The organism is Bacillus sp. JJ864 (genome assembly GCF_036963045.1).
Classification (GTDB): domain Bacteria; phylum Bacillota; class Bacilli; order Bacillales; family Bacillaceae_G; genus Bacillus_A; species Bacillus_A pseudomycoides_C.
In genome coordinates, this window is record NZ_JBALLY010000089.1 from 1 (window position 1) to 50131 (window position 50131).

The 50131-nt window shown below is 36.6% G+C and carries 51 protein-coding genes and 2 tRNA genes; 1 reads left to right on the forward strand and 52 read right to left on the reverse strand.

Annotated elements, in window-relative coordinates; genetic code table 11:
* Nucleotides 1-216: 216 nt before the first annotated feature.
* The 43 genes from lysS to metG form a co-directional block, all read right to left on the reverse strand.
* Nucleotides 217-1716 (reverse strand): lysine--tRNA ligase, encoded by a 1500-nt coding sequence (lysS, locus tag V7024_RS14625; RefSeq protein WP_335521217.1) that lies wholly within the window; start codon nt 1714-1716, stop codon nt 217-219.
* 165 nt (nt 1717-1881) lie between these two features.
* Nucleotides 1882-2880, reverse strand: coding sequence for a tRNA dihydrouridine synthase DusB (dusB, locus tag V7024_RS14630; RefSeq protein WP_335521220.1), 999 nt, complete (start codon nt 2878-2880; stop codon nt 1882-1884).
* A 23-nt stretch (nt 2881-2903) separates the two neighbouring features.
* Nucleotides 2904-3107 carry a helix-turn-helix domain-containing protein gene (locus tag V7024_RS14635; RefSeq protein WP_098917460.1) on the reverse strand — a complete coding sequence of 68 codons (204 nt, stop codon included), beginning with the start codon at nt 3105-3107 and terminating at the stop codon, nt 2904-2906.
* Nucleotides 3059-3574, reverse strand: a complete 516-nt coding sequence (gene folK / locus V7024_RS14640) for a 2-amino-4-hydroxy-6-hydroxymethyldihydropteridine diphosphokinase (RefSeq protein WP_335521223.1) — start codon at nt 3572-3574, stop codon at nt 3059-3061. The genes V7024_RS14635 and folK overlap by 49 nt, the downstream gene beginning before the upstream one ends.
* A complete protein-coding gene (folB, locus tag V7024_RS14645) occupies nt 3571-3933 on the reverse strand; it encodes a dihydroneopterin aldolase (protein ID WP_335521224.1) in 363 nt (120 codons plus the stop codon). Before folB ends, folK begins: the two co-directional genes overlap by 4 nt.
* Nucleotides 3934-3938: 5 nt before the next feature.
* Nucleotides 3939-4754 carry a dihydropteroate synthase gene (gene folP / locus V7024_RS14650; RefSeq protein ID WP_335521226.1) on the reverse strand — a complete coding sequence of 272 codons (816 nt, stop codon included), beginning with the start codon at nt 4752-4754 and terminating at the stop codon, nt 3939-3941.
* The gene (gene pabC / locus V7024_RS14655) at nt 4747-5619 is read right to left on the reverse strand and encodes an aminodeoxychorismate lyase (protein WP_335521228.1); all 873 of its coding nucleotides are present in this window, start codon (nt 5617-5619) and stop codon (nt 4747-4749) included. Before pabC ends, folP begins: the two co-directional genes overlap by 8 nt.
* Nucleotides 5613-6200, reverse strand: coding sequence for an aminodeoxychorismate/anthranilate synthase component II (gene pabA / locus V7024_RS14660; protein WP_335521230.1), 588 nt, complete (start codon nt 6198-6200; stop codon nt 5613-5615). The genes pabC and pabA overlap by 7 nt, the downstream gene beginning before the upstream one ends.
* A 5-nt stretch (nt 6201-6205) precedes the next feature.
* Complete coding sequence (trpE, locus tag V7024_RS14665) at nt 6206-7603, reverse strand: anthranilate synthase component I (protein ID WP_335521232.1); 1398 nt, start codon at nt 7601-7603, stop codon at nt 6206-6208.
* A 191-nt stretch (nt 7604-7794) separates the two neighbouring features.
* Nucleotides 7795-8718 (reverse strand): cysteine synthase A, encoded by a 924-nt coding sequence (gene cysK / locus V7024_RS14670; protein WP_335521234.1) that lies wholly within the window; start codon nt 8716-8718, stop codon nt 7795-7797.
* Between the two features lie 116 nt (nt 8719-8834).
* Complete coding sequence (gene hslO, locus V7024_RS14675) at nt 8835-9710, reverse strand: Hsp33 family molecular chaperone HslO (protein WP_335521236.1); 876 nt, start codon at nt 9708-9710, stop codon at nt 8835-8837.
* A gap of 6 nt (nt 9711-9716) precedes the next feature.
* Entirely contained in the window at nt 9717-10505 is a 789-nt protein-coding gene (locus tag V7024_RS14680; protein WP_335521237.1) for a type III pantothenate kinase, read from the reverse strand.
* Between the two features lie 361 nt (nt 10506-10866).
* Nucleotides 10867-12786 (reverse strand): ATP-dependent zinc metalloprotease FtsH, encoded by a 1920-nt coding sequence (ftsH, locus tag V7024_RS14685; RefSeq protein ID WP_335521239.1) that lies wholly within the window; start codon nt 12784-12786, stop codon nt 10867-10869.
* Nucleotides 12787-12873: 87 nt separating this feature from the next.
* Entirely contained in the window at nt 12874-13416 is a 543-nt protein-coding gene (gene hpt, locus V7024_RS14690; RefSeq protein WP_098917470.1) for a hypoxanthine phosphoribosyltransferase, read from the reverse strand.
* Nucleotides 13413-14843, reverse strand: coding sequence for a tRNA lysidine(34) synthetase TilS (gene tilS / locus V7024_RS14695; protein ID WP_335521242.1), 1431 nt, complete (start codon nt 14841-14843; stop codon nt 13413-13415). Before tilS ends, hpt begins: the two co-directional genes overlap by 4 nt.
* Nucleotides 14844-15238: 395 nt before the next feature.
* Nucleotides 15239-17716 (reverse strand): stage II sporulation protein E, encoded by a 2478-nt coding sequence (gene spoIIE, locus V7024_RS14700; RefSeq protein WP_335521244.1) that lies wholly within the window; start codon nt 17714-17716, stop codon nt 15239-15241.
* A 368-nt stretch (nt 17717-18084) separates the two neighbouring features.
* Nucleotides 18085-18156: transfer RNA gene (locus tag V7024_RS14705), tRNA-Glu, on the reverse strand.
* 11 nt (nt 18157-18167) lie between these two features.
* A tRNA-Met gene (locus tag V7024_RS14710) sits at nt 18168-18241 on the reverse strand.
* Nucleotides 18242-18407: 166 nt separating this feature from the next.
* Nucleotides 18408-18866 carry a S1 domain-containing RNA-binding protein gene (locus V7024_RS14715; protein ID WP_335521246.1) on the reverse strand — a complete coding sequence of 153 codons (459 nt, stop codon included), beginning with the start codon at nt 18864-18866 and terminating at the stop codon, nt 18408-18410.
* An 87-nt stretch (nt 18867-18953) separates the two neighbouring features.
* Complete coding sequence (locus V7024_RS14720; protein ID WP_335521248.1) at nt 18954-19313, reverse strand: FtsB family cell division protein; 360 nt, start codon at nt 19311-19313, stop codon at nt 18954-18956.
* A complete protein-coding gene (gene yabQ / locus V7024_RS14725; protein ID WP_335521250.1) occupies nt 19310-19963 on the reverse strand; it encodes a spore cortex biosynthesis protein YabQ in 654 nt (217 codons plus the stop codon). Before yabQ ends, V7024_RS14720 begins: the two co-directional genes overlap by 4 nt.
* On the reverse strand, nt 19960-20268 hold the full coding sequence (gene yabP / locus V7024_RS14730; protein WP_020062142.1) for a sporulation protein YabP: 309 nt from the start codon (nt 20266-20268) through the stop codon (nt 19960-19962). Before yabP ends, yabQ begins: the two co-directional genes overlap by 4 nt.
* A gap of 54 nt (nt 20269-20322) precedes the next feature.
* Entirely contained in the window at nt 20323-20604 is a 282-nt protein-coding gene (locus V7024_RS14735; protein ID WP_020062143.1) for an RNA-binding S4 domain-containing protein, read from the reverse strand.
* A 12-nt stretch (nt 20605-20616) separates the two neighbouring features.
* Nucleotides 20617-22080 carry a nucleoside triphosphate pyrophosphohydrolase gene (mazG, locus tag V7024_RS14740; RefSeq protein ID WP_335521252.1) on the reverse strand — a complete coding sequence of 488 codons (1464 nt, stop codon included), beginning with the start codon at nt 22078-22080 and terminating at the stop codon, nt 20617-20619.
* Between the two features lie 11 nt (nt 22081-22091).
* Nucleotides 22092-23693 carry a putative polysaccharide biosynthesis protein gene (locus V7024_RS14745; RefSeq protein WP_335521254.1) on the reverse strand — a complete coding sequence of 534 codons (1602 nt, stop codon included), beginning with the start codon at nt 23691-23693 and terminating at the stop codon, nt 22092-22094.
* Between the two features lie 216 nt (nt 23694-23909).
* Complete coding sequence (gene spoVT, locus V7024_RS14750; RefSeq protein ID WP_335521256.1) at nt 23910-24446, reverse strand: stage V sporulation protein T; 537 nt, start codon at nt 24444-24446, stop codon at nt 23910-23912.
* 135 nt (nt 24447-24581) lie between these two features.
* On the reverse strand, nt 24582-28112 hold the full coding sequence (gene mfd / locus V7024_RS14755; RefSeq protein WP_335521258.1) for a transcription-repair coupling factor: 3531 nt from the start codon (nt 28110-28112) through the stop codon (nt 24582-24584).
* Nucleotides 28113-28356: 244 nt separating this feature from the next.
* A complete protein-coding gene (locus V7024_RS14760; RefSeq protein WP_335521260.1) occupies nt 28357-28581 on the reverse strand; it encodes an anti-sigma-F factor Fin family protein in 225 nt (74 codons plus the stop codon).
* A 71-nt stretch (nt 28582-28652) separates the two neighbouring features.
* Entirely contained in the window at nt 28653-29213 is a 561-nt protein-coding gene (pth, locus tag V7024_RS14765; RefSeq protein ID WP_335521261.1) for an aminoacyl-tRNA hydrolase, read from the reverse strand.
* A 69-nt stretch (nt 29214-29282) separates the two neighbouring features.
* Nucleotides 29283-30236 (reverse strand): ribose-phosphate diphosphokinase, encoded by a 954-nt coding sequence (locus tag V7024_RS14770; RefSeq protein ID WP_098917482.1) that lies wholly within the window; start codon nt 30234-30236, stop codon nt 29283-29285.
* An 18-nt stretch (nt 30237-30254) separates the two neighbouring features.
* Entirely contained in the window at nt 30255-31634 is a 1380-nt protein-coding gene (gene glmU, locus V7024_RS14775) for a bifunctional UDP-N-acetylglucosamine diphosphorylase/glucosamine-1-phosphate N-acetyltransferase GlmU (RefSeq protein WP_335521264.1), read from the reverse strand.
* Nucleotides 31635-32067: 433 nt separating this feature from the next.
* Entirely contained in the window at nt 32068-32361 is a 294-nt protein-coding gene (gene spoVG / locus V7024_RS14780) for a septation regulator SpoVG (protein WP_002174553.1), read from the reverse strand.
* A 153-nt stretch (nt 32362-32514) separates the two neighbouring features.
* Entirely contained in the window at nt 32515-32889 is a 375-nt protein-coding gene (locus V7024_RS14785; RefSeq protein WP_098917484.1) for a RidA family protein, read from the reverse strand.
* Nucleotides 32890-33156: 267 nt separating this feature from the next.
* Nucleotides 33157-34005 (reverse strand): pur operon repressor, encoded by an 849-nt coding sequence (gene purR / locus V7024_RS14790; RefSeq protein WP_335521266.1) that lies wholly within the window; start codon nt 34003-34005, stop codon nt 33157-33159.
* A 54-nt stretch (nt 34006-34059) separates the two neighbouring features.
* Nucleotides 34060-34929 carry a 4-(cytidine 5'-diphospho)-2-C-methyl-D-erythritol kinase gene (ispE, locus tag V7024_RS14795; RefSeq protein WP_335521268.1) on the reverse strand — a complete coding sequence of 290 codons (870 nt, stop codon included), beginning with the start codon at nt 34927-34929 and terminating at the stop codon, nt 34060-34062.
* Between the two features lie 196 nt (nt 34930-35125).
* The gene (gene sspF / locus V7024_RS14800) at nt 35126-35305 is read right to left on the reverse strand and encodes an acid-soluble spore protein SspF (RefSeq protein WP_001985066.1); all 180 of its coding nucleotides are present in this window, start codon (nt 35303-35305) and stop codon (nt 35126-35128) included.
* Between the two features lie 92 nt (nt 35306-35397).
* A complete protein-coding gene (veg, locus tag V7024_RS14805) occupies nt 35398-35673 on the reverse strand; it encodes a biofilm formation stimulator Veg (RefSeq protein ID WP_035433605.1) in 276 nt (91 codons plus the stop codon).
* A 139-nt stretch (nt 35674-35812) separates the two neighbouring features.
* Nucleotides 35813-36676 carry a sporulation peptidase YabG gene (gene yabG, locus V7024_RS14810; RefSeq protein ID WP_335521270.1) on the reverse strand — a complete coding sequence of 288 codons (864 nt, stop codon included), beginning with the start codon at nt 36674-36676 and terminating at the stop codon, nt 35813-35815.
* Between the two features lie 324 nt (nt 36677-37000).
* On the reverse strand, nt 37001-37885 hold the full coding sequence (gene rsmA, locus V7024_RS14815) for a 16S rRNA (adenine(1518)-N(6)/adenine(1519)-N(6))-dimethyltransferase RsmA (RefSeq protein ID WP_335521272.1): 885 nt from the start codon (nt 37883-37885) through the stop codon (nt 37001-37003).
* Nucleotides 37882-38439, reverse strand: a complete 558-nt coding sequence (gene rnmV / locus V7024_RS14820; RefSeq protein WP_335521274.1) for a ribonuclease M5 — start codon at nt 38437-38439, stop codon at nt 37882-37884. The genes rsmA and rnmV overlap by 4 nt, the downstream gene beginning before the upstream one ends.
* 126 nt (nt 38440-38565) lie before the next feature.
* Nucleotides 38566-39225 (reverse strand): 3D domain-containing protein, encoded by a 660-nt coding sequence (locus V7024_RS14825; RefSeq protein ID WP_335521275.1) that lies wholly within the window; start codon nt 39223-39225, stop codon nt 38566-38568.
* Between the two features lie 161 nt (nt 39226-39386).
* Nucleotides 39387-40154, reverse strand: coding sequence for a TatD family hydrolase (locus V7024_RS14830; protein ID WP_335521277.1), 768 nt, complete (start codon nt 40152-40154; stop codon nt 39387-39389).
* A gap of 178 nt (nt 40155-40332) precedes the next feature.
* Entirely contained in the window at nt 40333-42315 is a 1983-nt protein-coding gene (gene metG, locus V7024_RS14835) for a methionine--tRNA ligase (protein ID WP_335521279.1), read from the reverse strand.
* Nucleotides 42316-42875: 560 nt separating this feature from the next.
* Here metG and V7024_RS14840 point away from each other — a divergent pair.
* Nucleotides 42876-43160: an AbrB/MazE/SpoVT family DNA-binding domain-containing protein gene (locus tag V7024_RS14840; RefSeq protein WP_020062162.1), complete on the forward strand. Its 285-nt coding sequence runs from the start codon at nt 42876-42878 to the stop codon at nt 43158-43160.
* Nucleotides 43161-43181: 21 nt separating this feature from the next.
* Here the strand turns inward: V7024_RS14840 and rsmI are convergent, their stop codons facing one another.
* From rsmI to V7024_RS14885, 9 genes are all read right to left on the reverse strand, one after another.
* Nucleotides 43182-44057, reverse strand: coding sequence for a 16S rRNA (cytidine(1402)-2'-O)-methyltransferase (gene rsmI / locus V7024_RS14845; protein WP_335521281.1), 876 nt, complete (start codon nt 44055-44057; stop codon nt 43182-43184).
* Nucleotides 44026-44316, reverse strand: coding sequence for a GIY-YIG nuclease family protein (locus V7024_RS14850; protein WP_090918170.1), 291 nt, complete (start codon nt 44314-44316; stop codon nt 44026-44028). Before V7024_RS14850 ends, rsmI begins: the two co-directional genes overlap by 32 nt.
* Nucleotides 44303-45043, reverse strand: coding sequence for a tRNA1(Val) (adenine(37)-N6)-methyltransferase (locus V7024_RS14855; protein WP_335521285.1), 741 nt, complete (start codon nt 45041-45043; stop codon nt 44303-44305). Before V7024_RS14855 ends, V7024_RS14850 begins: the two co-directional genes overlap by 14 nt.
* Before the next feature lie 146 nt (nt 45044-45189).
* On the reverse strand, nt 45190-45540 hold the full coding sequence (yabA, locus tag V7024_RS14860; protein WP_154713461.1) for a DNA replication initiation control protein YabA: 351 nt from the start codon (nt 45538-45540) through the stop codon (nt 45190-45192).
* A gap of 14 nt (nt 45541-45554) precedes the next feature.
* Nucleotides 45555-46382, reverse strand: a complete 828-nt coding sequence (locus V7024_RS14865) for a PSP1 domain-containing protein (RefSeq protein WP_335521288.1) — start codon at nt 46380-46382, stop codon at nt 45555-45557.
* A 4-nt stretch (nt 46383-46386) separates the two neighbouring features.
* Nucleotides 46387-47370 carry a DNA polymerase III subunit delta' gene (gene holB / locus V7024_RS14870; RefSeq protein WP_335521290.1) on the reverse strand — a complete coding sequence of 328 codons (984 nt, stop codon included), beginning with the start codon at nt 47368-47370 and terminating at the stop codon, nt 46387-46389.
* A gap of 32 nt (nt 47371-47402) precedes the next feature.
* Nucleotides 47403-48029 carry a dTMP kinase gene (tmk, locus tag V7024_RS14875; protein ID WP_335521292.1) on the reverse strand — a complete coding sequence of 209 codons (627 nt, stop codon included), beginning with the start codon at nt 48027-48029 and terminating at the stop codon, nt 47403-47405.
* A 16-nt stretch (nt 48030-48045) separates the two neighbouring features.
* Nucleotides 48046-49455, reverse strand: coding sequence for an aminotransferase class I/II-fold pyridoxal phosphate-dependent enzyme (locus V7024_RS14880; protein WP_335521294.1), 1410 nt, complete (start codon nt 49453-49455; stop codon nt 48046-48048).
* Between the two features lie 277 nt (nt 49456-49732).
* Nucleotides 49733-49912 (reverse strand): sigma factor G inhibitor Gin, encoded by a 180-nt coding sequence (locus V7024_RS14885; protein WP_335521296.1) that lies wholly within the window; start codon nt 49910-49912, stop codon nt 49733-49735.
* Nucleotides 49913-50131: the final 219 nt, after the last annotated feature.

Below are 50131 nucleotides of genomic sequence, written 5' to 3' on the forward strand. Positions count from 1 at the left end.
GAACTTATCCGCCGCTCAAAGCGACTTTAACAATATAACATTTTGTTATTTCTCTGTCAACAACTTTTTTTATTTCCAAGTTGTTGACCTCGTTGCCGTTCGTGACAACGAATATAAATATACCAGTTCATAAATTAAAATGCAATAGCTTTTTTATAATTTTTTTCACCTTATAAAATAATATAAAAAGAAAAGCTTTGGAGAAAACTCCAAAGCTTAGTCTTGTTTATGTCTCATTGCCGGGAATAGTAATACATCACGAATAGACGGCGCATTCGTTAATAACATAACAAGACGATCAATACCGATTCCTAACCCACCTGTAGGAGGCATACCATACTCAAGTGCTTCAATATAATCGTCATCCATCATGTGTGCTTCATCGTTACCTTGTTCACGCTCTTTTAACTGCGCTTCGAAACGTTCTTTTTGATCGATCGGATCATTTAATTCTGTAAATGCATTCGCATGTTCACGAGCAACAATAAATAACTCAAAACGATCTGTAAAACGTGGATCTTCTTCATTCTTTTTCGCAAGAGGAGAAATTTCCACCGGATGACCATAAATAAATGTAGGTTGAATTAAATGTTCTTCTACTTTTTGCTCAAAGAACTCATTAATAATATGACCAACTTCCATTGTATCCTTAATTTCTATACCGTGCTCTTTCGCTAATGCACGAGCTTCTTCTACACTCATCGGGTTCCAGAAATCTGCTCCAGAATATTGTTTGATTGCATCTACCATGTGCAGTCTTGTCCACTCTGGCTCTAAATTAATTTCATATTCACCATATTGAACCGTCGTTGTACCTAAAACTTCTTTCGCGATATGAGCAACCATGTTTTCTGTTAGCTTCATAATATCTTTATAGTCTGCATACGCTTCATATAATTCAATCATCGTAAATTCAGGATTATGACGAGTTGATACACCTTCATTACGGAATACACGACCAATTTCGTATACTTTCTCTAATCCACCCACAATTAGGCGTTTTAAATGCAACTCAATCGCAATACGCATATAGAATTCCATATCCAACGCATTATGATGTGTAATAAACGGACGCGCAGATGCTCCGCCTGCAATTGCATGCAGCATCGGTGTTTCTACTTCTAAATAGCCATTGTTATCTAAGTATCTTCTCATCTCACGAATGATTTTACTACGAGTTACAAATGTTTCACGACTTTCCATGCTCGTAATTAAATCTAAGTAACGTTGACGGTAGCGCTGTTCAACGTCTTTTAATCCATGATATTTATCAGGAAGTGGACGAAGAGATTTTGTTAGTAAAGTAAAAACAGTTGCTTTAACTGAAAGTTCTCCAACTTTCGTTTTAAATACTTTCCCTTCAATCCCTACTAAGTCACCTAAATCAGCTGTATTAAATAGTTCATACTGCTCATCACCAACTGTATCTTTACGAACATAGATTTGAACTTGGCCATGTAAATCTTGAATATGCGCAAAGCCCGCTTTTCCTTTACCGCGTTTTGTCATAATACGGCCAGCAATCGAAATAGAGATTTCTTTCTCTTCTAACTCTTCTTTAGAAAGTTCTCCATACAAGCTTAACAATTCTTTCGTTGAATGCGTACGCTCAAAACGTTTACCAAATGGATCGATTCCTTGTTCACGTAAGTTATGTAGCTTCTCGCGACGAACGAGCAATTGGTCATTTAATTCTTCGTGGTTCATGTTATCCATGGTATTGATATCACTCCAGCTCTATTAAAATTTACAATATATATAGTATATCATTTTCTATCCAACTAGAAAAACTGCCAGCAACGCGCTGGCAGTTCTTATTTCTTAGACGTAATTATAGGTAGTAAAAACAGGAATGTCAAACACTCCTTCTACCGCTTACTATTATCCAACTTGAATAGATTTTTGTTTCGCTTCTACTTCTTCTACGAACGCTGTCAATAAAGAAGCAAGATCCGTACGTGTATTACAACCGTTAATTTCATTGCGCACTCTTGCATTACCACGAACGCCCTTTAAGTACCAAGCTGCATGTTTGCGCATTTCTCGAACTGCGATGTCTTCATTTTTCAAATCAATGAGACGATCTAAATGCAACATACATACGTCAATTTTTTCGCGCACAGATGGCTCCGGCATTAATTCACCAGTCTCTAAATATTTCACTGTACGGTAAATCATCCATGGATTACCAAGCGCTGCACGCCCAATCATTACACCATCTACGCCAATTTCATCTAACATGCGCTTAGCATCTTGCGGCGTTTCTACATCACCGTTTCCGATAACAGGAATATTGACAGCTTGTTTTACTTGCTTAATAATATTCCAATCCGCTTTGCCTTCATACATTTGAACACGAGTACGACCATGAACAGCAACCGCCTGACCGCCCGCACGTTCAACTGCCTGAGCATTTTCAATTGCAAAAATGTGATCTTCATCCCAGCCAATACGCATTTTTACCGTCACTGGTTTCTCGACTGCATCTACCACCGCCGCTACCATTTCGTACACTTTATTCGGATCAAGCAACCACTTTGCACCTGCATCACATTTTGTGATCTTCGGCACCGGGCATCCCATATTAATATCGATAATATCCGCTGTTGTATTTTTATCTACATATTTTGCAGCTTCTACAAGCGTTTCTTTTTCCCCACCGAAAATTTGCAGACTTAATGGCTTTTCTCTCTCATCAATATATAGCATATCTAATGTTTTTTGATTGTTAAATAAAATCGCCTTATCACTTACCATTTCCGCACATACTAATCCTGCACCAAATTCTTTTACCGTTAAACGGAATGCAGAGTTACATACTCCTGCCATCGGCGCTAGTACAACCGGATTTTTCATTTCAATGTTTGCAATCTTTAACACCCGATTGCCTCCCTTCATTATCCCTACTTCGGCATTAATTCTTCTATTGAAACTTTTAACGTCTTTGCAACCTCTGCAACAAAATCCCGAGACGGAACTCGATTCCCTCTCTCAACTTCACCTAAAACCGATACAGATACCCCTAACTCTTTCGCAAATCCTTCTTGTGTATAGCCTTTTAGTTTACGAAAAGCGCGAATGCGTCTTCCCCATTTCTCTGCTTCCATACCGTTACTCCCTCTCGCCTTTTCATTTCTTCTACTTGTGAACGTGAAATGTTTCGGTTAATTTCTTGATTAACTTCCATCAACGGAACGATAACAAAAGCTCTTTCAAACATCCGCGGATGCGGAACAACAAGATTCTCTGCTTCAATATTTTCGTGATTATAGAGCAAAATGTCAAGGTCAATGGTACGCGGTCCCCATTTGAATTCCCTTTTTCTTCCTAGTTTATCCTCCACTTTTTGCGTCACCATCAATAATTCTTGAGGCAATAAATTGGTAGAAATTTTTATAACTAAGTTTAAAAACTGGTCTTGTTCTGCATATCCAACTGGATCTGTTTCATAAACAGATGATACATCCTCAACCTCAATAGCTGGATGTGCCCGCAACAACTCTATCGCTTGTGATAAATACGTATAGCGATCACCCATATTCGAACCCAAAGCAATATAAACTACACTATTCATGAACGCCCTCTCTCAATCTCCACCGCCACCGCACGGTAATGTCCTGGAATTGGTGGATCTGGTTTAATAACTTTTACAATACAATTCATAATACAATCGTACCGTTCTAATATATCTGCCGCAATATTTTCCGCAATGCTTTCCACAAGTTTATACGTTTTCTCTTCCACCACACATCTACATAACTCGTATAACTCTCCATAATTTACGGAATGCTCTAAGTTATCACTCGTTCCAGCTCGCTTTAAATCTAATTCTACAGTTAAATCCACTTTAAAACGCTGCCCTAATTTATTTTCTTCAGGAAATACACCATGGTAACCGTAGAACTCCATATCATGAACAAAAATTTTATCCAAACCTTTTACCCCCTTAACATAGCGTCCATCATCTTCGCCATGCGGGACATCTCTTTCACATCATGAACGCGTACAATTTCACAGCCTTTTTGAACGCCAAGACAAACCGTTGCACCAGTTCCTTCTAAACGTTCTTCTACAGGCAAATCTAACGCATGACCAATAAATGATTTTCGAGAAGTTCCAAGAAGAAGCGGATACCCTAACACTTTCAACTGTTCTAGATTTCGCATTACTTCTAAATTTTGTTCAAATGTTTTTGCAAACCCTATACCTGGATCTAAAATAATATTCTCATCACGTACACCTGCACGTTTCGCAATTGTAATACTCTCATACAAATCAGCAATCATATCCGCCATCAGATTTCGATAATTAGTATTCCCGCGGTTATGCATTAAAATAATCGGTACATTATAATGCGCCGCTACTTTTGCAATTTCTGGTTCTGCTTTTGCTCCCCAAACATCATTAATAATATGTGCACCAGCTTCAATAGCTTGTTTTGCAACCTCCGCTTTGTACGTATCGATAGATATAGGAACATCTACTGCCCCCGATACAGCTTGAATAATTGGTACAACACGTTGCACTTCTTCTTCTTCTGAGACTTTAGCAAAACCAGGACGAGTAGACTCTCCGCCAATATCAATAATATGCGCGCCGTTCATTACCATCTCTTTTGCATGACGGACAGCTGCTCCTACTTCATTATAATTACCACCATCAGAGAAAGAATCAGGTGTAGCATTCAAAATCCCCATAATGAACGTCTTTTCATTTAAGTCTAATGTATATTCACCGCACTGCATATTAGACATCTCCTTTTAACAATTCATTTCTGCTCCAAAGCTTTTCACGATACGTTTCATATACACGCGAAAGCTTAGTTGTAACCAATCCTTCTTTACCTGGGAAATGCGTTTCTCCAATGCACCAAATCGGGACAATTTCCTGAATGGAATTCGTAATAAACACTTCATCAGCTGTAAGTAACTCTTCTTGTAAGAATAATCCCTCTCTTACCTTGAGCCCCAAAGTTTCAGCAGCCGCTATTATAAAAGCACGAGTAATCCCATTTAAAATTCCGGTTTGTAGTGACGGTGTATACAATATGTCATTGTTCACAAAAAAGAGGTTCGAAACAATCCCTTCCGCAACATACCCTTCCTTTGTAAGAAAAATTCCTTCTTTCGAAGTTGTATTCCCAATCTCACGTTTTCCCAAAATATTATTTAAATAATGATGTGACTTTAAACGAAACTCTCCTTCTGGCGTATTGCGTGTTTGCTTTAAAATGACTCCTTCTTTTTCTATTACCTCACTAGGAGCCGGTAAAGGCTTTATAAAAACAATAACAGAAGGCTCTTCATACATATCTGTCTGCAAGCCAATCTCCCCGCTACCTGCAGACACATTAAAACGAACATACGCGTTTTGCAAATGATTTCTTACCATCAACTCTTTTAAAATGCTTTTTACATCTTCTTTTGTCATTTTCCATGCAATATGTAATGACGAAAGAGCGGTCATAAGCCGCTCATAATGATCATCTAGCAAGAAAGGGTGCCCATTGTAAATACGGAACGTTTCAAATACACCAAGACCATATAAATACCCATGATCATAAGGAGAAATTTTAGCTTCACTCGCGTCTACAAATGCACCGTTCACATAAATTAACATACAGAAGTACTCCGGCTGTAATGACGGATGAAGTTTTGCAGCAATTCCTTACCATGGGAAGTCATAATAGATTCTGGATGGAATTGTACACCTTCAATTGGTAATGTTTTATGACGAAGCGCCATAATTTCTCCTTCCTCTGTCCAAGATGTTACTTCCAAACACTCTGGTAATGTTTCTTTTTTTACAATTAAAGAATGGTAACGCGTTGCTGTAAATGGATTTGGAATATCAGCAAAGATTGTTTTCTCATCATGATGCATTAAGGACGTTTTCCCGTGCATTAAACGCTCCGCACGAACAACATCCCCTCCAAATACTTGCGCGATCGATTGATGCCCTAAACAAACACCAAAAATCGGAATTTTCCCTGCAAAATGACGAATCACATCCATACTGAGCCCTGCTTCATTCGGACTACACGGCCCAGGGGAAATCATTAAGAAATCAGGCTGCATGTTTTCAATATCTTCAATTGTAATTTCATCGTTACGTTTGACGATAAGTTCTTGCCCTAACTCTCCAAGAAATTGCACTAAATTAAACGTAAAGGAATCATAATTATCAATCATTAATATCATTTCTCTCACCTAACCGTTTCTTCGCTACTTTCTTTCGCACGCCATAATGCTATTGCTTTCTTTAACGACTCTTTATACTCATTTTTCGGATTAGAATCAATAACAATTCCCGCTCCTGCCTGTACATACGCTTGTCCATCTTTCGCAAGTAACGTACGAATGACAATATTTAATTCCATATCCCCTGAATAGCCAATCCAACCAATTGAACCCGTATAAATACCACGGCGAACTGGTTCTAGCTCTTCAATAATTTGCATCGTCCGAATTTTCGGCGCTCCGGTAATCGTCCCACCCGGAAATACAGCCTTCACACCATCAAAAGCATCTTTCCCTTGCTGTAATTCCCCGCGTACATTTGAAACAATGTGCATAACGTGGGAATATTTTTCAATTACCATAAATTCATCCACTTCTACTGTTCCATACTCACAAACACGCCCTAAATCATTTCTCTCTAAATCAACAAGCATAACGTGTTCTGCACACTCTTTTTCATTTTCAATTAACTCTTTTGCAAGCTTTTGATCTTCTTGTTCATCTTTCCCGCGAGAGCGTGTACCTGCAATCGGGCGGGTACTTACTTCATTACCCTGCTTTTTAATTAATAACTCTGGTGAAGCACTTACAATTTGAAAATCTCCAAATTCTAAATAACCCATGTACGGAGAAGGATTAATTTCACGAAGCGTTGTATAAATTTCTAGCGGATGCGTTTGCAATGTTTTTTCTTGTCTTGTAGACAAGTTCACTTGAAATACATCTCCTGCGCTAATATAATCCTGAATTCGCCCAACAGCCTCAACAAACCCTGTTTCCGTAAAGGAGACTGCTTCTTTATTTGTTTCAGGCGGAATAAACTTCATTGTCACTTCCGGCACATCTTGTAACCAAAGTTCTTTTAATTCATTTAAGTGCCACTTTGCTTGCTTCTCATCATTTGTATAATGAGTAATAATCCATAACATTCGTTCTTTCTGATCATAAACAAATACGTCATCGAACAATAAGAAAAATATATCTGGTACATTTACATCATCTTCTGCAAGAGAAGGTATTTTCTCAATATAGCGGATACAATCATAACTGAAATAACCAATTGCGCCACCTTGAAACGGCGGATACGCATCATTATGTTCTGTTTTCCATTGTTCCATATACTGTTGCATTAGGTGCAATGGATTCCCCTTTTCTATTGTTCCCTCTCCATTTTCCCATATATGTAGTGTTTCATCTTTCCCACGAACAATCGCTACAGGGTCAAGTCCAACAATACTATAACGTCCCCCGCGGCCACTTTCTAAAATGATATGATGAGGTTTATTTTGCGAAAGGAACTTATACTGTTTAAAAAAGTCTAACTGGTACGGAACTGAAATAGCTAAAGATTTTCGTCGCTGCATATAAACACCTCGTCTTATTTTATCCTGTTCTAACGATCGGTTAAAAATATTGAACCGTCCGCAGAAACCCGATTTGGTTCAACTAACACTTATTTTACATGAAGTTTTCTAGTCGTTCACTCTTTTCCTATTTTCAAACGAAAAAAGAAAAAGCATCCCTTTTTTGAGGAATGCTTTCCATATATTAAAACTTATGATTCAAACTGATAAAGTGGTGTACTTAAATAACGCTCACCATTACTCGGAATGATGACAAGTACTTTCTTGCCTTTTCCAAGTTTTCTTGCAACTTCTGTCGCCGCATAAATAGCTGCTCCAGATGAAATACCAACTAAAATCCCTTCTTCGCGCGCTACTTTTCTTGCATATTCAAATGCTTGTTCTGCTTTTACTTGAATAACTTCATCATATACATCTGTATCTAACGTTCCAGGAACAAATCCAGCACCGATACCTTGAATTTTATGAGGACCCGGTTTTCCGCCTGATAATACCGAGGAATCAGAAGGCTCTACGGCATAAATTTTGATATCTTCATACGTTTCTTTTAATACTTCACCAGCACCCGTAATTGTTCCACCTGTACCAACACCTGAAACGAATGCATCTAATTGTTCACCCATCTGCTCAACAATTTCCGGACCTGTAGTTAAACGATGAATTTCTGGGTTTGCATCATTTTGGAACTGTTGAGGCATAAAGTATCCATGTTCTTTCGATAACTCCGTTGCCTTACGAATTGCCCCGCCCATTCCTTCTGATCCTGGCGTTAACACTAATTCCGCTCCATAAGCACGTAATAAATTGCGACGTTCAACACTCATCGTTTCCGGCATAACTAAAATCGCATTATACCCTTTTGCCGCTGCTACCATCGCTAAACCAATTCCTGTGTTTCCACTTGTCGGCTCAATAATCGTATCGCCTTCTTTTAATAATCCTTGTTTCTCAGCAACTTCAATCATCGCTAAAGCAATACGATCTTTTACGCTACTCCCAGGGTTCATGAACTCTAATTTCAAATAAATATCTGCACTATCCTCTTCTGCAATGCGGTTTAATTTAACAATCGGCGTTTTTCCGATTAATTCTGAAATTGATTGTGCCACTCGCATCTCCGTCACTCCTAACACCAAGTATTTTCATTGGATTTATGTACATTTTGTCAAAAAGAAGGTTATTTGTCAATCTATTTAGATGATTTTAAATAGACAAATAACCTTTTTCTTACTTACAAACTTTCTATTAATTTTGTTATATCTTCTTTAGAAAAGTTATATCGTTCATTACAAAAATGACAATGCACTTCCGTCTCTTCTTCTTCATCACGCACTTGCGTTAATTCTGTTTTACCTAAACTTATTAATACGCTTTCAATACGCTCACGAGAACATGTACAGTTAAATTGTACATCCATTGTTTCTAAAATTTTCACATTGTCTTTCCCTAACAACTCATACAGCAACTCTTCAGGAGTTAGACCTTGTTCAATAAGTTTAGAAACCGGTGGGATTTTTTGCAAACGCTCTTCAAGGGCTGCAATTGTCTCTTCCTGTGCATCCGGCATAATTTGCAAAATAAAGCCACCCGCAGCTGAAATACTATCGTCACCATTCACAAGAACTCCAACACCAACAGAAGAAGGCGTTTGCTCAGAAACAGCAAAATAATACGTAAAATCTTCTCCTAACTCACCAGACACAAGTGGAACTTGACCAATAAATGGCTCACGCATACCGATATCTTTAATAATTGTTAAAAACCCTTCTGTTCCTACAGCCTGATATACACGTAGCTTCCCTTGTTCTGTTGCTTCAAAATCAACATGCGGATTTGTTACATAACCACGTACATCCCCATTTGCATGTGCATCTATTAATATTGGACCGAGAGGACCGTTACCTTCAACTTTAATTGTAAGCTTCTGATCACCTTTTAACATCGCACCCATCATTGTACCTGCTGTTAAAGAACGACCAAGTGCTGCTGAAGCAGTTCTCCATGTATCATGACGTCTTTGTGCTTCACTCACTGTATTTGTTGTGTGAACACTATAGGCACGCACTTCTCCATTAAACGCTAGCGCTTTTACCAAATAATCTTTCATTTTCATTTATTCACCTTTCTCTTGTTGTAAATTCGCATTACGCTCATATAACATATATAGACCTTTAAGCGTTAAAAACGGATCGACATTATCAATAACGTTCGATTCCTCTGCAATTAATTTCGCTAACCCACCTGTTGCAATAACAGTCGGTTCTTGTTTAGCTTCCTCTTTCATTCGCTTTACAATACCTTCTACTTGTCCAACATAACCATATAAAATACCCGCCTGCATTGCACTTACTGTATTCTTTCCAATGACACTACTTGGTCTTGTAATTTCAATACGAGGAAGCTTTGCTGCTCTACTGTATAATGCTTCTGCTGAAATCATAATGCCAGGTGTAATTACCCCACCCATATAATGCTTATGCTCGTTAATATAACAATATGTAGTTGCTGTTCCAAAGTCGACAATAATAAGAGGACTTCCGTATAACTGAATACCAGCTACCGCATTTACAATACGATCAGCCCCCACTTCACGTGGATTCTCATACTTAATATTTAAGCCCGTTTTAATTCCAGGTCCAACTACAAGAGGCTTAATTTTAAAATACTTCTCACACATACGCTCTAAAGCAAACATAATAGGCGGTACAACAGAAGAAATAATAATTCCTTTTATATCATGAAAAGTAATCCCCTCGTGTTCAAGTAATTGTTTCACAAGCATTCCATATTCATCTTCCGTTTTATGACGATCTGTTTCCATACGCCAATGCTGAAGAAGTTTATCATTTTCAAACACACCAAGTACCGCATTTGTATTCCCTACATCCAATACAAAAATCATATTCTCACCACTTATCTTATTTAATGTATATTTGTGCAATATGTACAGAATTTATCCCGCTATTCGTGGGCAGTAAGCCCCCCCCACCTCATGATTCAGAGAGAAGCGAAGAAGATAGGTGTGAGACAACTGCCCGTAAAAGCCCGATTGGTTCAACTAATAATCAGTGGAGGGATGAAGTAAACCCCCACTGATTATAGTTTCACTTTATCCCGCTGCTAGAAGTTTTATTTTATAACCTCATCATACCATATTTATACACATGTTCAGCTTTCCTATCCTCACCATTTTACAAAAATCCATTTCCTTTTTTCAATGTTTAAGCCCGGCTATACCGCAAAGAAAAAAGGAGCGACAATTGTCACTCCTTCGGTTCTTCTTTATTTTCTGGCACTTCATCTTCTTTTTTCATTGTGATGTTTACCTTTACATCACTTTCAGAAGATGTTTTACGCTCCGGTAATGTACCATGTTCACATAAATGATTGATTTGCTCTGCATCTAACGTTTCTACTTCAAGCAACGTATTTGCAATAATATCAAGTTTATCACGGTTTTCAGTAAGAATTTGTTTTGCACGAGCATAACATTCTTTCATAATGCTTTGCATTTCCATATCAATTTCATGTGCAATTGCATCACTATAGTTTTGCTCAGAATGGAAGTCTCTTCCTAAGAACACTTGACCGCCTTGTGAGCTACCGAATTGCATTGGTCCAAGCTTATCACTCATACCAAACTCAGTTACCATGCGTCTAGCTATTCCGGTCGCACGTTGGAAGTCATTATGAGCTCCTGTACTTACTTCTCCAAATACAACTTCTTCAGCCACTCGTCCACCAAGTAGACCCGTAATTTTATCAAGCAATTCTGGCTTTGTCATGAAGTAACGATCTTCTTTCGGAAGCATTACTGCATATCCACCAGCTTGACCGCGCGGCACAATCGTTACTTTATGAACAATATCCGCTTCATCAAGCACTACCCCAATTACAGTATGTCCTGCCTCATGGAATGCAACGATATTACGTTCTTTCTCAGAGATAACACGACTTTTCTTAGCTGGACCTGCAATAACGCGATCCGTTGCTTCATCAATATCACTCATATCGATCTTCTTCTTATCTTGTCTCGCTGCTACAAGAGCCGCTTCATTTAATAAGTTTTCAAGATCAGCACCAGAGAACCCTGGTGTACGCGTTGCAATAGCACGCAAATTAATATTTTCATCTAACGGTTTATTGCGTGCGTGTACTTTAAGCACTGCTTCACGACCATTTACATCTGGACGATCTACTGTAATTTGACGGTCAAAGCGTCCTGGACGTAATAACGCTGGGTCAAGAATATCAGGTCGGTTTGTTGCAGCAATGATAATAATACCTTCATTTGCTCCGAAACCGTCCATTTCTACAAGCAATTGGTTTAATGTTTGCTCACGCTCATCGTGGCCACCACCAAGACCTGCCCCACGCTGACGACCTACCGCATCAATTTCATCAATAAAAATGATACAAGGTGCGTTTTTCTTTGCATTTTCAAATAAGTCACGTACACGAGAAGCACCGACACCGACGAACATCTCTACGAAGTCAGAACCACTAATAGAGAAGAATGGAACGCCAGCCTCACCTGCAACAGCACGTGCAAGCAATGTTTTACCTGTCCCTGGAGGTCCAACTAATAAAACACCCTTCGGAATACGAGCACCAACCTCCGCAAACTTACGAGGGTCTTTTAAGAACTCTACAACCTCAACAAGTTCTTGTTTTTCTTCATCTGCTCCAGCTACATCTCTAAAACGGACCTTTTTCTTATCATCATTGTATAACTTCGCTTTACTTTTACCGAAGTTCATCACACGGCTACCGCCGCCTTGCGCTTGGTTAAGTAAGAAGAAGAATAAAATGAAGATAATTACAAAAGGAATGATGGAAGTGAAGAATGTTACCCACGCACTTGTTTCTTCTGCTGGTTGATATTTCACTTCTGTACCTTGTGCTTTGTCGTTAATTTTCTTTTGTAATTCTTCAGTGTTAGGTGCATAAGTTACAAACTGTTTTTCCTGACTCTCAGTACTTAGTTGTCCTTTTACCTCAAATACACCATTTTTCGGTTGAAGTTGTACATTACGAACCTCACCCTTTTCAAGTTTAGCAATGAATTTATCGTAGCTAATTGGCTTTATACTTTGCTTTGAACCATTAAAATAACTCACAATACCAATTACCACTAAAAATATAAGTAAATAAAAGATGGTATTACGGAAGATCCGATTCATCCCTAACCTCCTCTCACAGCATACAAACTATAATAGTAAATAGTAACATAGAAAAACTTTCCTATCCAATTGTAATGCTTAATATTATTAATTGGAATATACGCTCGGTTTTAATACACCAACATAAGGAAGATTACGATATTGTTCCTTATAGTCTAATCCGTATCCCACAACAAATTCGTGCGGAACGGTAAACCCAACATAATCCGCTTTAAGATCAACTTTTCGGCCAGTTGGCTTATCTAATAACGTTACAATCTTCACAGATTTTGCTTTACGATATTTAAATAAGTCTACTAAGTAGCTTAATGTAAGGCCGCTGTCGATAATATCTTCTACGATTAAAATGTCGCGTCCTTCTACAGAAGTATCTAGATCTTTTAAAATTTTCACTTCACCAGTTGAAACAGTAGAATGACCATAGCTAGATACAGCCATAAAGTCCATTTCAAGATATGCATCTGTGCGCTTTAATAAGTCTGCCATAAATGGCATTGCACCTTTTAGTACACCGATTGCAAGAGGTACCGTGTTTTTATAATCCTCTGCAAGAATTGCGCCTAATTCCCTTACTTTTTCTTGTATTTGCTCTTCAGAAATTAATACTTTTTCAATATCTTGATTCATCATTTCATTATCCTCCTGGAAGACTCCTTGCTTTTGTAATGAATAATAATATATGTATCCTTATCTACTGTTTCTCGCGAAATAGCAAATGCAGATCGTTTCAACAACGGAATCCAAATAATATTTCCATTCGCATCACAAACAATTGGCCAGTCTGCTCTTTTCTCCTTCGGTACTTTTGCCTCAATAAAAATAGACTTTATCTTCTTCGTACCATTCATACCTTGAATTGACATTCGATCGCCATCTTCCCGCGGACGAACGATAAGTGGAGATGTTATTTCATTATATTTTGCAACAAACATCATCTCATTCACCATACTAGGTACACAATTGCTAATCTCTACTACAAACTCATCACCATTTACTAATGTTACCTTTCCAGGCACTTGTAAAACATGAGAAGAAAAAACAACTTTTTCTTCAACAAAACGGAAAATACATTCTTCATATGTACGAACAACCTCTAACCCACCCGGAAAGTGAAGCACACCAGAAGGATGAGTTCGTTTGAAAAACTCAATCACCTTGTTAATATGTACAGAAGAAAGCGAAGATGGAATTTTATATTCATAAAGATAGTTTAATATTAGTTGAATCCCTCTCCTTTGTAAAGGTATAGGCATAGATTCAAATGCAGGAATTGATACGACAACTCTTTTTGTATCTTTTTTCTTAATTACTTTATTCATTTTTTCAAAAGCTAATTCCTGCAAATACGCTTCATCCTCTTGCATAAACTTACTAAAAGCTTGAAAACGCTCATGAACATTTGGATTCTCCTGTTTTAAATGAGGAAGAACATATTTTCGTAGTCGATTCCTTGTATACGTTTCTTTTGTATTACTAGGGTCAATACGAGGGACAACATCCTTTCTCTTACAATAATCAAGAATCTCTTCTTTCGTTACTGCCAGCAGAGGTCGAATTAAAAAACCTTTATCAAAAGCCCGTTTCGCAGAAATTCCAGAATAGCCTTTCGAAGTGCTACCACGCACAAGACGCATTAAAACTGTCTCAATTTGATCGTCACCATGATGACCAAGAGCTACATATTGCGCATTATGTTTTCTCATTATTCTTTCCAAAAATGCATATCGACATTCTCTTGCCGCAACTTGTGCACTCATTCGATTCTGTTTTTGATACTGCTTTACATCAATTTGTATTGCTTCACAGATAACATTAAGATTTTCACACAAATGTTTCACAAATCGTAAATCTTCCTGTGATTCCTCACCGCGAAACATATGGTCAACATGAGCTACTACAATTTGCAGTTTCTTCTCTTCACGCTTCTCTAACAAATAGAAGAAAAGCGCTAAAGAATCAGGTCCCCCCGATACACCAACAACAACCGTAGAATGTGCCTCTAATAAATTATGCCTTTCTACAAAAGCATCTACCTTTTTAACAAATTCATCTTTCAATGCTGCAATCACCTTTCATTAAGCTAAAACGATAGCATACCCAGATATAATGGTACAACTTTTACAAGCTTTCTGCAAAACAAAGATGTATAAATTTCACAATTTATCTTACATATGAATTTTTTCTTTGCATACAGAAATAAACAAAATTAAATATTCCATGTATAACAAACAGGCCTCAGGTATATTCCTGGGCCTTGTCATTTCCCTCTTTATAAATCAAAAAACAGTAAGAGATACTGATATTTCCACTTCTCAAAATTATGACAAGCGAAAAGAGAAACGTAGAGAATAACTCACCCTTTTTATCAAGAGAGAATGAAGCCCATAGGAGCTTAATTAGTTCAACTAATAATCAGTGGGGGATGAAGCCCCCCACTGATTAAAGTTTCACTTTATTGCGCTTGTTTACTAACAATAGGAATTGTAGCCCATTTTGGCATATTCTTTTTTACTTTTGCGACCACGATTGTCATGTCATCATTAATATATCCATTATCAGTACGAATAACATCTTCCATAATAATATCAGCAATCTCTTGTGGATCTTCCGTTTCTAATTCTTTAATCTTCCGCTTCATCCACACTTCATGATTCTCTACATGTTTTGCACCTTCAAAAATCCCATCGCTCATCATGACTAAAATATCACCGGATTTTAATTGCTCACCTACAACATCTACTTCAAAGTCTTCAATAATTCCCATCGGTAAATTACTCGCCTCTATTTTAAACACTTGATTGCCACGCTTTACAAAACTTGGCGTAGAACCAATCTTTAAAAACTTAGCATTTGCATCACGCAAATCAATCATCGCTAAATCTAATGTTGTAAACATTTCTTCAGTTGTTCGCAGCGAGAGAATTGAATTAATCGATTTTATTGCAATCTCCTCATCAATACCTGATTGCAATATTTTTTGCAACAGCTTCACTGTCTCTTTACTTTCCATGTGAGCTCGTCTTCCATTTCCCATCCCATCACTAATAGCCAGCGCATATTTCCCCACACTTAACTCCATCATGGCATAGGAATCACCAGATACAAATCCCCCTCCTTTAGCCGCTGTAGCAAGGCCTGTATCAATAGAAAACGTTTTAGCCGAACCAAAAGATACTGTACTGTAACCATTCGGATACGCTGATTGGTCTTCATGTTTCACAACAACCGTCTCGTGTAAAATATCAGTCAACATCGGAGCAACAAGCTTTTCACATTCCCCATGTTTATTACACGAAGCGGGAATCATCATTTCAATATCAATGTTCCCCCGATCCAAACAATAAATATCAACATGTTCAACCTCTACACCAAAATCACGAAAGGCTTGTAAAATTTGTTCCTCTTGCACCTGATGATTCTCTCTTTCCTTTTGAATCTCTTTTGAGAAATCTGCCATTACTTTCGAAACACCCATAAGTTGCTCAGCAACAATTCTACGATTATCCCGCATTTGCTTCCTTAACTTTTGTCCTTCATAAAAATGCTCTAATTCATCATCTATCAAACCTGTTACCTTCGTTCCTCTCACACAATATTTTTCAAAATCACGGAGCAATTTACGATTATTTTGCAATGTACCTTCCTCCGTTTCGTTCATGAGTTGCTTCATATAATCATACGTTTTATCAAAATTCACAACCCAACACTGATCCTTTTTAAAGCACGTCTGACATGTCTTGGCGGTAATTGTGCTTAAAAATAAATCCGTCTCTGTATCCTTATCTTCATCTTCTACATACCCATATATAGAAAAACTATTAGACAATGCTTCAAACACATTTGCAAACTGATTAATTTTATTTGCCGTAACATCACGCATTCTTCTTAAATATTGTTGTTGATCATTCGCATGCTCTTGTGTGCCTGGCATATACTTGGAAAGACGTTCAACGATGAACTTAGGCGTTAATAAAAACAATGTAATCGCAGCGCCTGACTCTAATAACGTCATTACAATACTTGTTTGTTTATCTACGTATAACGTAATTAAACTCGTTCCAATTAACAAACCTAAACTTACCCCTATTCGCTTCCCCTCTTTCAACAAGCCACCTAACAATCCAGAGAACGCCAGTAAACTTAATTGATATAAACTTGCTACATTTGCTAAGCTTAAAATCAAACCTGTCACAACTCCTACAGTAGAACCTGTTGCCGCTCCTGCCACAAATGCAAACACTAATACTAAATATCTCGTGAAAATATGCTGAACTGATAAATCATAAATAAACCAATCTGTTGTACCCGTTAATACAGATGCTAGCAATATAATTAGGCAAACAATTTCTTCCGTTTCTAATGATTGCTGTTTTCCTTTTCGTTCTATTAAAAGAGGAACACTTTGCAAGAAAATCATTGTTAACACGAAGCTTAATCCTGCTTCAATTGTACTAACAAGCAAATCATACATACCAATTGATCCTTGCGCGAAATAAACAACGATAAGATGAGCGGTTAATGCGGAAATAAATACTTGAAATGGTACAAGTCCAATCGTCTTACTTGTAAAACGACTAAAGAAGATATTATAGATGAAGAATGTAAATATAGATGCAAAGGCAAAGAATAAATTTTCTAATGAAACCGAAAATGCACCTGCCATTACAGCTAGGAATGCAAGAGCCATTTTATCGCGTTTCATCACATATACAGCAGCAAAAAATGGCAAAGCAAACGGTAAAATGTTCGTTAAAATATATGCTCGTCCCAAAAGAAAACCAACCAACGCAACCACAAATCCCCAACGAAAGAAAATTTGTTCCAATTTCATCCTTAATTTGCTTGTCCACTTTTCAGCTGTCATTTGCCCACGACCTATAGCAAGCGCACTAGAATTTGGATTAACAGTATTCCTTCCTGTTCTTGGCATATTTTGAACACCACCTGCATATTTTATTACTTGTAATTATAAAATGTATGTTGCGGAGTTTTTGTCAAAATAACAGTTTGCAACACAATAATTGTTCGACTTTTTATACAAAATAGTACCATATATATACAGAGTTACACGTAAATCCTTTACTTGATTATTGAATTTTCAAAAAATAATAGTTGTTTTTGTAGAAGTAGCGCATAACTTTACAATTCCTTAACATAAAGTGAAACTTCCATCATTTTTATCACCGATTAGAAATTGCCAACAATTATCTCCAACTCAAAGTTGCGAGGCGCAGAATAACTGTTCACAATAACAAGACAAAAAAAGATCATGCATAATTTGCATGATCTTTTTAGCGATGACCCGTACGGGATTCGAACCCGTGTTACCGCCGTGAAAGGGCGGTGTCTTAACCACTTGACCAACGGGCCGTTAAAATATATAGCGGCGGAGGGGATCGAACCCCCGACCTCACGGGTATGAACCGTACGCTCTAGCCAGCTGAGCTACACCGCCATGTCGTATTTAACGGACAATTAATATATTATCTTAAACAGCATTTTAAGTCAACATGTTTTTAAATATTTTTTATCATTTTTTCTATACGCTGTTTTCACCATAAAAAAGCACCCTGAGTGAACACTCTGGGTGCTTCTCTTTATTTTAAAATAAACAGCAAGTTTTATCCGCGACGAGCGCCACGGCCGCCACGTTTTGACTCCGTGTTACGCTTTAAAGAAGTTAAACGATCTTCACTGTCTTTTAAAAAGCGAGCCATCTTTTGCTCAAATGTTTCTTTTGGGTTACGGTTGTCACCGCCACCACGATTGTCTCTGTTAAAAGAGCGATTACGCCCAGGACGTCCAGCACGTTGATTATCGCGTTGCTCACCTTCTGTTTTTTCACGTTCTTTCGCTTTTTTAATAGATAAACCAATTTTACCGTCTTTCTCAACATTAATAACTTTTACTTCTACTTGATCGCCTACTTTTAAGTGATCATTAATATCTTTTACATAATTATCAGCAACTTCACTAATATGAACAAGACCAGTTAATCCTTCCGGAAGCTCTACAAAAGCCCCAAAATTAGTAATACCTGTTACCTTACCCTGTAACTTGCTGCCTACCTCGATTGACATAAAAAAAACGCTCCTCCTTAGTGGTTAAAAAGTCAAATTTTACTTCATTATATATAATCTTAAAATATAGTGTCAATACAACACCTACTACTTAGAAATGGGAAAAATTATCTCCCCGGGCTTTGAAAAGTAATAATCTCTTCTAGCAATCTCTAAAACATAATTCTCATCTTGCAATTTTTGGATTTCATCTTTCAGCTGTTTTTCTTTCGTCGTTAATACATTTGTTTCTTTTTCCAACTCTTTTACTTTTGTTTCTTTAGCGTTAATCGTACTATTTTGTTGATAAAATGTCACACCAATACTTACAATAACTACAAAAGCAAACGCCAAAAATAAAGCTAATCGACGATAAACGCGCCTTCTACCTTCGTTCGATTGTATTATATGCTCTTTAACAGAATTTGGATTCTGTTCTAATACATACCTTTGCTTTAGTTCCCTCATTTCCGAGGTCCCCCTAACTTCTTTTTTATAAGTTCCCAAATTAGGAATACATGCTTCTTCATTTTCTTGAAATATTTTAAAAGTCCTGCTTGTCTCTTTATAAAAATTTTAACATGGCTAGGGAGAAGTTTCCATATAACAAAACAAACAAATCGAACAGGGATGAAAATAATTTTCCACACGAACCGCAATATCGCTACAATAACTTTCCACAACCCGGTTCCAACTCCAACTACAAGACGAAATAAAAATAGCATAAACGCTATAATTAAATGAATCAAAATCGTAATTGGCTTAACAATAAATAACTGAACAACACGAACGCAAAAATAAAATGTTTGAACAAAAATGTAAATCAAAAAATTTAATACTTTCATGTACAATGACTTTAACAAACTTTGATATGCAGCAAAACCACACAACAAAGCTAAAAATACATACATACGTAACTCTGCTTCATTTACAAGCAACAATACATAAAACACAACAAGAGCTTGGACAATCCAAAATAAAATATCATAGATAAATACGAGCCAACGCTTTCGCTCTCCACGTTTCAAAAAGCGATGGTATGTATCTAAAGCTGCTCCAAGTGAAGCGCCCATCCCAATCATTGAAAGCATTGTATATAATTGAACCGTTAAGCTCATTTAAATAACTTGCTAAAGAATCCTTTAGCTTTCTCCCCTTGATGCTCATCAATGTAAGCCATCTCATATATTTTCCCTTTAATGGACACAAGTCCTTTTTCAACATCAAGGTTTTTCATTTGTAGATTTTGACCGCGTATCGTTAAAAAGCCCATGACTGTTTCTAACAAAAATTCTTCACTATCAAAACTCTCCACCTGCTTGACTCCTGTAATATCAAGAACGCGTCTTCCTCTCATTACAACGTCATGTTCTACAGTAACATTTTGTTGATTAGAAGACGACATTGAATATCCTTTGTTCACGTCCATCCCCCCATAACTTTATACTAGTATCAATGTATGAGAGGACAAAATTATTTAGAACAAGCTATCTTCCGCCTTTACTTGAACTTTCTCTTCACGAACAACGGTATATAAGTTTGCCGCATCTTCTTTTTTTGTCGTTTCCTTTAATTCGTTAATTTTTACCGTAACAACTTTTTGACCGAAACGAATCGTTAATTCATCTTCTGCCTTTACAGTTGAGCTTGCTTTCGCAACTTGACCGTTAATCATAATTCGTCCTTGATCTGCAACTTCTTTTGCTAATGTTCTTCTTTTGATAAGACGAGACACTTTTAAAAATTTATCTAAACGCACAACAACTCCCCCTTATTCATTCTCTATTCGCTTTGCTTCTTCCCATAATGCATCAAGCTCTTTTAAAGAAAAATCTTTCATTTCCTTCTCCATACTAGCAACCTTTGCTTCCATATATAAAAAACGGCTTATAAATTTTTCGTTTGTTTTATGAAGTGCTTCTTCCGGATTGATTTTATAATAGCGAGCAATATTCACAAATGCAAATATTAAATCCCCAAATTCCGATAACATTTTCTCTTCATCCATAACCGTCACTTCACGTTGAAATTCTTCCCATTCCTCATCTACTTTTTCCATCATTGGCTTAATATTATCCCAGTCAAAACCAACCTTTGCAGCTTCTTTTTGAATTTCATAAGCGCGCATTAACTGAGGTAAACTTTTCGGAATGCCTGATAAGATAGACTCTTTTACATTCCCTTTTTCTTGTTTCTTAATTTCTTCCCAATTCGTAACAACATCAGCAGCCGTCTCTACACTAACATCTCCGAATACATGAGGGTGACGACGTACCATTTTCTCAGACAATGTGCGAATGACATCATCAATCGAGAACCAGCCTTCATCTTCACCAATTTGTGCATGAAGCATAACTTGCAATAGAACATCACCAAGTTCTTCAACAAGATGATCGTCATCTTCCTCATCGATAGCTTCTAATACCTCATATGCTTCTTCAATTAAATATTTCTTTAATGTTTGGTGCGTTTGCTTTTTATCCCATGGGCATCCGTTTGGTCCGCGTAGCTCCGCAATAATATCACGTAATACAGCAAATTCTTGATACAATGATTGTCGATTTAACACCGGCGGCACATACACACTCGTTAAATTATTAAGCTCCGCCTCATGATCCAATAAATAGAGCGGTACTTTCTTCACTTGTTCAAATGATGTTCCTGCCGCAGTCACGATATATACTTCATAATCATCTGGAAGCATTTCCATTAATGTTAGTTTGACCTCAGATGCAATAAATGCATCATACACTTGGCAGAAAATTAAGTGCTGACGAAGCTCTAATTGTCCTCTTTCAAATGACGTCGCATCAATTAACTGAAACCCTTCAATTGGATCAATTTTCAAACTTGTAAACATTGGGTCTAAAAAGCTTTGTCCACCCTCGATGCGCACCTCAATATTCTCTTTTTCTCCTTTTTGCAGCAAAAGTTGTACAGTACGCTCTGCCACAAGCGGATGACCTGGAACCGCATATAAAATATCAGCTTCCTTGGCTTTTTGAATCAATGTGTTAGAAATTGTTTCATACACTTCTTCAAATGTATCATACGCTTCATATACACCATCAAAAGATGTGTATAATACACCTTCTTTCTCGAGCTCCTCTATAACTGGATGTTCTTTTGTTCGAACGTACATGTGCGCCGCTTCTTTCACTTTTCGATATACGCCCATTGTAAGCTGGTCTAACTCACCAGCTCCTAATCCTAAAATCGTAATTGTTCTTTTCATAATGCCCACCTCTATCCACTCTTCTTCAAAGAAGTTTGTACTTTTTCTTGTTTCATAACCGTCCCAAGTTCCTGCGCTGTAAATACTTGTAGCTTTAAAATTAAAAATACATATAGTAAACCACCAACACCGACACATAGCAATGCTTGAATCGCTGCCAATCCTCTATGCTCCGCGTTAGCTTGTAATCCAAACCACTCAAACATATACATACATCCAGCAAGTACTAACACCATACTTAATGCTCCAATTGTCACACCTACAATAGGCTTTTTCTGCATAAGTGGCTCATTAACCACTCGAATCAGTAATACACTATTCAATACGGCAATACACAACAACGCAATCACAGTTGCAATCGCTGCACCGATTACACCAAAATGCGGCATGAATATATAATTGAGTAACAATTTCACACATGCACCAATTACAACAAATAAAGCTGGTTTTACAGTTTGTCCTACTCCTTGCAAAATAGATGCAGTTGTAATTGCTAATGAACTAAACAGAATAGAAATAGATAAAATCCCCAACACAACAGAACCATCGCCATTTGCAAATAACATAATATTTGTTGGACGAATGATACTCGCGAGTCCTAATGATGCAGCAACCCCAATTACAAATGTAATTTTAATTGCTAACTGTACTTTTTCGCGAATGAACACGTGATCTCCTCTCTCTTTTGCAGCTGTAATCATTGGAATTAAAGAAAGTGAAAACGATGTTGTCACAACCGTCCCAAGCTGCATAAGAGGAATGCTGCGATCGTATATCCCCTTTAACGTTTTTGCTATTTCTACTGGCTCTCCATTCTGAACAAGTAAGCTATAAAGTGAAATAGAATCTGCCATTTGTATAAAAATTAACACTAAATTACTAACACAAATTGCAATCCCTTGCCAAAGCAACGTACGAATAATGGTCTTTTTATTGGAAATTCCTTTAAAATTTCGCACAAAAATAGAACAAAAATCCTTTCGCAAATAAAACAGCAATACAGCCACACCAATAAAGCTACCTGCTATTGAGCCAAACATAGCACCTGCTCCCACCGTATATAAATCAAATCCTTTTTTGATAAGGAATAATGATAAGAATACGATAATGGATACGCGAATCGTTTGTTCTATTACCTGTGATATAGCTGTTGGTATCATATTTCCAAACCCTTGAAAATAACCTCGTGCTACCGAGAGAAATGGCATTAATAAAAAAGAAAATGCAATAACGCAAATTAGCTTTTCCAAATTCGCATCTCCCATTAAAGATGCAATTGTATGTGCACCAAAAAACAATACACTACATCCTACAATCCCAATAGCCAATAAAAACCAAAAAGAAATACATATAATGGACTCTGCTTCTTTTCGCTCTCCTCGCTCTAAACGTTCTGCAATCATTTTTGAAATAATGATTGGAAAACCATATGTCGCTAAAATTAAACAAAACCCGTAAAACGGGTAAATTTGCTGATAAATATAAAAACCAATATCACCAGCTATATTTTGATATGGAATACGGTAAAAGGCGCTTAATACTTTTGTAACAAAGCTCGCAATTGTTAATATAATCGCTCCGCGCCAAAAAGCTTGGTACTTATTCGTCTCCATAACCATACAATCTCCCTTTTTTCTTATACTCATCCTACGTATTATATCACAAAGAAAAAAACGGCCTTCCACTTTCAATGTGACCATATAAAAAAAGGTAGCGAAACGCTACCTTTACATAAATATATGATTCCACGGTACATTGCATTAACCGCCCGTAGGATTGGATCAACTAACCATCTGTGAGGAAAGCACTCACTGATGGTTAGTTGATCTTTATTGTTCCATTTGTTTTGCTAGGAAGCTTGCTGCTGTATCCACAGCTTTATGTTCTACATCACTAATGATTGCTTCTTTTGAAAAAATAATAACAGCTCCAATCGGATCGCCATTTGCGATAATCGGACCGATTGTATACGATTGTACCTTTTCGGCCACTCCATCAATAATCGAAATTTCACTTTCGTCTGTCATGACAACCGATTTACGTTCTTCCATCGCTTTCTCAATTAAATCTCCAACGCTTTTATTTAAGTATTCTTTTTTGGACACGCCGGCGACAGCAATAATTGAATCGCGGTCACAAACAAGTACGTTATGCCCTAAACTATCATACAAAGCATCTGCATATTCTTTAGAAAAATCACCCAATTCGCTAATTGGAGAATATTTCTTTAAAATAACTTCTCCATCGCGATCAACAAAAATTTCCAATGGGTCACCTTCCCGAATACGGAGAGTCCTGCGAATTTCTTTCGGAATAACAACCCTTCCTAAATCATCAATTCGACGTACAATTCCAGTTGCTTTCATTCTAATGCTGCCTCACTTTCTACTGATGATAAAAGTGGTGCTTTTACCTGTTCATGTAAAAATCACCAACTATTAAGCATAGTATTTTACACATTAGTTCTTCTATACACGTCGAATGGTATTTTTTATTCTCATTTAAGCATTTATCTCTTCTTTTTTCACATCTTTTAAACCTTTTAATAAATTTTCGGCGATTGTAAGCCACTTTGCTACTTCTAGTTCACGCGCATTCATCACAATTTTCAAGCGTGAACCTTCCATACCAAGACCAATCATGCGCCCAAAACTGCTTCCAAGCATAAATAATTTTCCACCATCAATATTTTGACTCGCCTTTTCTGAAAACAGCAGTGTCACTTCTTGTTTCGTTTGCTTAATCAATTCGATCCCTTCTTGCGTTGCTAACACTTTAATACTTGCAATTTGTAGTAAATATCCAACTTCTTGTGGATAGTCACCGAAGCGATCAATCATCTCTTCTTGTAATTCTTCAATATCCTCAATAGCAGAAACGCCCCTAAATTGCTTATACATCATGATTTTTTGTTTGCTATCGGAAATATACGCATCCGGTAAATATGCATCTACTTCTAGATCAATCTCAACATCAATCGTTTGCTCTTCTGCACCCGTACCTCTTCGCTGTTCAATTGCATCTTTTAACATTTGTGAATATAAATCAAAACCAACGGAATCAATAAATCCATGTTGCTCTGCACCTAATAAATTACCTGCTCCGCGAATAGACAAATCACGCATCGCAATTTTAAATCCAGAGCCTAGCTCTGTAAATTCTTTAATGGCTTGCAGGCGTTTTTCTGCAACCTCGGATAACACTTTATCACGCTTATATGTGAAATACGCATAGGCAACACGATTAGAACGTCCTACCCGGCCACGCAACTGATACAACTGCGATAATCCCATACGATCTGCATCGAACACAATTAATGTATTTACATTCGGAATATCAACACCTGTTTCAATAATCGTTGTACTTACAAGTACATCGTGCTGACCCTCTAAGAAGGAAAGCATAACAGATTCTAATTCACCTTCATTCATCTTTCCATGCGCAAAAGTTACACGCGCATCAGGAACAAGCATTGAAATTTCATCTACTTTTCGCTCAATATCTTCAACGCGATTGTATAAGAAATACACTTGCCCGCCTCGTGCCAACTCACGTTCAATCGCTTCTCTTATTAACGCTGGATTATATTCCACAACGTACGTTTGCACCGGGAACCGATTTTCTGGCGGTGTTTCAATAACAGATAAATCGCGAACACCTAACATAGACATATGAAGCGTACGGGGAATTGGCGTTGCTGTTAATGTTAGTACATCGACATTAGCTTTTAACTGCTTAATTTTTTCCTTATGTGTTACACCAAATCGCTGCTCTTCATCAATAATAAGTAATCCTAAATCTTTATATATGACATCCTTTGACAGAAGACGATGTGTACCGATAACAATATCAACAGTTCCATCTTTTAATCCTTTAATTGTTTCATTTTGCTGTTTTCTCGTACGGAAGCGACTTAATAACCCGATATTAATAGGATAATCTTGAAAACGTTCTCGAATTGTTTCATAATGCTGCTGTGCTAAAATCGTTGTTGGCACTAAAATCGCAACTTGCTTTTCATCCATAATCGCTTTAAAAGCGGCCCGAATCGCAACTTCAGTTTTTCCATATCCAACATCGCCGCAAAGCAGGCGATCCATCGGACGACCGCGCTCCATATCCTTCTTGATTTCTGCAATTGAGCGTAACTGATCTTCTGTTTCTTGATAAGGAAATAACGATTCAAACTCCTGTTGTTCAGATGTATCTGGAGTAAAACCATAACCCTTTGACGCTTCGCGCTCTGCATACAGCTTAATTAAATCATCTGCAATATCTTGAACAGATTTTTCTACTTTCGTCTTAACCTTCTTCCAATCATTTCCGCCAAGTTTATAAACTTTAGGGTCTTTCCCCTCGGATCCCACATACTTTTGTACTTGATCAATTTGTTCAATTGGAACGTATAACTTATCATTCCCTTGATACTTAATATGCAAATAATCTTTATGGACACCATTAATTTCTAATGTTTCAATTCCTAAAAATTTACCGATACCGTGATTTACGTGAACAACGTAATCACCCACTTTTAATTCAGAGTAGCTTTTAATTCTCTCTGCATTCGAAAGTTTTTGCTTACGCTGTGATTTTTTTACCTTTTTATTAAATAATTCTTTTTCGGTAATAATTGCAAGCTTTTGCATCGGCATTTCAAAACCTGCATGTAAGTCACCCACCGCAATTTGAATACGACCTGGGAGCAATACATCTGTTCCTTCAATAATATCCGCTTCAATATCATAATCATTTAAAATGTGCTGCAATTTCTTTGTTCGTTCCTCATTTGCACCTAATACAACTGTTGTAAACCGACTTTTCGTCCATCTATCAATTTCTGTTTTTAATAAATTCATTTGACCGTGAAAGTCTTGCATTGTTTTACATGTCAAATTCACAATATTTTGCGGATTTGTATGCGGAATATGACGTAAAAACAAAGTTAAGTATAAGAAATTTCGTTTTTTATGGTTCAAAAATTGGGCAAAATTATGAGAAAAAGTTAAATCTTGAACAATTGCTCCTTCTCCAAGAAGCGATATATACCACTCTGCTTCTTCTGTTTCTAAATGATCTGCTGTTTCTTGAATTCGAGAGACTTCGTCTAGAATAACAACACCATTTTCCGGTAAATATTCTATTAGACTAGCAGGTTCCTTATAAAATAAAGATAAATATTTGAACATCTGCTCAATGGTCTGTCCATTTTTCAATAGTTCTAATTCATATGTAACAGTTTCTAATATTGTTGTTTTTAATTTCTCATCAGATACTTTTTTTAATGTATTAGCTAAACCAAATTCTAGCTTCTGAATTCCAACCGCTAGCTCTTCTTTAGAAAATACAAATTCAGTAGCTGGGCCAAATGATATGCTATCCATCTTCTCTTGCGAACGTTGTTCTTCTACAGTAAAGGAACGGATGGAATCTACTTCGGTATCAAAGAATTCAATACGAACTGGCAATTCTTCTGTTAATGGATAGATATCTAATATCCCACCGCGAACACTAAATTCACCCGGTGCCTCTACCATAGATTTACGTTCATAGCCCATGGTCGTTAACCTGCGAAGCAATTCATCAAGATCAATTTCTTGCCCCATTTTTAATTCAATTTGCTGTTTCTTCCACATCTCTTTTGTCGGTAGAAAACGCCGCAAACCAGCAACAGGAGCCACAATAATTCCACTTTCTCCAGCCGCTAAGCGGTTCAACACTTCAATGCGCTGTGCCTTCAATTCTGGGCTCGCAACACCGATTTCTGATGCAATAGATTCATTTACAGGATATAACCAAACATTCTGCTCTCCAATTAGTGAAACTAAATCCTCGTACACTTTTTGCGCCTGATATAAATTATGCGTTATAACAAGCTGTGACTGCTTTGTTTTTTTATATAAACTAGCCACTAATAATGAACGAGAAGAAGTTGCCATACCTGAGATAAGCTGTTCTTTTAAACCTTCTTCTAAACCATCTATAATTGATCGTATTTCTTTATTTTCGTAAAATTGCTCTAGTAAACCTATCATTTTTCAAAACTCCTCTCAACATAAAGAGCAAGCTACTATATTTTATGCAAATATTTCGGAAAAAGAAAACAGAAAAATGCTTTGGACAAGCCAAAGCGAAGCAGTACATCCTATCCCCTATCACTGTAAGTCTCTCATCTTTATATTTAGAAAAGAGAAGGATGAAAGTTCCCACATTATTAAGGAACAATGTGTTTAGCTAACTATCGGTAAGAAAAAACATGCTCTAACAGAAATTTTATTTTCATTGTAAGAACAGTTCATATTCATAATACTCTGGATAGGATGCGAGCGTTTTTTGACACGATTCACAAATTGTTTTTATATATATATTTCCGTTTTCATCAAAATGAATCATTTCTAACCGCTCTTGCTCTGTTAGTTGACCTAGCACAACGCCGTATACTTTTTCCGCTGTAATACTACCTATCCTATACCCACAATGTCTGCAGTAATAATGTCCGTCCATAACTTCCTCCTAGCCACACAATTATTACTATTATGGATATAAGTATAAAAAAATATTCCATTTTGGAAATGTTAATTATTGAAAGTATTCATAACTTGTAAAAATGGAGTTTTCAGCCATTCTTCACATGCATCTGCACTTTTTTCGATTGCTCGTTTTACCTCATCAGTCTCATCTGCCATAAAACGTCCTAATACATAATCAACTACTTTCATACCATTTTTAGGACGATCAATTCCCATGCGAACGCGTTGGAATTCCTGTGTTCCTAAATGTGCAATTGTTGATTTTACACCGTTATGCCCACCCGCACTGCCTTTCATACGAAGACGCAATTTTCCAACTGGAATATCTAAATCATCATACATTACTATAAAATCTTCAATATCAATTTTATAGTAATCCATAAGTGGACGAATACTTTCTCCAGATAAATTCATATATGTAAGTGGCTTTAATAAAATGACTTTCTCTCCATTTACAAAACCCGCACCGAATAACCCCTTAAATTTTTGCTCATTTAATGGGATATTCCAGCGTTTAGATAATTCATCTATCGCCATGAACCCAATGTTATGCCTTGTTAATTCATATTCTCTGCCTGGGTTACCAAGTCCTACTATTAATTTCATTGTAACACCACTTTCTTTTTTCGATACGAAAAGACGTAACCAACACTGGTTACGTCTCATTCTATCCAATTAATTAAATAGTACGCTTACAGATTCTTCTTCGTAAACACGAATAATTGCTTCTCCAATTAATGGAGCAACAGAAAGTTCTTGTACTTTATCAATTTTCTTTTCTTCTGGTAATACGATAGAGTTTGTTACAACTAACTCTTTAATATTTGAATTTTGAATGCGTTCAATTGCTGGACCAGATAAAACTGGGTGTGTACAGCAAGCATATACTTCAGAAGCACCGTTCTCTACAAGAGCGTTTGCTGCTAATGTAATTGTACCAGCTGTATCAATGATGTCATCAATTAAAATTGCTGTTTTACCTTCGATATTACCTACGATATTCATTACTTCTGCTACATTTGGACGTGGACGGCGTTTATCGATGATAGCGATTGGCGCTTTTAAACGATCTGCCATTTTTCGAGCACGTGTTACACCACCATGGTCAGGAGATACAATTACAATATCCTTAAGACCTTTCTTCTTAAAGTAGTCAGAAAGAATAGGTACACCCATTAAATGGTCGATTGGAATATCAAAGAATCCTTGAATTTGTGGAGCATGTAAATCTAGAGTAATTACACGAGTAGCACCCGCTGTTTCAAGTAAGTTTGCAAACAGTTTCGCTGTAATCGGCTCACGAGAACGCGCTTTACGATCTTGGCGTGCATAACCATAGTAAGGAATAACAATGTTAATTGTTTTCGCAGATGCACGTTTTAATGCATCGATCATAATAAGCAATTCCATAATATGCTCGTTTACTGGGAAACTTGTAGATTGGATGATAAATACATCGCAACCACGAATACTTTCTTCAATGTTAATTTGAATTTCTCCATCACTAAAACGTGCAACAGAACATTTTCCTAATTCTACTCCAATGTGCTTTGCAATTTGCTCAGCAAGCGCCTTGTTAGAGTTTAAAGAAAATACTTTCAAATTAGAATTTAGATATTGAGTCGACATCTAGATTAACCCTCCACATTATGAATTTTTCTTATTCAGCAATTGATCAACATAGTCTTCTTTATTAATTTGACGTGTACGTGCAATTGATAACGCTTTTGCTGGCACATCTTCTGTAATTGTAGAACCTGCTGCAACATAAGCACCATCTTCAACTGTTACAGGAGCAACAAGGTTTGAGTTACAACCAATAAACACACCATCGCCAATTACAGTTTTAAATTTATTCTTGCCATCGTAGTTTACTGTAATAGAACCACAACCAAGATTTACATCTTCTCCCACCTCTGCATCACCAATATAGCTTAAGTGAGAAGCTTTACTTCTATTTCCAAAAACAGTCTTTTTAATTTCAACGAAGTTTCCAACACGAACTTCATTACCAATAACAGATTGCGGACGAATATGAGCAAACGGTCCAATTGCAACATCAATACCAATCTTACTATCATGAACAGTAGACTGACGAATTGTTGTATTATCGCCCACTTCACTATCACGGATGACTGTATGCGGCCCAACTTCGCAATTTGATCCAATAACAGTATAACCTTCAATAATTGTTCCCGGATAAATAACCGTATCATTACCAATTTTTGCATCAACAGAAATATACGTGTTATTCGGATCAATAATCGTAACACCATTTACCATGTGTTGATGGTTAATACGCTTTTTCATAATGTCTTCCGCTTGCGATAGAGCGACCCTGTCATTAACTCCTAAAGTTTCATCAAAATGCTCTGTTTGATAGGCAGATACAATATGACCTTCATTTTTCAAAATCTCAATTACATCTGGAAGGTAATATTCTCCTTGCACATTTTCATTGGAAACTTTAGAAAGGGAAGCGAATAGCGCTTTATTATCAAAACAATACGTACCTGTATTAATTTCTTTAATTGCTCGCTCTACTTCATTTGCATCTTTATGTTCAACAATTTTTTCAACGTGACCATTTTCATTACGAACAATTCGGCCATAACCAGCAGGCTCTTGTATGTAGGCTGTTAATACCGTTGCCTTTGCACCTGCTTCTTCATGCTGCTTTAATAAAGCTTCCATTGTTTTTGCTGTAATAAGAGGTGTATCACCACAAATTACCAATGTTGTTCCTTCTTCGTTTCCCAGTGCATCAGCTGCTTGCATAACGGCATGTGCTGTTCCTAGCTGCTCCGTTTGCAATGCAAATTCACTTGCACTTCCTAATTGATCCTGTACCTTTTCAGCGCCGTGTCCAACAACCGTAACAAGTTTCTGTACTTCTAGCTGAGAGACTTGATCAACTACATGCTGTACCATCGGTTTCCCGCATACAGAATGTAGCACCTTGTATAAACTTGACTTCATACGTGTGCCTTTTCCTGCAGCAAGAATCACTGCAAATCTTTTTGACATATAGACCCTCCATCGCAACCTATTTATCCATTAAAGATATTATCCTAAATAACTATATATTTCAAGAAACACCTTACAACTATTAAATTTTACCATAACTTTTATATAATGTTTTAGTATTTCATATCTTTTTATGAAATAAGCGATACTATTCCTTTTTCACGAAAAATTGAGGTAACTATTATAGATACAAATAGAAAAAACGATATGAAAACCCTTTATTTCCCAAGGAGAACCCCTTGCCATATGCAGATGTGAAAACAAAGATAAAAAAGCAAATGCAGATTAGTTATTTCTGCATAGCGACGACTTATATGTTAAAAAATCAAAATCGATTTATATTATATAGAAACGACAACAAACTCCTGTAAATGCTTACAGGAGTTTGCCAAAATTATAGAGCTCTTCTTTTAGAGCTCTTCTTATTCGAATTTTACGAAGCTCCAGCTTCTTCAAACTCAACTTCTTCTAACTCGCCTAAACGGTGATACTCAGCTAAAACCGCATCTTGAATCTTAGAACGAGTATTTGAATTAATTGGATGAGCAATGTCACGGAACTCTCCATCTGGAGTACGTTTACTTGGCATTGCTACAAATAATCCATTATTGCCATCAATTACACGAATATCATGAACAACAAATTCGTGGTCCAGTGTAATAGAGGCAATTGCTCGCATACGGCCTTCTGTGTTTACGCGGCGTAATCTTACGTCAGTCACTTCCATCTTGTGTTCACCACCCTTTTTCTAAATAAGCGATATATTTCTATAAATTCCACAAATGTTCCATTTTTCCTTCAATTTTTCAAAAATTTTTAAGATAAAATTTTTTTTATAAGTGAAATATATAAATGAACATAGGTTACCGCTTACAATTCCTTATTTTACAAGGGCAATAACTTCAATTTCAACGGATACATCTTTCGGTAGTTTCACTACTTGTACACAAGAACGTGCTGGTTTATTTGTAGAAAAATATGTACTATATACTTCATTTACCGCATCAAAATCATTCATATCTTTTAAGAATACAGTTGTTTTTACCACCGTCTCAAACGATGCTCCCGCTTCTGTTAATACTGCCTTTAAATTTTGAAACACTAGCTCTGTTTGGTCCTTTATATCTCCAGTCACAACTTCACCATTTACTGTTAAAGGAATTTGTCCAGAACTGTAAAACATATTATTTACAATCATACCTTGTGAATATGGACCGATTGCCTGCGGCGCTTCATTTGTTTGAACTACTTTCATTATTCCTCACCCTTTTATATTTTTTGTCCTGCTTTTACAAGCCGCCCCTAACAAGAAACCTATTGTTTTAGCAGGTGGTAAGCCTCCAAGGTTGGAAGCTTACCACCCGCTAAAACTTACTGCTCGTAAATAACATGACAAAGTACCCAACTGGTAAAAGCTTATTATCAATTATTATAAAAAAAGATAAAGCAGTTGCTTTATCTTTTCCCCCGCTCTGACGAACAGTATCTCCTTTAAAACAATCTATTAAAAAGATTGCTTCTCTTATTCAACTTCTACAATGACGTCAGCAAATGGACTTAAAGAATAATTTCCTTTTTCCACTTGAATCGTCTTTTCTCTCACATCTACTTCAGACAAGCGAATTAACGAAACAAAGTTATCGACAAGTCTTTCCTCAATATCACTTGATTCCACTAAAACTCCAATGCCAACAACATTTGCATTAAACTCCTCAAGCATACTCATCATACCTTGTACGGTTCCGCCGGCCTTCATAAAATCATCGATGATTAATACATTCGCACCCTCTGGAAGACTACGTTTTGCTAATGTCATCGTTTGAATACGCTTAGAAGATCCTGATACATAATTAATACTTACTGTTGGACCTTCCGTTACTTTATTATCTTTTCTAGCAATTACGACCGGGACATCCAAATAATTGGCTACTGCATACGCCAAAGGAATCCCTTTCGTGGCAACTGTCATAACAGCGTCAATCGACTGTCTTGCGAATACAGAAGCAAAAAGCCTCCCTGCACCATTAATGTAGCGCGGGTTACTTAAAAGATCCGTCATATATAAATAACCGCCCGGAAGAATACGATCAGGATTCTCAAATAATTTGCAAAGCTCATTAATAATTTGCTTTGCTTCTTCCTGACTTATATATGGGATATATTTCACTCCTCCTGCTGCACCTGGTACCGTTTGTAATGTGCCGACCCCTTGTTGTTCAAACGTTTGTTTAATAATAACTAAATCTTCACTAATAGAAGATTTAGCAGACTGATACCGTCCAGCAAAAAAAGTGAGAGAAACTAACTGACGAGGGTTTTGAAGCAAATAATAAGTCATATCGACTAACCTTGTACTTCGTCTAATTTTCATGCTCTCACCTCAAATTACGAATATTTTAAACAAATCATAACTTATTATACGTCTTTATTCAAGACCTTCTCGCTTTCCTAATAAACGAACTGCGTATACTTGATCACAAAATCCTTTTAAACCGTTATAAATGCGGTGCATACGTGAATCATGATGAACTAAACCAAAAACAGTTGGACCGCTACCGCTCATTAATACCGCATCTGCACCGAAACGTTTCATCTGTGCTTTAATATGTGCAACTTCAGGATGCATAGAGAATGTTACATCTTCTAATACATTGCCAACAGCTTGACAAATTCCCTCATAATCACCATTTTGAATCACTTCAACCATACGATTTACATCTGGATGTGTTACACGATTTAAATTTAAATTCCCATATACGTCAGCTGTTGATACACCAATATGTGGCTTGGCCAAAATAACCCAGCAAGAAGGAGGTGTCTTTATATGTTCAATTTTTTCTCCACGACCTGTTGCAATAGCGGTTCCGCCATATACACAAAACGATACATCTGATCCAATCTCGGCACCAAACTTTGCAAGTTCATCAATTGTAAGTCCAAGATTCCATAATTGATTCAGACCTCTTAATGCTGCAGCTGCATCACTGCTTCCACCTGCTAATCCCGCTGCAACCGGAATCGTTTTTTCAATTGCAATAGATACCCCTTTTTTTACTTGAAAGCGTTCCTTTAACAATTTTGCCGCCTGATAAGCTAAATTTCTTTGGTCGTCTGGCACATAACGATTATGAGATACAATTTCAATCCGGTCTTCAGATAACTCTGTTAGTTCTAACCGATCTGCTAAATCAATTGTTGTCATAATCATTTTAACTTCATGATAACCGTCCGGTCTTTTTCCTAGTACATCTAACGACAAGTTAATTTTTGCTGGTGCTTTAACTAGTAGCTTCAATCTATTCACCTACTCTATGTACTCAATCTTTTATCGTTTATTTTACCATAAATTTATAGTAGAACGATGACACTTTCCTAATTATAACGAAAAGCATCAAGAATGAAACTACTTATACACTACGAATACAACTTTTTCACGTGCAAAAAGCCGAGGAATATCTCCTCGGCTACCGTAGCATAGAAGTATCTTACTGTTACTGGTTTTGTTTCATTAATTGCTGCTCTGCAATTTCAATTGCACGCTTAACCATATTACCAGCATCTTTCGCACGAATTCCGCCCCATCCTTCTTTTTGCACGACATCATAAAATCCAAGCTCTTTTGCAAGCTCTTCTTTAAATTGATTCGACATGACTCCTCTTCGTCTACTCAACGCAAGGCCCCCCTTTATCGCTACGGTACATTTAGTATGTGACACTACGAATTTCTTCAACTCTGGAAAATATATGTAACAAAGACCCATCCTTAAACAGATTGTTCACCTAACATAATTTCATTATCTTGTGCATCATAAAATGTAAGCTCAACAGTTTCTGTTAATACGTCTGCATAACTATAAGAAACGCGCTGAAATGTATCCTCTTGTTGATCAAGTTGAACTACAAAAACAGAACGGTATGTTTCTGCTAACACACCAGATCGTTCTATCGTCTTTCTCCTTCCACTATTTGCCTTTAGCATAAGCCTCTGACCAAGGTGATGATCCAAAGCACTTTTAATTTCATCTAAACGTTTTGACATATCATGCTACACCTCGCTGTAATTGGGATGGAAAGTATAAAAATACAAGTCATACATATATAGTCTGTACTTTCTTATACTTTTTTATCCAATTCCCAAAAAGCGCGTACATAAAAAGCAAGGCAAATACTTACCTTGCTCACTCTTCATAGTATTGAAAAGGCAATCCTGTTCGTAAAATTCCCTTTGTTTCAATTCCGCCAAGCCCCTTCTCACCGGTTACTGTATTGCGTATGACATCCCAAACATTAACTCGTTCCATAAAAGATGTAAAGCTCACCTTTGCTACAACATACACTGGATCTAACGCATGAATATTAACGCGGGACGGAGAACTTGCAAAATTTGCTCCGGCTCGAATAAGGGCTTCAAAATGCGATTGACACGCCCCAGCAAAAATAACAGGGTGATCTAATGAAGGATACTTTTTTCGTACTGTACGTACAGCCTGTACAAAATGCTTAGAATGACGATAAGCTGCCAAATTTCCCATTTCTCCTTTTGATTTTGTATAAGCATCATGTCCGGTAATCACTAAGATATCAGGACGAACATGCTCGATTAAATCTAGAACCTTCTCTTGCATCTCCGTTTCTTTACAATGAATTCCCTGTACAGGCACACCTATTTTCGTATATAAATCTAAGCATTTTCTTAAATATAAAGGATCCCCATCAAGATGAAGCACTTTACCTGGCATTTGAAAATAATTTACTTCATTTGCATAGCCGCCTGTTGACTGATATTCTTGGCGCTCTCTCATTAATACATAATCTTGTTGAAATAAGCGATATGTCTTTTCCATTGTTTCTCGTTCCTGCTTCACTCTTTTCGTATAATCTCGTTGATCGACAAGAACTAAATCCTCTATTGGTGCATCTGCTACGAGCCGAAATTCTTCCCCAAACAAAATTGCTATTGTGTCTTTTATTTCTGTTACTCGAAAAAGAAGGTCGCGCTTATAAGACTTTCTCTCCACTAAATCTCCAACATGTACAGCCATCCTTTTACCTCCAAACTCGTAGGGACATATAACTCACTACGTTCTGTTTTAGCCTATGAACTTATAGGAAAAAGGTGACAAAAAAGGCAGCTCAAAACGAGCTACCTTTTACATTTTATATAAAGTAAAACTTTAATCAGTGGGGGTTTTCTTCATCTCCCACCTAACTTCTTTAGAAAAACGGAAGCGGCTTGCTCAGAATGTGAGAGGGATGGAGCTTCTGACGTAGAGGTGTTTTTTACCTCGTAGGAAGAAGCGAAGCCACCGAACATTCTAGCCACTGGAACTGGACAACGATTCTCTCTCAATTTTGAGGCGGGAGTATTACTGCCCGTTAATACGGGATAAAAATAAAGCGTTGCTTAACTTTGCAAATTCTTCAATTGATAATGTTTCGCCTCTTCGCTTCGGATCAATTTCAACTTCTGCTAGTATACGCTCAAGTAATATTTTATCCTTTGGAAAACCATTTAAATTATTAGATAGGTTATTCATCAATGTTTTACGTCGCTGCGCAAAGCTAGCACGCACTACTTCAAAGAAGAACGCTTCATCTTTTACTTCCACAAGCGGCTTTTGACGTCTTAGTAAACGAATAACTGCTGAATCCACATTTGGCTGTGGTACAAATACCGTACGCGGAACCGTCATCACCGTTTCTGGTTCTGTATAGTATTGAATGGCAATTGACAACGAACCATAATCTTTTGTTCCTGGGCGAGCCGCTAGGCGATCTGCTACTTCTTTTTGCATCATCACAACAAAACCACGCACTGGTAATTGTTCTTCTAATAGCTTAAATAAAATTGGTGTTGTCACATAGTATGGTAAGTTCGCTACCACCATTACATCTTGGCCTTCTTCAAACTGCTCTTGAAATACGGTATTTACATCTGCTTTTAAAATATCCTTATTGATTACCGTTACATTATTATAAGGTGCTAATGTCTCTTCTAAAATCGGTAAAAGGCGTTGGTCAATTTCAAACGCTACAACTTTCTTAGCGCGCTTTGCCAACTGCTCTGTTAACGCTCCAATACCAGGTCCAATCTCAATTGCCCCGCTCTCAGGTCCAATCTCTGCATAATCTACAATCCGATTTAATACATTTGTATCAATTAAAAAGTTTTGTCCTAAACTCTTTTTAAATGAAAATCCATACTTTTCAACAATATCTTTCGTACGATTTGGCGTTGCGATATCTTTCATTTCTTTTCCTCCTGTAATACTTGCTTATACGCTTTTGCAAAATCCTGCTTTGAAATTTGGAACATTTGCAAACGTTTATGTAACTGCTTTGCATTTGTATAACCGATCTTTAATAGCTTACCCATTCGTTCCCTACGGCTTTTGGCTTTTTCTCCACCAACGAGTCCCGCTTCTACTAAGTCAATCCACTGAATTTCGCTCGTGTACTCTTCCATCTCTCCGTGTAAACTTTCCAAAGCGCGCCTGATAGATTCGTTAGAGGCATGTTCAATTCCAACGCCCTTCTTTCGCTTCGCTAATGCTTCTTCTTTCGGTAAGAATGCGTGCTTACAACCTGGTACTTTCTCAGAAATAATTTTACGAATACGCTCTCCTGGATAATCAGGATCTGTAAAAATAATAACACCTCGTGTTTGTTGCGCCAATTTCACCTGTTCAATCACATGATTTCCAATTGCCGAACCGTTCGTTTCAATTGTATCTGCATCTACTGCACGCTTAATGGCAACCGTATCATCTTTACCTTCTACAACAATTATTTCTTTAATCTTCATAACTTCCTCCACACTCATTTCACATCTCTAATTAGTAAAACAAAAAAACGCCTACTTTTCCATTATTATTTTCCTAGTTCATACAATTTAAAAAGCAGAGGAGAAAAAGTTCCTCTGCTTACCCTATTATTGTAACACTTTAATCTTCACTTGTTTTCTTCCCCAAGCTTCTGCCTGTGATTCTGTTGGCATAAGAACATCAATACGATTCCCTTTAATCGCCCCGCCCGTATCACCAGCAACTGCATATCCGTATCCTTCTACCCATACTTTTGTTCCAAGAGGAATAATCCGTGGATCTACTGCAATTAATTTCATATTTGGATTTGCCTTATAATTATAACCGCCTGCGCTTACACCTTGGCATCCGCCGCAATACGGGGAATACGCCGTTGCTTGCACATAAAATTCGTTAGCAACTACACCTTCTGCATCACTTAGAATATGCTCTTCTTCTTTTGTGCCAACAGCTACAATACGACTTTTTTCTTCTTGTACGATCTCTTCTTTCTGTAAGTTTCTTAAAACTTCATTCCCATCCTCTTTGATGACTGCAAATACTTTCTTCTTTTTGCCTTCTATTCCTTCTTGAATCACTTTTTCTGTTACTTGAATCTTCTCATCCTGCAATAATTCATCTATCGTATTCGCATGTGTATAAATCTCTTGTTTCTTTCCATCTACTTCAATAATTATTTTATCTGTTGTTCCCGCATACGCTACTGTCCCCACAGACCCTGAAATAATTAATGCACTCGTAAATCTTATGACTAATTTTTTGCTCACTTCTATAAATGTTTAGTATTTGTAATCACAATAAGTACCCTCCCTGTCTAGATCAGAATTATTAACTCTCATTCTCCTACTATTTCTAGTAGTGTTATTCATCTGAAGATAAACATAGGTGAAGGGAGAAAGAGAGGAGGAATCCCCCCCTCTACTTCTCATTATTGAATGCCAAATAGTTTTTTTGCATTTTCTGTTGTTTTGATCGCTACTTCTTCATAAGATAGTCCTTTTAATTTTGCAATTTCCTCCGCAACAAGCTTTACATAGCTTGGTTCATTTCGTTTTCCACGAAACGGATGAGGAGTTAAATACGGACAATCTGTTTCGATTAAAAGTTGTTCCATCGGAATTTCCATCGCTACTTCTTTTGGTTTCTTTGCATTTTTAAAGGTTACTGGGCCGCCTAATGAAATGAGGAAATTCATCTCCACACACTGTTTTGCAACTTCAACACTGCCGCTAAAACAATGCATGATTCCTCCTACTTCGGATGCATTTTCTTCTTTTAAAATATCTACGATGTCTTGTGTTGCATCTCGATTATGTATAATGATTGGTAAATTTACCTTTCTTGCTAGCTTAATTTGTTTACGAAATACTTCTTTTTGCACTTCTTTCGGAGATTTGTCCCAATGATAATCTAAGCCCATTTCACCAAGCGCAACAACTTTTGGATGAGCTGCTAACTCTTCCAACCATTTTAAATGTTCTTCTGTCATATCAATCGCATCAACAGGATGCCAACCAACAGCTGCATAAATGAAATCATATGTTTCTGCCAATTCAATTGCCTTTTTGATGGTCATCTCATCAAAACCAACTACAACTGTATAAGAAACACCCACTTCTTTCATTCTTGCAATTACTTCCTGTAAATCCTCTTTAAATTGCTCTGCATTTAAATGTGAATGTGTATCAAACAACATAATAATAACTCCTTTTATTTGAAATAAATTCTATCATAGGGAAAAATTACTTTCCTAACACCGCAATAACAACTACATTACAATTTTGATACAAAAAAGGAAATTTTAGAAAGATTTTCGACAAGAAAAAAGATGCTTCACGAATGTTACACGTGAAACATCTCTCGTTTTGTCGTTATTACTTAATTTTTGTACCATTTGGTAAGTTTTGGTCGACCGTTGCTAACGACAATTTTCCGTTTTCTTCACCCGCTAAAATCATACCTTGTGATAACTCACCGCGTAGTTTTACTGGTTTTAAATTTGTAACACAAATGACTTTTTTCCCTTTTAACTCTTCTGGAGAGTAAAATTTAGCGATTCCAGAGACAACTTGTCGTTTTTCTGTGCCTAAATCAAGTTGGATCTTTAACAACTTGTCTGCTTTTTTTACAGGCTCTGCATCCAATACTTCTGCTACGCGTAAGTCTACTTTAAAGAAATCATCAATTGTAATTTCTTCTACCTCTGGCGCTGCTTCTTTCTTTTCTTCTACTTTTGGAGCAGATCCTTTCATTCGTTCTTTAATATATTCCACTTCTACTTCTACTTCTAAACGTGGGAATACAGGCTGTCCTTTCACAACTTTTGTACCAGCTGGAATGCAGCCAATTGTAGAAAGGCTATTCCACGTTTTATATTCTTCATCTGTAATTCCAATTTGTTCAAAGATCTTCCCTGGTGTTTCTGTTAAGAATGGCATTAACAAAATTGCTGTTTGACGAAGCACTTCTGCAAGGTGTGCCATAACAGAAGCCAGTTTCTCGCGATTGCTTTCATCTTTTGCTAATACCCATGGCTGTGTTTCGTCGATATATTTATTTGTACGGCTAACAAGCTGCCAAATTGTGCTTAGCGCTACTGAAAACTCCATGTTTTCCATTGCATCTTCTACTTTTTGTAGTGTGTCTTTTGCAAATGTTACTAAAGCTTCATCAAAATCCGTTACATTTTCTTTGTAGGCTGGAATTTCTCCGTCAAAATATTTATCAATCATCGCTACTGTACGATTTAATAGATTTCCTAAATCATTCGCAAGATCAAAATTAATACGCTCAACAAATCCTTCTGGTGTAAATACGCCATCTGATCCAAATGGTACTTCACGAAGAAGATAATAACGAAGTGCATCTAAACCATAACGATCAATTAACGTAACCGGATCTACTACATTCCCTTTTGATTTACTCATTTTTCCGTCTTTCATTAAAATCCAACCATGCGCAAATACTTTTTTCGGAAGTGGTAAATCAAGAGCCATTAAGATAATTGGCCAATAAATTGTATGGAAACGAACAATTTCTTTTCCTACTAAATGAACATCTGCTGGCCAATATTTTTTATACTTTTCTTCATTCGCCGTTCCATAACCTAATGCCGTAATATAGTTAGATAATGCATCTACCCATACGTAAATAACATGCTTCGGGTTACCCGGTACACGAACACCCCAATCAAAAGAAGTACGAGAAACAGCTAAATCTTCTAATCCTGGTTTAATGAAATTATTAATCATTTCATTTTTACGTGATTCTGGTTGCATGAAGTTTGGATTATCTTCATAAAACTTTAACAGTCGATCAACATATTTCCCCATTCTAAAGAAGTAGGATTCTTCGCGAACAAGTTCTACTTGATGACCACTATCCGGGCTCTTCCCACCAACTATTTTTCCATTTTCCATCACTGGATCAACAAGTTGATGCTCTGTATAAAACGTTTCATCTTGTACAGAATACCAACCTTCATATTCATCAAGATAAATATCACCTTGATCAACAAGTTGTTTAAAGATTTTTTCTACAACTTCTTTATGACGGTCTTCGGTTGTACGAATAAAATCGTCATAAGAAATATCCATTTTACCCCACAGTTCTTTAATTCCCGCTACGATGTTGTCAACGTATGCTTGTGGTGTAACATTTAATTCTTCTGCTTTTTTTTGAATCTTTTGTCCGTGTTCATCAGTGCCTGTTAAGTAGTACACATCGTATCCTTGCATACGTTTATAGCGCGCCATTGCATCTCCCGCTACTGTCGTATAAGCATGTCCAATGTGAAGCTTTCCACTTGGATAATAAATCGGAGTTGTAATGTAAAAGGTCTTATTTTCCTCTGTCATTATTTTAAACCTCCCAAATGACCTCATATTATGTATTTTTATAAACAGTATATCAAAAACTTACGTATAAAGACGAGTTTATGTGCTATATCTTTATCATCTATTACTCATATCAATAAAAAATATACATTTTTATATTTCGACACTATCAATAAAATTCCAAGAATAAAATAAATCTTTCTATACATCTATTATTTTTTAGTATATATAATAAATATATAAATCCGTTTTACTTTTTCGGCATATAAGTCGCTGCTATGCAAAATAAAAGAATGACCTGCACTGGCCTTCTTACTTTGTTTTAAAACTTGCATATGGCAGGAAAAAGCCTTGACCACTTCTATGCATGGCTAGGTGCTCTTGCCCACCTAAAAAGGATGATTTTATGTCGCTTTTTAATTTGGATTTATATAGATGCGAAAATCTACAAAACTTTTATAAATTTTATAATTAAAGAATTGACGGAAATGTAAATGATTGGTATCATATGTTCATAGGGTATTTTGTCGAAAAATGGCGAATTAAAATAGACTTGCAGAATATGAGGAGGAAAAACAAATATGAAATCTACTGGTATCGTTCGTAAAGTTGATGAATTAGGCCGCGTTGTAATTCCAATTGAATTACGTCGTACACTAGGTATTGCAGAAAAGGATGCTCTTGAAATCTACGTTGATGATGAAAAGATTATCTTAAAAAAATATAAACCAAACATGACTTGCCAAGTAACTGGTGAGGTTTCTGATAGTAACCTTTCATTAGCTGAAGGTAAAATCATTTTAAGCCCAGAAGGCGCAGAGCAAATCTTAAATGAACTACAACAATTTATCGCAGCAGCAAAATAAAGCTTCTCTTTTAGAGAAGCTTTATTTTTTTTCAACATGATATGCTTGATATACGTCTCTTTTCGACATATTCCGATCTTTTGTAACAACTTTAATTGCTTCTTTAGAAGAAAGACCTTTCTCCTCTATGTAGTATTCGACATGTTCCTCAACTGTTAACGGTTCCCACCACGCCTCTTCGCTAATTGCTTCTTCTGTAGAACCCTCTACTAAAACACAAAATTCTCCACGCACTTCATTTTCCTTTGCCCAATGAATCACTTCTTCTAACGAACCGCGAATAAACTCTTCAAATTTCTTCGTAAGCTCACGACATAATACAACGTTTCTATTCCCTAATACCTCTTTCATAGAGACTAATGTTTCTCCTAATCGATGTGGTGCCTCATAAAACATCATTGTATTTGGAATATAACGTAGCTTTTCTAATTCTGCTTTACGCTCTTTTTTATGACGCCGTAAAAACCCGTAGAAATAAAAGTGTTTTGTTTCTAATCCTGATGCAATTAACGCTGTAAGTGCAGCATTTGGGCCAGGAAGAGGTACAACCGGGTACTGCTCCGCTACGGCTTGGACAACAATATCATAGCCGGGATCAGAGATACATGGCATCCCCGCATCGCTGACAAGTGCCACTGTTTTTCCTTGCTCTAACATATCTAAGATTTTTCGTCCGCTCACTTCTTTATTATGCTCATGATAACTCATTACTGGTGTTTCAATTTCAAAATAATTACATAGCTTTTTCGTTTGCCTTGTATCTTCTGCTGCAATAAAATCTGCTTCCTTTAACATACGAATTGCACGAAATGTCATATCTTCCAAATTACCAATTGGAGTTGGAACTAAATATAATGTTCCTCTCTCATTCATCTGAAAACTTTTTTGCTGCCACATAATAATCTCCTTTTTGTATATACTCATCTTTTTGTTTCCGTTTTAGCTGTTTGAAACGATATTCTGCCTGCATCGCAGTTCTTTTTTCTTCGTATGTTTCAAAGTATTTTAATATAACAGGACGTCTAGCTCTTGTATAACGTGCTCCTTTTCCGCTATTATGAGCCTTAATTCGCTTCTCTAAATGGTTTGTATATCCTGCATAATAGCTTCCATCAGCACATTCAACAACATAAAAATAATGTTTATTCTGCTCCATATAAAATTGCATTCATTTCCTTCGTATATTTATTATTCTCTTCATATACAAAAAGAGGTGGCAAAATTTTCAAATCTGCATTCCCGTCTTTAATACCTTCAATTAATAATGTATTAGCTTCTTTACCTGCTTTTGGATACACAAATTGGAGGCGTTTTGGCTCAATCTTATATTTTCTCATAAGAGTTACAATATCAAGCAAACGGCCAGGTCGATGTACAAACGCAACTTTTCCTCCTTGCTTAACAAGTTGACTGCTAACACGTACCACATCTTCTAGTGTGCACATAATTTCATGACGAGCAATTGCTAAATGTTCATTTAAATTTTGCTCAGATGGTTTTGGCGTTTGAAAGTATGGCGGGTTGCATGTAACAACATCAAACTGATGTCGTCCCAATTGCTCTGCCATATGTTTTAAATCACCATGAATAAGCTGTATTCTTTCTTCTAAATCATTATATTGAACACTTCTAACACCCATATTGTAAATACGCTCTTGTATTTCAACTCCCGTAATCTTCCCTTTCGTACGGGAACTTAATAAAAGAGGAATCACTGCATTGCCCGTACACAAATCTAATATATTTCCTTTCTGAATGGGCACCCATGCAAAGTTCGCCAATAACACTGCATCTAATGAAAAATTAAATACTGATGGGCTTTGAATAATTTTCATATCTTTTGATAGTAAATAATCTAAACGTTCATCTTCATACAACTGCATATCGTTCTTTCCTTCCTTATCATTCAAACTTTATTTTAACAAACGTTAAGACAATTTACCTATATTTACAACAGTCTAACGTCCATTACTTCTATTTTGGTTATCTGTACAAAAAATTACCTTTCCAATATATTGGAAAGGTAATTTTATTTTTTATTTAAAAATGATAAACAGAATAAGCAATCCCCTTCTTTACGTACACTTCCATAATGCAAATTGCAAATATGAAAACCCTCCTGGTACAGGCGTGCTAGATTATCATATCCTTCACCGATATCTATTTTAGGCTTTATTTCTTTTCGCTTATTCGATTTCTGTTTCTGCTTATTCTGAACTTCTTCAAAACGATTCCGCAAATTTTCATTTTCCATTTTAATATGTTGGTTTTCTTCAAGTAGCTCTGCGAGATGCTGCTTCAACTCTCCCAACTGTTTATAGAGATGTCCAATTTGCTCTTCCATACTGGAAACCGCTGCAAAAATATCTTTTTTCTCCACAAGCACCCACCTCATTAATCTGTGGTTTGACTCGAAACGACCCCTTTATTCATTAATTCATCTAACGTATATTCTACTACCCGTTCCTTGTCTATTAATTCCACTTGAATTAATCTTTCTAAAATATTTAATCCGATTACACGACCAAGACCATGCGGTGTTTGTATCTTCTCATCTAAATCTGGAAGCTGCTCTTTCGCTGCTTCATATTCATCATTTTCATACTTTAAACAACACATTAATCGCCCACATAACCCTGAGATTTTCGCAGGATTTAATGATAAATTTTGATCTTTTGCCATTTTTATGGATACAGGTTCAAAATCCCCTAAAAAAGTAGAACAGCAAAGCATTCGGCCACATGGACCAATACCACCTAGCATTTTTGCTTCATCACGAACACCAATCTGTCTTAATTCGATTCTTGTCCGGAAAATAGCTGCCAAATCTTTTACAAGCTCGCGAAAATCAATGCGACCGTCTGCCGTAAAATAAAAAATAACCTTATTACGATCAAATGTATATTCTACATCAACAAGTTTCATATCAAGATCATGCTCGATTACTTTCTCCTGACAAACTTGATACGCTTCTTTTGCTGCACGTTTATTTTCCTCAACAATTGTACGGTCATTTTCATTTGCAATCCGAATAACTTTCTTTAGTGGTAAGACAACATCATTTTCATCGACTTGTTTCTTCGTGATGACAACTTTCCCATATTCGATTCCTCGCACTGTTTCCACGATTGCAAACTCATTTTCTGAGATATCAAATTGATTTGGATCAAAGTAATACACTTTTCCGGCCTTCTTAAATCGAACACCTACTACATCATACAAACGGTCATCCCTCCTGCAACCGCAACACTAACTGCTCGAACACAAGCTGCGCATTTACATTAGCGTTGATTCTATTTTTTGCTTCTAATATATTGAAAAGAGCCGATACAATGCGCTTTTGAGAATAGGAAAAAGATTGGAATAACTCTTTTTGGTCTTGAAAAACGAGCCGCTCTTCTTCTTCCAGTTGAACATATAATAAATCCTTATAAATAAGGAGCAACATATCTAATCCTAGCTGTAGTTGTTCTTTCTCTCCAAAATGCTTCACCCACTTCTCCTGCACAAAAAAAAGAGACGTGGCATCTTTCTCTAGGGCTTCACATAATTTTATCACTAAAGCTCGTGCTTGTGCAAACCATTCATCATTACAGAACGATAGTGCCTCATCAAAACTATTTGTAAGTTCTGCTGCAAGATTCCCTAAAGAAATACTTACTTTTTCACTTTCTAAACGGTTAACCAAAGCACTTTTTGGAAGCGGCCTAAATGTAACAATTTGACAGCGGGATAAAATAGTGCTTAAAATTTGATGACTTTGCTCAGTTAACAAAATTGCTGCTGTGTCACTACTTGGTTCTTCTAAAAATTTAAGCAATGTATTGGCAGCATTTGTTGTCATCTTATCGGCATGCTCAATAATATATATTTTTTTATTTGCTTCTAGACCCGTTTTCGAAAACTCTTCTTGTAATTCGTGAATTTGTTGTTTCTTAATGGATAGACCATCTGGTGTAACAATATATACGTTTGGGTGATTGCCCGAATCAATGCGTCGGCAATTCGTACATGTATGGCAAGGTTCCACTCCATTTCGTTGTAAACAAAGAAAGCTTTTCGTCATTTGCATAGCTGTTTCTAATTTACCTGTTCCTTTTGGCCCTTCTAACAAATAAGCGTGGGATATACGCTCTTTTGCAATACTATTCATTAACATTTTTACAACAATGGGTTGTATAAGAGACAGTTGTTCCCACGTCTTCGTCATATTCCATACCTCGCTTTTTATACTTTCTTCTATTATAACAATTTTTGTTCAATAAGCTGAGTAACTTCTTCTACAACAGCTTCCATTGGTTGATCTGCATTTACAACGACGATACGGTCTGCAAATCGATCTACTAATTGTAAATATCCTTCACGAACACGTTTATGAAATTCCATGCTTTCTAAATCTAAACGATTCACTTCTCTATTATCATCTTTTCTAATGCGTGCTAAGCCAACCTCTGGTTCAATATCTAAATAGATTGTAATATCCGGCATACAATCTTCTGTCGCAAAACGATTAATTTCAAATACCTTATCAACACCTAGGCCCCGTGCATATCCTTGATAAGCAAGAGAGCTATCTATAAAACGATCACATATTACAATATAATCGTCTTCTAGAGCCGGCATGACCTTCTCTACTAAATGTTGCCTACGTGCTGCAGCATATAATAACGCTTCTGTACGTGCTTCCATCATTGTATGCTCTTTTTTATGTAAAATGGTACGAATTTCTTCTGAAATCGTAATCCCACCTGGTTCACGTGTTGCCACTACTTTTTGTTTCTTCTTCTCAAAGAATGGCAATAATTTTGTAATTAATGTAGATTTTCCTGATCCTTCTGGTCCTTCAATTGTTACAAACAATCCCGTCATTCATAAAACCTTCTTTCTATATATCGTATACAGTAATATTTTTTATATTTCCTTGAAAACGTGCACCAGTCTCTTCTAAATCAGAAATTTGCTTTATGTGCTCTAATGTAATTTCCTCTCCATACATGACCAGCGGAATCCCTGGTGGATACGGTATAATCATTTCGGCCGCAATCATGCCTAACGCATCTCTTAATGGCACAACTTTTTTCTTATGTTTTTCCAATTGCTTATATGTAAATGGTAAAGAAGATAAATAATTCTTATAAGGATAATTTATACGCGGCTTACTATCTTCTACATCGTATGAGCATAGTGCATCTTGTAGCTTATCAATCACTTTTATATACTCTTCATTTACTTGGAGCGGTAAAATAAGTAAAACATTATACGGATCTGCCATTTCAACATAAATGCCTATCTCTTCAAATAGACGTTGTAATTCATATCCAGAGAGCTTACAGCGTGTTTGCACCGTTACTTTTAATGCATCTTGTATTGGATAATCTAAAACAACAAGTTGTGGAATGCGACTTAATGCCCTGCTAACGCGCTGAGTAAATGCCACAATTTCCTTACATCCCTCTTCTTTTATCTTCGCTAATACAGAACGAGCTACATCTAAAGAAGCCATGATTGGATAGGATGGACTACTAGATTGCAATATACTTAAATAAGAAGAAACTTTTTCTTCATCAATGAGCGAGCTATTTACATGTAAGTACGAACCCATTGTCATTGCTGGTAATGTTTTATGTGCCGAATGAACAACAATATCAGCCCCATACGCAAGCGCTGATGTTGGAAAAGGTTCTCCGACACAAAAATGCGCCCCATGTGCCTCATCTACTAAAACAGGAATACCATTTTTATGCGCTAATGCAATACTCTTTTCTAAATCTACACCCATACCATAATAGTTTGGATGCGTTAAAATAAGAGCTTTCGTTTGTGGATATTGCAAAATTGCATCCTCAATCGTTTCATATGGGACACCAACTGGTACACCATGTTTTTCATCAATCCATGGCTCTAGAAAGACAGGACGCGCCCCAGTTAATTTAAGACCATTCATAATTGATTTATGAGCGTTTCTTTGTACAAGAACTATATCATGTTCATTACAGCACGCTAACAGCATAGCTAAATTCCCAACCGTTGAACCATTAATTAAAAAATAACTTTTTTGTACTTCATACAGCTCTGCTAATAAACGCTGTGCTTCTTCTATACATTCAAACGGACTATGAAGATCATCAAGTCCAGTAAGTTCTGTTACATCAATAGAAAGTATATCATGAAAATACTTTTGTGCTTCATGAGGAAAGTTTGTTCCATTTTTATGCCCTGGAACATGAAAGGATACAGGTTTCTTACTTACAAAAGTCTTTAATGCTTCATATAAGGGCATTTTTCTTTGATCCATATTCACTCTTCCTTACTATTCATTCTCTCTATATTATACAGAAATTTTCACAAAAAAAAATAATAGGCAAATATGCCTATTCTTCTATATAAATCCATTTTAATTTCCCAACATATAAGTTGCTGCTATACAGAAAAAATAACCTATACTCCCTTTGTTTTAACCCCTACATGTGGCAAGGAAAGATTCTGACCGCTTCTATACATGGCCAGCTGCTCTCGCCCACCTAAAAAGAAAAGGGGTTTATCTCAGTTTTTCAATTTTTATTTTTCGAAGGCTATACTTGTATTTTTCTTAGTTGCTGTAAATAAAACATATACTTTGGATCATTTGTATTTGTTTCTATCATTTCTCGTTCACATGATTCACATATGAAACTCGTATACAAATGAATTCCACTATCCTTTTTATGTTCACACACAATACAAACTTCTTCTTTTGTTGTGACATACCCCATATTATTCGCCTATTTATCGTATTCTATCTAACCATTACTATATAAATTTAGACCAACGATAAATAAACTGTTCCTCCCCTCTATACGAAATGACAACATACATCTATAAGCGTTAACAATTTTTCGAAATATATACATCCTTTATACTTTTAGTGTATGAATCATTTCTAGGCGAAGTGTCTGTCTAATACTTAGCTGAGCCAATCGGGCTTTTACGGG

What these genes read in the sequence shown, in the direction of transcription:
- lysS (WP_335521217.1), bottom strand. Translation starts at nt 1,716, where the DNA reads ATGGATAACATGAACCACGAAGAATTAAATGACCAATTGCTCGTTCGT.
- V7024_RS14635 (WP_098917460.1), bottom strand. Translation starts at nt 3,107, where the DNA reads ATGGAAGCAGAGAAATGGGGAAGACGCATTCGCGCTTTTCGTAAACTA.
- folK (WP_335521223.1), bottom strand. Translation starts at nt 3,574, where the DNA reads ATGAATAGTGTAGTTTATATTGCTTTGGGTTCGAATATGGGTGATCGC.
- folP (WP_335521226.1), bottom strand. Translation starts at nt 4,754, where the DNA reads ATGTCTAATATGCAGTGCGGTGAATATACATTAGACTTAAATGAAAAG.
- pabC (WP_335521228.1), bottom strand. Translation starts at nt 5,619, where the DNA reads ATGTTAATTTATGTGAACGGTGCATTTGTAGACGCGAGTGAAGCTAAA.
- pabA (WP_335521230.1), bottom strand. Translation starts at nt 6,200, where the DNA reads ATGATATTAATGATTGATAATTATGATTCCTTTACGTTTAATTTAGTG.
- trpE (WP_335521232.1), bottom strand. Translation starts at nt 7,603, where the DNA reads ATGCAGCGACGAAAATCTTTAGCTATTTCAGTTCCGTACCAGTTAGAC.
- cysK (WP_335521234.1), bottom strand. Translation starts at nt 8,718, where the DNA reads ATGCGAGTGGCACAATCAATTTCAGAATTAATCGGAAAAACGCCGATT.
- hslO (WP_335521236.1), bottom strand. Translation starts at nt 9,710, where the DNA reads ATGAAAGATTATTTGGTAAAAGCGCTAGCGTTTAATGGAGAAGTGCGT.
- V7024_RS14680 (WP_335521237.1), bottom strand. Translation starts at nt 10,505, where the DNA reads ATGATTTTTGTATTGGATGTAGGGAATACAAATGCGGTACTTGGTGTG.
- ftsH (WP_335521239.1), bottom strand. Translation starts at nt 12,786, where the DNA reads ATGAATCGGATCTTCCGTAATACCATCTTTTATTTACTTATATTTTTA.
- hpt (WP_098917470.1), bottom strand. Translation starts at nt 13,416, where the DNA reads ATGATGAATCAAGATATTGAAAAAGTATTAATTTCTGAAGAGCAAATA.
- spoIIE (WP_335521244.1), bottom strand. Translation starts at nt 17,716, where the DNA reads ATGCCAAGAACAGGAAGGAATACTGTTAATCCAAATTCTAGTGCGCTT.
- V7024_RS14715 (WP_335521246.1), bottom strand. Translation starts at nt 18,866, where the DNA reads ATGTCAATCGAGGTAGGCAGCAAGTTACAGGGTAAGGTAACAGGTATT.
- V7024_RS14720 (WP_335521248.1), bottom strand. Translation starts at nt 19,313, where the DNA reads ATGAGGGAACTAAAGCAAAGGTATGTATTAGAACAGAATCCAAATTCT.
- yabQ (WP_335521250.1), bottom strand. Translation starts at nt 19,963, where the DNA reads ATGAGCTTAACGGTTCAATTATATACAATGCTTTCAATGATTGGGATG.
- mazG (WP_335521252.1), bottom strand. Translation starts at nt 22,080, where the DNA reads ATGAAAAGAACAATTACGATTTTAGGATTAGGAGCTGGTGAGTTAGAC.
- V7024_RS14745 (WP_335521254.1), bottom strand. Translation starts at nt 23,693, where the DNA reads ATGGAGACGAATAAGTACCAAGCTTTTTGGCGCGGAGCGATTATATTA.
- spoVT (WP_335521256.1), bottom strand. Translation starts at nt 24,446, where the DNA reads ATGAAAGCAACTGGAATTGTACGTCGAATTGATGATTTAGGAAGGGTT.
- mfd (WP_335521258.1), bottom strand. Translation starts at nt 28,112, where the DNA reads ATGATAGGTTTACTAGAGCAATTTTACGAAAATAAAGAAATACGATCA.
- V7024_RS14760 (WP_335521260.1), bottom strand. Translation starts at nt 28,581, where the DNA reads ATGGACGGACATTATTACTGCAGACATTGTGGGTATAGGATAGGTAGT.
- pth (WP_335521261.1), bottom strand. Translation starts at nt 29,213, where the DNA reads ATGAAATTAATAGTAGGACTTGGTAACCCAGGCAGAGAATATGAATTA.
- V7024_RS14770 (WP_098917482.1), bottom strand. Translation starts at nt 30,236, where the DNA reads ATGTCGACTCAATATCTAAATTCTAATTTGAAAGTATTTTCTTTAAAC.
- glmU (WP_335521264.1), bottom strand. Translation starts at nt 31,634, where the DNA reads ATGTCAAAAAGATTTGCAGTGATTCTTGCTGCAGGAAAAGGCACACGT.
- spoVG (WP_002174553.1), bottom strand. Translation starts at nt 32,361, where the DNA reads ATGGAAGTGACTGACGTAAGATTACGCCGCGTAAACACAGAAGGCCGT.
- V7024_RS14785 (WP_098917484.1), bottom strand. Translation starts at nt 32,889, where the DNA reads ATGAAAGTAGTTCAAACAAATGAAGCGCCGCAGGCAATCGGTCCATAT.
- purR (WP_335521266.1), bottom strand. Translation starts at nt 34,005, where the DNA reads ATGAAAATTAGACGAAGTACAAGGTTAGTCGATATGACTTATTATTTG.
- veg (WP_035433605.1), bottom strand. Translation starts at nt 35,673, where the DNA reads ATGTCAAAACGTTTAGATGAAATTAAAAGTGCTTTGGATCATCACCTT.
- yabG (WP_335521270.1), bottom strand. Translation starts at nt 36,676, where the DNA reads ATGGCTGTACATGTTGGAGATTTAGTGGAGAGAAAGTCTTATAAGCGC.
- rsmA (WP_335521272.1), bottom strand. Translation starts at nt 37,885, where the DNA reads ATGAAAGATATCGCAACGCCAAATCGTACGAAAGATATTGTTGAAAAG.
- rnmV (WP_335521274.1), bottom strand. Translation starts at nt 38,439, where the DNA reads ATGAAGATTAAAGAAATAATTGTTGTAGAAGGTAAAGATGATACGGTT.
- V7024_RS14830 (WP_335521277.1), bottom strand. Translation starts at nt 40,154, where the DNA reads ATGTTGTTTGATACACATTCACATTTAAATGCAGAGCAATTTAAAGAG.
- metG (WP_335521279.1), bottom strand. Translation starts at nt 42,315, where the DNA reads ATGACAGAGGAAAATAAGACCTTTTACATTACAACTCCGATTTATTAT.
- V7024_RS14840 (WP_020062162.1), top strand. Translation starts at nt 42,876, where the DNA reads ATGAAATCTACTGGTATCGTTCGTAAAGTTGATGAATTAGGCCGCGTT.
- rsmI (WP_335521281.1), bottom strand. Translation starts at nt 44,057, where the DNA reads ATGTGGCAGCAAAAAAGTTTTCAGATGAATGAGAGAGGAACATTATAT.
- V7024_RS14850 (WP_090918170.1), bottom strand. Translation starts at nt 44,316, where the DNA reads ATGGAGCAGAATAAACATTATTTTTATGTTGTTGAATGTGCTGATGGA.
- V7024_RS14855 (WP_335521285.1), bottom strand. Translation starts at nt 45,043, where the DNA reads ATGCAGTTGTATGAAGATGAACGTTTAGATTATTTACTATCAAAAGAT.
- holB (WP_335521290.1), bottom strand. Translation starts at nt 47,370, where the DNA reads ATGACGAAGACGTGGGAACAACTGTCTCTTATACAACCCATTGTTGTA.
- tmk (WP_335521292.1), bottom strand. Translation starts at nt 48,029, where the DNA reads ATGACGGGATTGTTTGTAACAATTGAAGGACCAGAAGGATCAGGAAAA.
- V7024_RS14880 (WP_335521294.1), bottom strand. Translation starts at nt 49,455, where the DNA reads ATGGATCAAAGAAAAATGCCCTTATATGAAGCATTAAAGACTTTTGTA.
- V7024_RS14885 (WP_335521296.1), bottom strand. Translation starts at nt 49,912, where the DNA reads ATGGGGTATGTCACAACAAAAGAAGAAGTTTGTATTGTGTGTGAACAT.